Raw genomic sequence first — 57,671 nt, 5'->3', positions numbered from 1 at the left:
GGTTTACAACCCTGATTACGACACGCTTTTTCAGGAAGAGACGCGCCCGGACCTCGAAGGTTTTGCTCGTGGCACCCTGACGCAGAGCGGCGCGATTGCAGTAGACACCGGGATTTTCACCGGGCGATCGCCAAAGGATAAGTACATTGTGCGTGACGACACCACGCGCGATACCCTGTGGTGGAACGACCAGGGCACCGGCAAAAACGACAATCAGCCCCTGTCGCAGGAGACCTGGAACGCGCTGAAAAGCTGCGTCACCCGCCAGCTTTCCGGCAAGCGCCTGTTTGTGGTGGATGCGTTCTGTGGTGCCAATGCCGATTCCCGTCTGAGCGTACGTTTTGTCACCGAAGTGGCCTGGCAGGCACACTTCGTGAAAAACATGTTCATCCAGCCTGACGACGCTGAACTGGCCGAATTCACTCCCGACTTTGTGGTGATGAACGGCGCCAAATGCACCAATCCAGACTGGCAGGCGCAGGGTCTTCACTCTGAAAACTTTGTCGCCTTCAATCTGACTGAACGCATGCAGCTGATTGGCGGAACCTGGTACGGCGGCGAGATGAAGAAAGGTCTGTTCGCCATCATGAACTACCTGCTGCCGCTGAAAGGCATCGCCTCAATGCACTGCTCTGCAAACGTGGGTAAAGCGGGCGATGTGGCGGTCTTCTTTGGCCTCTCGGGCACCGGTAAAACCACCCTCTCTACCGATCCTGACCGCCAGCTGATCGGCGATGATGAGCACGGCTGGGACGATGATGGCGTGTTTAACTTCGAGGGCGGCTGCTACGCCAAAACCATCAACCTCTCTGAGCAGGCTGAGCCGGAGATTTACCGCGCCATTCGCCGCAATGCGCTGCTGGAAAATGTGGTAGTTCGCGAAGATGGCAGCGTCGATTACGACGACGGCAGCAAAACCGAAAACACCCGCGTCTCCTATCCGATCAATCACATCGACAATATCGTGCAGCCGGTCTCAAAAGCGGGCCACGCGAAGAAAGTGATTTTCCTGACCGCCGATGCGTTTGGCGTGCTGCCACCGGTTTCACGTCTGACGCCGGAGCAGACGCAGTATCATTTCCTGTCAGGTTTCACCGCTAAACTGGCGGGAACCGAGCGTGGCGTCACTGAGCCGACCCCCACCTTCTCCGCCTGTTTCGGCGCGGCGTTCCTGATGCTGCATCCGACGCAGTATGCGGAAGTGCTGGTGAAACGGATGGAGGCGTCCGGTGCGCAGGCTTATCTGGTCAATACCGGCTGGAACGGCAGCGGCAAACGCATCTCACTGAAGAATACCCGCGCCATTATCAATGCCATTCTGGCGGGTGAGCTGGATGATGCGCCGATGGAAACGCTGCCGATCTTTAATCTGCAGATGCCGGTTACGCTGGGCGAACTGGATAGTGATACGCTCGATCCGCGTCGTAGCTGGGAGAGTGAGGAGAAGTGGACCGCCGCCGCCGAAGGTCTGGCGCAGCGTTTTATTGATAACTTCGACAAGTACACGGATAACGCCGCAGGTGCTGCGCTGGTGAAAGCTGGCCCGCAACGCTAAAAGAAGCGGCGCGGCAATGAAACTGCCGCGCCGTTTTTATCATCCCGACACGCTGTTGCTGCCGTTGTTGTGGCTCAGCGCCATGCTTTCCACTAACGGCAACCAGGCACGAATGCGTAAACCGCCGCGTTCGCTCTCGCCAATCTCCAGCGAGCCCTGATGGGCATCAATGATACGCTGCACGATCGCCAGGCCCAGACCGGTTCCGCTGGTGCTGCGGGCGCTGTCACCGCGCACAAAGGGCTGGAACAGATGCGCCAGCTGATCCGGCTTGATGCCAGGTCCATCATCTTCCACCTGGAACCAGGCACGATGCAGTTCCCGTCCGCTGCTGACCCTGATCCAGCCATTACCGTATCGCGCGGCATTGACCACCAGGTTAGCCAGTGCCCGTTTAATCGACAGCGGGTTGATATCCAGCATTAACTCTTCCGGCATCACCGCATTTTCGATCTCACGTTCATAGCCGCTTTCAGCGGCCACCACTTCGCCCAGCACACTGTTAAGGTCGGCGCGCTCAGTCTGCATCTCCTGACCGGTACGCAGGTAGTCGATGAACTGTTCGATAATGGCGTTGCACTCTTCGATATCTTTATTAATCGATTCGGCCAGGTAGCCATCCTGCTCGCTCATCATCTCGGTGGCGAGACGAATACGGGTCAGCGGCGTTCGCAAATCGTGGCTGACGCCCGCCATTAACAGCGTGCGGTCATCCGCCAGCTGCTTCACCCCGGCCGCCATCTGGTTAAAGGCGCGGGTCACCGATCGCACTTCTGACGCGCCATACTCGCGCAGCGGCGGCGGAATAATCCCGCGCCCGACCTGCAGAGCGGCGTGCTCCAGATCCACCAGCGGGCGGTTCTGGATGCGGATAAACAGCCAGGCACCGCCAATCGCCAGCAGCATAATCGCCAGGGTGTAGCGGAACAGCGGCGAGAAGTCGCCCTGATGAATCTCAGTCAGCGGCACCCGCACCCAGATATCGGGCGACAGCCAGGTTTTCAGCCAGACGACGGGCGAGTTTTTGTTAACCTCAACCCGCACATCGGTGGGACCGCCAAGCTGCTGGCCCATCTGCTCGCTCAGGAATTCATAGTGCTGCGCCCATCGTAATCCGCTCTCCTCTGCTGCTGCATTGGTGTAGAGCGAGATCCCCAGTTCGCGGTAGATTTCCCGGCGAAACGCCGGTGGCACTTCCAGCTGCGTGCCATCTTCCAGCTGCAACCGGTCGGTCATCAGCATACGAACTTCGTAAGCGAGCACCTTATTGAACTGTTGCAGGCTGGGAAGAATGGCGAAGTTCAGCACCACCAGATAGGTCGTTACCAGGCTGACAAACAGCAGGGTAACGATCAGCAGCAGGGTGCGGGCAAACGAACTGCGAGGCGAGAAGCGCAGTCGCTTCATGCTTTACTGCCGTCCGGCACAAAGACGTAGCCCAGACCCCAGACGGTCTGGATATAACGCGGATGCGCAGGATCCTCTTCCACCATGCGACGCAGGCGGGAGATCTGGACGTCAATCGAACGTTCCATGGCGCTGTATTCACGGCCACGCGCCAGGTTCATCAGCTTATCGCGAGACAGCGGCTCACGTGGATGGCTGACCAGTGCTTTCAGCACCGCAAACTCACCGCTGGTCAGCGGCATCGGCTCATCTTCACGGAACATCTCGCGGGTGCCGAGGTTAAGTTTGAACTTACCAAAGGCGATGATCGCCTCTTCCTGCGAAGGCGCGCCTGGCAGTTCATTAGCCTGACGGCGCAGCACCGCACGGATGCGCGCCAGCAGCTCACGCGGGTTAAAGGGTTTAGGAATATAGTCGTCAGCGCCGATCTCCAGCCCCACGATACGATCCACCTCTTCGCCCTTGGCGGTCACCATAATAATCGGCATCGGGTTGCTCTGACTGCGCAGACGACGGCAGATAGAGAGACCATCCTCGCCTGGCAACATCAGGTCGAGCACCATCAGATGAAAGGATTCACGGGTTAACAGACGATCCATCTGCTCGGCATTAGCGACACTGCGCACCTGAAAGCCCTGCTCGGTGAGATAGCGTTCAAGCAGTGCACGCAGACGCATATCATCATCGACGACCAGAATTTTGTAGTTCTCTTGCATTTTCAACTCCCAAAGGCGCTATTGCCTGAGCCAACATTGTTAAAAAAAGATGCCTTATAGTGACAGTCATTAATGGTTTATATTCTAGCCAAAATTGTTACAAAGCATATTAAACAGGAGCTTATATTTGATTTAAGGCGATTTCGGGTCAGTTTTAACGCGTCTGGCGCTGCCCGGCCCCTGTTACGGCAAATCTGAAAAAACGGCTCTGTTTCTCTGAATCGCTGGCGTCAGAAGCGGGCCAGTTTTTATTCGATGAACGAATTCAGCAAGTTAGCAGACAATTTGACTTAATGATCAGCCATCACTGTGGATAAGCTCCAGATAATCTACCTCAACAGTAGCCAGGCAGCATAATATTCCAGCAAACCTGCGTAACGCCCCACTCTCCTCTCGGATTAGTTTCAGCGATGCCACCAGCAAGACCAGTTGAAATTAAAGTCCGTTAAATCAATCAGTAAAGCCAACTTTTCGCCTTCTCCGTTTTCAACCAGACTGCTCAGGCAACATTCGATGTCTCAACGGGGATTACACACAATGAAAAAAACAATTTTACTGCTGACCGCGCTGGCATTAAGCAGCGTCACTCCAGCTTATGCTGCCACAGCCACCGGTGAAGCAGCTGGCGCAGCGGCAACCACCACAGCACAAGGTAACTCTAACGCCATCGGTGTTGGCGCAGTCGCAGCCCTGCTGGGCGTTGCGCTGGCCACCATGGGCGGCGGCGGCGGTGACGGTCACAGCACCGGTACATCGACCACCACGGCGACTCACGCCGGTAAATAAGTATCACGACTTCTTTTACAGCTTCAGATTACTGGCTTCAGATTGTTGTTCAGCACCAACCCTTTCGCCGCCGGGGAAGTCAACGTGGGTTTTTAGCCTTTAAAAACCCTTTCCCCGCCCTTTTTTGCCGCGCCCCCTTTGTCTTACACTGTTCCTCTTTGGATCTCTCTGGCCGGTATAGCATGAAAACCCGACTCATTACCCGCGAAGGCTTCGATAAGCTGAAAGCAGAACTCGACTATCTCTGGCGTGAAGAGCGACCGGAAGTGACAAAAAAAGTCACCTGGGCTGCCAGTCTTGGCGATCGCAGTGAAAATGCCGATTATCAGTACAACAAAAAACGGCTGCGTGAAATCGACCGTCGCGTTCGCTATCTGACCAAAAGTCTTGAACAGCTGCGTATCGTTGACTATTCACCCCAGCAGGATGGCAAAGTCTTCTTTGGCGCCTGGGTGGAAATTGAAAACGATGAGGGCGACCTAAAACGCTTCCGCATTGTGGGCTACGATGAGATTTTTGGCCGCAAAGATTACATCTCCATCGACTCGCCCATGGCGCGGGCGCTGCTGAAAAAAGAGGTCGGCGATGCCGCCACCGTCGAGACGCCAGTGGGGCCGGCACTGTGGTATATCAACGCGATTGACTACCCGCAATAACCCTTCAGATTATCGCTGAAAGCCGCCCGCGTCTCTGGCAATTTTAACCATCAATCCGTATAACTGTCGGCTATTTCTCAACCCGGAAAGCAAGACAATCCTGATGATGAAAGTTCTGAGCCAGATAATTGCCAGTGAGCTCCAGGCGCGTCCAGAGCAAGTTGACGCCGCCGTTCGCTTGCTGGATGAAGGGAATACCGTGCCGTTTATCGCACGCTATCGTAAAGAGGTCACCGGCGGGCTGGATGATACCCAGTTGCGCCAGCTGGAAACCCGCCTCAGCTATCTGCGTGAACTTGAAGAGCGACGCCAGTCGATTCTGAAGTCGATTGACGATCAGGGGAAACTCACTGACGACCTCGCCCGCGCGATCAACACCACCCTCAGCAAAACCGAGCTTGAAGACCTCTACCTGCCCTACAAACAGAAACGCCGGACGCGTGGACAGATCGCTATCGAAGCGGGTCTGGAGCCGCTGGCGGAGACGCTGTGGCAGGAGCCGTCTCACATTCCTGAGCAGCTTGCCGAACAGTATGTCGATGCCGACAAAGGCGTCGCCGACGTCCGTGCCGCGCTGGATGGTGCCCGCTACATTCTGATGGAGCGTTTCGCTGAAGATGCCGCGCTGCTGGCGAAGGTGCGTAATTACCTGTGGAAAAATGCCCATCTGGTGTCACGCGTGGTGGAAGGCAAAGAGGAAGCAGGCGCGAAGTTCCGCGACTACTTTGATCACCATGAAGCGCTGAGCGGCGTGCCGTCGCACCGTGCGCTGGCGATGCTGCGTGGCCGCAACGAAGGCGTGCTGCAACTGTCGCTGAATGCCGATCCACAGTTTGATGAAGCACCGCGTGAAAGCCATGGTGAAACGCTGATTGCTGAGCACCTGAACCTGCGCCTGAATAACGCTCCTGCCGACAGCTGGCGTAAAGCGGTGGTGAGCTGGACGTGGCGCATCAAGGTGATGCTGCATCTGGAAACGGAGCTGATGGGCACGGTGCGCGAACGCGCAGAAGATGAAGCGATTAACGTCTTTGCCCGCAACCTGCACGATCTGCTGATGGCCGCTCCCGCCGGTATGCGCGCCACCATGGGGCTGGACCCAGGCCTGCGCACCGGCGTCAAAGTGGCGGTGGTCGATGCCACCGGCAAGGTCGTCGCGACCGATACCGTCTATCCGCATACCGGCCAGACCGCGAAAGCCGCGGCCGCCGTAGCGGCACTCTGCATTAAGCATCAGGTTGAGCTGGTGGCGATTGGCAACGGCACCGCTTCACGTGAAACTGAGCGCTTCTTCCTGGATCTGCAGCAGCAGTTCCCGCAGGTCACGGCGCAAAAAGTGATTGTCAGTGAAGCTGGCGCATCTGTCTATTCGGCCTCTGAACTGGCGGCGCTGGAGTTCCCGGATCTCGATGTTTCGCTGCGCGGCGCGGTGTCGATTGCCCGACGTTTGCAGGATCCGCTGGCTGAGCTGGTGAAAATCGACCCGAAATCGATCGGTGTGGGTCAGTATCAGCATGACGTCAGTCAGAGCCAGCTGGCGAAGAAACTCGACGCGGTAGTGGAAGATTGCGTGAACGCCGTCGGCGTTGACCTCAACACCGCCTCGGTGCCGCTGCTGACCCGCGTGGCGGGCCTGACGCGCATGATGGCGCAGAATATTGTCGGCTGGCGTGATGAGCATGGCCGCTTCCAGAACCGTCAGCAGTTGCTGAAAGTGAGCCGTCTTGGGCCAAAAGCCTTTGAGCAGTGTGCGGGCTTCCTGCGCATCAACCATGGCGATAACCCGCTGGATGCCTCGACTGTGCATCCGGAAGCCTACCCGGTGGTGGAGCGCATCCTGGCCGCCACCGAGCAGGCACTGAGCGATCTGATGGGCAACGCAGGCAGCCTGCGTAATCTCAGCGCCCGCGATTTCATTGATGAACGTTTTGGTCTGCCGACCGTTACCGACATCATGAAAGAGCTTGAGAAGCCGGGCCGCGATCCGCGTCCTGAGTTTAAAACTGCACAGTTCGCTGAAGGCGTAGAGACGCTGAACGATCTGACGCCGGGCATGATCCTCGAAGGTGCCGTCACTAACGTGACCAACTTCGGTGCATTTGTGGATATCGGCGTGCATCAGGATGGCCTGGTGCATATCTCTTCGCTCTCCGATCGCTTCGTGGAAGATCCGCATCAGGTGGTGAAAGCGGGCGATATCGTCAAAGTGAAAGTGATGGAGGTCGATCTCCAGCGCAAGCGTATTGCCCTGACCATGCGTCTTGATGAGCAGCCAGGCGAAGGCAATGCCCGTGGTGGCGCGAAAAACGCGGCTCCGCGCGAGGAGAAACGTCAGAACAACGCGAAAGGTCGTCCGCGTCCGGTCAGCTCGTCAGCAGGTAACAGTGCGATGGGTGATGCGCTGGCTGCGGCTTTCGGTAAAAAACGCTAAGCTTTTCAGGGGGCCACTGCCTGGCCCCCTCTTCACACCCTTCTCCCCGGTTGAAAATCCCCGCCATCGCGCTACGCTAAAAAGACGCCTGTCATAAAAACAACACCTGCTGTGGCACCCAATTCACGATGGAAACGATCACCGATCTGATTGATAAGATTTATGCTGGCACATTTCCGGAGGCGACCTTTGCGCGCCTGCTGGCTGACATCGCCACCGCCCGCGAGGCCATTAAGCTGCCGCGCAAGGCACACTGGGATGAGCAGGATGTGGTGCTGATCACCTATGCCGATCAGTTTCGCGAAGCCGATAAACCCACGCTCAGCACCTTTTCCCGGTTCTATCAGCAGCACCTGCAATCCACGTTTCCGCTGGTTCACCTGCTGCCCTTTTTCCCCTGGTCGTCCGATGACGGCTTTTCGGTGATTGATTACCATCAGGTCGATCCGCTGTGCGGCGACTGGCAGGATATCGCGCGGCTGCATCAGGAAACCCGGCTGATGTTCGATTTTGTCTGCAACCATATGTCGGCACACAGCGCCTGGTTCAGCCACTTCCTGGCGCAGGATCCCGGCTGGGACGATTTCTTTATCAGTATGCCGCCCGCCACCGATCTCAGCGCCGTGACGCGTCCGCGCACCTCGCCGCTGCTGACGCCGTTTAAAATGGCGGATGGCGAAACCCGCTTTATCTGGACCACCTTCAGCGCCGACCAGATCGACCTCAACTTTGCCAATCCTGAGGTGCTGCTGCGCATGGTCAATGTGCTGCTCGACTACCTGAAACGCGGCGCTGACTATGTGCGTCTTGATGCGGTCGGCTACATGTGGAAAACGCCCGGAACGCGCTGCATTCATCTGGAAAAGACCCATCAGCTGGTGAAGCTGTTTCGCGCTATTGCCGACCAGGTTGCGCCTGGCACGGTGATTATCACCGAGACTAACGTGCCGCATCAGGACAACATCAGCTATCTGGGCAACGGGCACGATGAGGCGCAGATGGTCTATCAGTTTTCGTTGCCGCCACTGGTGCTGCATGCGATTCACACCGGCTCGGCGCGCGCACTGCGGCAGTGGGCGAGCGCTCTGGATCTCAGCAGCAACGACACCACCTTTTTCAACTTTCTGGCGTCACACGACGGCATCGGCCTTAATCCGGCGCGCGGCATTTTGTCTGAAGTGGAGATTGTGGCGCTGGTGCGCGATCTGGCGCTGGAAGGCGCGCTGGTCTCCTATAAAAACAACCCTGACGGCACCACCAGCCCCTATGAAATCAACGTCACCTATCTGGATGCGCTCAACCGTGAAGATGACGATGACGCCACGCGGCTGAAACGTTTTTTGCTGGCCCATGCGATTCTGCTGGTCTTTCCCGGCGTGCCTGCCATCTATATCCAGAGCATTCTGGGTGGTCGTAACCATTACGATGGCGTGCGCGCCGCCGGACACAACCGGGCGATTAATCGGCAGAAGTATGATTTACAGCAGATTGAGGGAGATCTGGCGGGCGGTAACTGGCTGCGCCAGCAGGTCTATACCCGGCTCGGACAACTGATTCAGCTGCGTCGTCGCCAGCCTGCGTTTCACCCGGATAATCCGATGACGCTTTATGAGAGCGAAAACGCCGTGCTGGTGCTCAGACGTCATCAGCCAGAAAGCGGCGACGGGCTGCTGTGCGTTTTTAATCTCAGTGGACGGTCAGTGGAGACGCAATTACCGGTGGCGCATACGTTGCAGGATGTGGTGAGCGGAGAGAAAATAGATGGCACCCAGCCGGTTAAGCTGGATGCCTGGCAGTTCATGTGGCTACGTTAATTACTTGTAGACTTCAGCCGTTGCGCTGAATTTGCCGTGTTCGCGACCGGCGATCACCAGGTAATATTTACCGCCTTTTTCGTCAGCGAGCTGCGACAGCACTTTTTTAGCATCCATTGGCGAGGTGGTTTCCGCCGTGGTGTTAACGGTGCCGATCTTCTGCAGGTTCATTGTCTTAACTTCTTCTTTGGTGACTTCTTTCGCTGCCATCGCAGAAAATGAAATCGCGCCCATCATCATTGAAGCCACAACCCATTTAAAAACCTTCATTATGTTTACCCTCATTCATGATCCATTGTGAGATGCAAGCAGCCGCTAAACGCGTAAGGCAGTATGGAACGGCATAGTCATTTCCATGACTAATCACATAAAATTGCAACGGCCTCGCTCACAGAGAGAAGTATTGCTGCTGTCTGCGATTTTGCCAGTTCAAAGCGTCATTATCACGGCAGATTACTGATAAAATTAACAATATGCTGGCAAAAGCGCTCAGGATGGGAAATAAAAGGCGCATGTGCGGCTTTTTCGATAACCACTGAAGGCGATGCTGGCAACATTTCATCTATCTCCGCCGCAATCCGGCGCGGCACCAGTCCATCTGACGCGCCATAGAGTCGCAGGAACGGCAGCGTAATCTGCGGTAACGCGTCGCGCAGATCGACCTGGCGCAGAATCTCCAGTCCGCCATCCAGCACCGCCACCTCCGGCATCGGCTGCGACAGCACCACCTCTTTCAGCTGCCGCGCATCGGCGCGAGCCGTTTCGGTACCCAGCGTCTGCAGCGCCAGAAAGCGCTCCACCGTGCGCTGGAAATCGTTGCTGAGCATCTGCTGAAAGTTCTGCAGCGTCTCCGGTTTAATGCCGGGCCAGCTCTCTGTGGCGGTGAAACAGGGCGACGAGGCAACGGTGATCAATGCAGCCAGTTTTTCTGGCGCACTCAGCGCCAGCTGCGTCGCCACCAGTCCGCCCAGCGACCAGCCCACCACAATCGCCTGTGGTGGCAGCGCAGGCAGCAATTGCGCTGCCATCTGCTCCAGCGTCAGCGCACCGAAATGCTGGCTGCGGCCATAGCCGGGCAGATCGACCAGATGCAGGCGATAGTGCGCGCTGAGTCGCGGAATGATGCTTTGCCAGACTTCGGCATTCAGTCCCCATCCGTGCAGCAGCACAAGATCGCGTTTTCCTTCTCCGCAGGTATGCCAGTAGAGCGACGTCATCAGTTACTATCCCGAAAATGATAAGGAGGTCGCTATGCTAGCAATGCCCGCCCTGTGTTGGCTATGCCGGATGCCGTTGCGGATAGCCCGGCACGGCATCTGCAGCTTATGTCTGCGCGGATTACCGCCGTTACCGCTGCTCTGTCCACGCTGCGGATTGCCGGCAGGTTCAGCAAAGGTCGCCTGCGGCCGCTGCCAGCTTAAACCGCCCACCTGGCAGGCGCTGGTCTGCGTCAATGACTATTGTCCGCCGTTCAGCCAGTGGGTTAACCAGCTTAAATTTTCTCACATAACCGCACTCAGGGTGATGCTGGCGCGGCTGCTTTTGCTAAGCTGGCTTAATGTTTACCGGCGTGGCAGTGTGCCGCGTCCCGATCTGCTGCTGCCGGTTCCGCTGCATCGGCGACGACGCTGGCAGCGTGGCTTTAATCAGACGGTACTGCTGGCCGCACCGCTGGCGCACTGGCTGGGATGTGAGTGGCGCGAAGGTCTTTCCCGCAAGCGCGGGGGCGCATTACAGCATCAGCTCAGCGCCCGCCAGCGCCGCACCAACTTACGGGGTGCTTTCTGCCTTGAAATGGTGGTGCAGGGACGCCATATCGTTCTGCTGGATGACGTCATTACCACCGGCAGTACGGTAGATGAAATCAGCCGCCTGTTAATGGCCCGGGGTGCCGCCAGCGTGCAGGTCTGGTGCCTGTGCCGTACCTTGTAGAGCGTCTTTGATGGGCGTATTATAACCAACTAAATTAGTCAACTATTGAGCAATCGACATGATCCGAATTACTGACTCTGCCCAGGAACATTTTTCTAAACTGCTATCCAAACAAGAAGATGGCACCCAGATTCGCGTATTCGTGATTAACCCGGGTACGCCAACAGCCGAGTGTGGCGTCTCTTACTGTCCGCCCGATGCCGTTGAAGCTACTGACACCGAACTGAAGTTCGAAAAGCTCTCTGCTTACGTTGATGAACTGAGCAAGCCGTATCTGGAAGATGCTGAAATTGACTTCGTTACCGACAATCTTGGTTCACAGCTGACGCTGAAAGCGCCGAATGCCAAAATGCGTAAAGTCTCTGATGATGCGCCAATGGTTGAGCGCGTTGAGTATCTGCTTCAGGCGCAGATCAACCCACAGCTGGCCGGCCATGGCGGTCGCGTGTCGCTGATGGAGATCACCGATGAGGGCTACGCCATTCTGCAGTTTGGCGGCGGCTGTAACGGCTGTTCGATGATCGACGTGACCCTGAAAGATGGTATCGAGAAAGAGCTGCTGGCCGCCTTCCCGGAACTCAAAGGCGTGCGGGATATTACTGAGCATCAGCGCGGTGAACACTCGTTCTACTGATGATTAAGCGCGGCAGCCTGGCTGCCGCGCTTCTGTTATTGCCCTTTCTGTCCTGACTGACGCTGCTGGCTGACCACCTTCAGCAGTGCCTTCACTTCTTTGTCCGCAAAGATCTCCTCCAGCGTTTTGCTCAGCTTGCGTCGCCAGTTAGGGTACTGCTCCACCGTGCCCGGGACGTTGACCGGCGTGGTCATGCCAAGCCAGTCCTCAGGCTGCAGGCCAAGCAGCGCACTGTCGGTATCCGCCAGGAAGCGATGTATTGCCCGATTCAGCGCAGGCGTCATGGTGAGCTTCTCTGCCTTCTTCTGGCTGCGTGCCGGTAAGGCGCCCGCCTGATGCAGCGCATCCAGCAGCGCCTGCTTCTGCGCGGCGCGCTGCTGATGTAACGCTTTCACCGCATCGCCCGGATAGAGGCCAATCTTCTCACCCAGCGCCAGGTCGCCCTGCTCCCAGAAGCCGGTCAGCGTAGGCAGATCATGCGTGCTGGCGCTGGCGATAGACTGGCGCGGATAGTCCTGCGGCGCGCGATAGCGCTCATCCTTCTCCTGCTCAAACCAGAGCACCTTCCATGAAAAGACGCCACTTTTACGCAGCAGGCTGACAATCTCCTGGGGGACGGTGCCCAGGTCTTCGCCAATCACCATGCAGCGCAGCCGGTGGCTCTCCAGCGCCAGGATGCCCAGCAGATCGTTGACCGGATAGGCCACATAGGCGCCTTTATCCGCCGTCTCCCCGGCAGGCACCCACCACAGACGCAGCAGTGACATCACATGATCGATGCGCAACGCGCCGCAGTCGCGCATATTGGCGCGCAGCATGTCGATAAATGGCTGGTAGCCGCGCGCCTTCATGACATGCGGATCCATCGGCGGTAAGCCCCAGTTTTGTCCCAGCGGACCAAGACGGTCAGGCGGCGCACCCACCGAGGCCTTGAGGCGGTAAAGCTCCGGGTCGTGCCAGGTTTCCGCGCTGCCTTCCGCCACGCCCACTGCCAGGTCACGATAGAGTCCGACGCTCATGCCCAGCGCCTGACTGTGCGTCCAGCAGCCAGAGAACTGCTGCTGCGCCAGCCATTGCAGCCACTGCCAGAAAGCGATCTCCTCTTCATGCTGTGCACACCACTGCTGCACCTCCGGCAACTGGCTGTTGCGCCACCCTTCCGGCCACGCAGGCCAGCCGCCCTGCTGCGCCTTATCTGCCCGTCGCTCCAGCTGTATGCCGTCGTAGGCGGCCTGATAACGCAGGCTGTCGCCGCCTTCATGCACAAAGGCCGCCCAGGATTGATGCTCTTCGCTCTGGCTGTCTCGCGCCTGAAAGTGTGCCCAGGCGTGCCGCAGCGCAGCGAGCTTAAGCGCCATTACGGCCTCGTAGTCAACCAGCTCCGCCTCACGCGCTTTGGTCAGCGCCTTCCGGGTTCTGGCGCTTTTCCACCACTTCTGTGCCGCCGCGCTTTGCTGAAAATCGGCTACCTGACTGACGTCGATATAAATCACGTTCAGCCAGCGGCGCGACGACGGGCTATACGGACTGGCGAAACCGGCGCTGGCGGGATAGAGCGCATGCAGCGGATTCAGCCCGACGAAATCGCCACCGCGTTCAGCCAGCTGCACCAGCAGCTGATCGAGATCGCCGAAGTCGCCGATGCCCCAGTTCTGTTCAGAGCGCACGGTGTAGAGCTGCACCAGCGCACCCCAGCGTTTTTCCCCCGCCTCCAGCGGCGGAGGCAGATAGCAGCGGCGCGGCGCGACGATAATCCGCGTCTGCCAGCTTTTTTTGCCCTTACTGAGTGTGAGCTGGTGGTACCCCTGCGCCAGCGGGCCAGGCAGTGTAAAAGGCTCACTGGCGGTTAACTCGCCGCTGTGCTGTTTGCCGTTTTCAGTCTGCAACTGCCAGCGGTAAACGCCGCTGCCCTGTGGCGTCAGCTGTCGCTTGCCACTGCCGCTGAACACCGCGACCGGCGGCAGAGGCGATTTTTTTGCGTCCTGCGGATCGTCCATCACCGCCAGCAGCGCCTGCAGGGTCTCATCGCTGATCGCCTCTTTCTCGCCATTGACGTTGATGTAGTCCAGTGAAATTCCCGCGGCACGGGCGGCCTGACCGAGTGAATGTTGCTTCATTGCTGCTCCTTAGCGCGGTGCCTGCCAGATACGTTGCTGATAGTCACGAATTGACCGGTCCGAACTGAACATGCCGGTTCGTGCCGTATTGAGGATGGCGGCGCGGGTCCAGCCTTCCGGGTCGCGCCACAGGGCTTCCACCCGTTGCTGCGCCTCGATATAGGCCTGGAAATCGGCCAGCACCAGCCAGGGATCGCCATGTTTCGTCAGGCTCTCCAGCATCAGGTCAAACGCATGTTTATCCCCGTTGCTGAATTTGCCCTTCTCCAGCGATTTCAGTAGATCGTCCAGCGGCTTGTTCTGCTTACGCACCTTTTTCGGGTTATAGCCTTTCGCCTTGAGCGCTTTGACCTCATCCACGGTGTGACCAAAGATAAAGATATTCTCCTCACCCACCTGTTCGGCAATCTCGACATTGGCGCCATCCAGCGTGCCAATCGTCAGCGCACCGTTCAGTGCCAGCTTCATGTTGCCGGTGCCGGAAGCTTCATATCCGGCGGTGGAGATCTGCTCTGAGAGATCGGCCGCCGGGATCATCAGTTCGGCCACGGTGATGCGGTAGTCGGGGATAAACACCACTTTCAGTCGGTCGCCGACGCGTGGATCGTTGTTCACCACCTCCGCTACCTTGTTAATGGCGTAAATAATATTTTTGGCGAGATAATAGCCCGGCGCGGCTTTGGCCCCGAACAGGAACACGCGTGGCGTAAAGGTGACATCCTCCGGGTTATTACAGATCTTCTGATAGCAGTAGAGAATATGCAGCAGGCTGAGGTGCTGGCGCTTGTACTCATGCAGTCGTTTGATCTGCACATCGAACAGCGCAGCCGGATTAACAATAATCCCCGTGTGGCGGGCGATATACTCCGTAAGCTGCGCTTTGTTCTGCTGTTTGATGCTGCGATAGCGCTGACGAAACGCCTGATCGTCGGCATAGGCCTCCAGACCGCTTAACGCCTCAAGATTATTGGCCCACTCGGTTTTCAGCGTCTCATCAATCAGCCCGGCCAGCGCCGGATTACACTGCTTCAGCCAGCGGCGTGGCGTGATGCCGTTGGTGACGTTGTGGAATTTCTGCGGCCAGAGCTGGTGATATTCCGGGAAAAGATCGCTGACCACCAGGCTTGAGTGCAGCGCCGCCACGCCGTTGACCGCAAACCCGCTGACGACGCAGAGATTCGCCATCCGCACCTGACCGTCAGCGACCACCGCCAGCTTGTGCCACATCGCTTTGTCATCCGGCCAGCGCTGCTTCACCTGCTTTTTCAGCCGCTGGTTGATCTCTTTGATGATCAGCATATGGCGCGGCAGCAGACTGCGCATCAGCTTCTCATCCCAGCGCTCCAGCGCCTCCGGCATCAGCGTGTGATTGGTGTAGGCAAACAACCGGCTGGTGATCTGCCACGCCTCATCCCAGCTCAGCTGATGCTCATCCAGCAACACGCGCAGCATCTCCGGGATGGCGATGGTGGGATGTGTATCGTTGAGCTGAATCACTTCGAAGTCAGGCAGGCTGTGAATGCTGCGTCCCGCCAGATGGTGACGACGCAGGATATCCGCCACCGCACAGGCGCACTGGAAATATTGCTGCATCAGGCGCAGCCGCTTGCCGGCCTGATGGTTGTCATTGGGATAGAGCACTTTGGTCAGTTTTGCCGCCTCGATGCCGGGCTGCTCCGCCTGCAGAAAATTGCCGTCGTTAAACGCCGTGAGATCAAACGGATGCGCGCTCACTGCCTGCCACAGACGCAGCGGCAGCGTCACGCCGTTGCGGTAGCCGGTTACCGGCAAATCCCAGGCCTCGCCGCGCAGCGTAAAATCGGGCAGCCAGCGTACACCGCCGTTTTCCTGCTTTTCTACCCGGCCACCCATCGCGACTTCCACATCCAGCGCCGCGTTGTGGCGGAACCAGGGATAGCGTTCACGCTGCCAGTCGTCGGGCGCTTCAATTTGCTGGCCATCATCGAAAGACTGGCGAAACAGGCCGTACTGGTAATTCAGTCCGTGGCCGGTGGCGGACTGCCCCACCGTTGCCATCGAATCCATGTAGCAGGCGGCCAGTCGTCCCAGCCCGCCGTTACCCAGCGCCGGATCGACCTCCTGCTCCAGCAGTTCCGTTAAATCGAACTCGTGCTCAGCCAGCGCCGCTTTGACGTCGTTATACCAGCCGAGATTGAGCAGGTTGTTGCCGGTCAGACGGCCAATCAGAAACTCCATTGAGAGGTAATTAACGTGACGCTGCTGCACAGCCGGACGCGGTGCCGGTTGTGCGTCCAGTAGCTCCGCCAGCGCCGCGCTGACCGCCTGCCACGCCTGGTGCGGGGTCATCTGCTGGGCGGAACGGAGACTTAACTGTTGCCACTGGCGGGTAAAGGCGGCATTAAAACGGGCTTTATTAAATTTTTGCTGCGGCATATCACTCCCTTCTGTTACGCAATGAGGTGAAGCAAAAATAGAAAGCGCACGGGCTGGCAACCGGGTGCCAGCAACCGTTAAGTAAAGACGGGAGTGAGGAAAAAAGCGACAGCAATCAAAGAAAAACGCCAGCCGGGAGGCTGGCGTGGCAGGAATCAGCAGAGTTCGAGGTGAACCTCATGCTGCTCAATCACCTTCATTACGCTGGCAGGCGGCGTTTTGTCCGTGTAGAGGTAGTCAAGCAGACTCATGTTGCCGAGGTTGACCATGGCGTTCCGGCCAAACTTCGAGTGATCCACCACCAGCATCACGCAGCGTGAATTTTCAATGATGGCGCGCTTGGTGCGGACTTCGTGATAGTCAAACTCCAGCAGCGAACCATCCATATCGATGCCGCTGATCCCCAGAATGCCGTAGTCGAGCCGGAACTGAGAAATAAAGTCGAGCGTCGCTTCACCCATTACTGCGCCATCACGGGTCCGCACTTCACCGCCCGCGATAATGACCCGGAAATCGGGTTTATCCATCAGCAGCATGGCGACGTTAAGGTTATTGGTGACCACGCGCAAATCGCTGTGGTTGAGCAGCGCATGCGCCACCGCTTCCGGCGTGGTGCCGATATCGATAAACAGCGTAGCACCATCCGGGATCTGGCTGGCCACGCGCTGGGCAATCCGCGCTTTTTCCGCTGACCACATCATTTTACGGTCGTGCCAGGCGGTATTCTCAGAGCTGGAGGGAAGCGCCGCGCCGCCGTGGTGACGCTGAATTTTGTTCTGATCGGCCAGATCGTTGAGATCGCGACGAATGGTTTGCGGGCTGACCTCAAAATGATCCACCAGCTCCTCAGTACTGACATATCCCTGACGACGGACTAAATCGATAATCGCGTCATGACGTTGCGTCTGCTTCACGTTCCTCTCCTGTTAACCCGCATAATCCTGTCTAACGACGCGTGACTTTACGCGTATCCACCAGCGCCATCGCCAGTCCGACCACCAGACCGGCGACGTGCGCCGCGTTGGCAATAGCCAGACCAAAGACGCCAAACCAGCCAATCACCAGCCAGACCAGGGCAAAACCGATCAATCCCCGTTCAAGATAGACGCCGCTGTCGGGATCGCGCTCCCCGCGCAGCCAGCAGTAACCCATCAGGGCATAGACCACGCCCGACAGGCCACCAAACCAGATGCCGCTGAACTTCGCCTGCAGCCAGCCGCTGAGCAGAGCCGAAATCAGCAGGATGACAAAGAGTTTGCCGCTGCCAAGTCGCTTCTCAACCGCGCCGCCCAGATACCACCACCACATCAGATTAAACAGAATGTGCAGCAGTGAAAAGTGCAGCAGCGCATGGCTGAACCAGCGCCAGACCTGAAGATGCTGATCGGCATCCGGCCAGGAGAGCCAGGCCATCACGGTGCGATCGCCCATGACCTGCATCAGAATAAATATCGCGATACAGAGCACCATCAGCGTCATGGTCAGCGGACCGGCACGCTCACGGATATTCGCCCAGATATTGCTGCGCTCATAGCGCAGGCCACTGTCAGTTTTTCCGCTATGCCAGCTGGCGGCCTGATAACGCGGATGGTTAGGGTCGTGCAAAAACTGCTGAAGTTCGTTTTCGACCAGTGAAATCTTGCTCTCATCATCCAGCATGATGACGTAGTGATTTTCATGCTCAATACGCAGCGTGATGCCCCGCGTCGCCATGTAGTCAACAAAGGCCTGCGCCATGCGGGGCTGATTAAATTGAGTAATGCGCATCAGTAACTCTCCATGTGACGAGCGGCAATCTATTCGCTGCCGAGGGCAACCTGCTGAGGAAAGGCAGCACGCCAGGCATCAAAGCCGCCATCAATGCTGTACGCCGCGCTGAAGCCCTGTCCCAGCAGATATTGTGCCGCGCTTTTGCTGCTGTTGCCGTGATAGCACATCACCAGCACCGGCAGGCTGTGATCGGCGCCGCTGACAAAATCGCTGAGGTTGCTGTTGGTCAGATGCAACGCACCCGCCGCATGACCCAGGGCATAACTTTGCGGATCGCGGATATCTACCAGCAGCGCACCCTGCGCCAGACGCGCCTGCGCCTGCTGCACATCAATACATTCGAACGTTTCCATGGGATCTCTCATAACAGCGTCACAATAGCGCGTAGTGTAACCCGAGAATCGACGCCGATAACCTGACAATCGTTACGGCTATCGGTTTTTTTGGTGGGCAGAATGTTAGCTATATCACGCAAAAATGTTTTTACCTGGTTAAAAGCTGGCGTCAATGTTGGTTTGCGATTATGATTATGCTCGAAAACGAACATTAGTGAACTATTCCGAACATCGGAGGAGATGACGTGGAAACCAAAGACCTGATCGTGATCGGCGGCGGCATCAACGGTGCCGGCATTGCAGCAGATGCTGCAGGACGCGGACTGTCGGTGTTAATGCTGGAGGCGCGGGATCTGGCTTGCGCGACCTCCTCTGCCAGTTCAAAACTGATTCACGGCGGCTTGCGCTACCTTGAACATTACGAATTCCGTCTGGTCAGTGAAGCACTGGCCGAGCGTGAAGTGCTGCTGAAAATGGCTCCGCATCTGGCGTTCCCGATGCGCTTCCGTCTGCCGCACCGTCCGCATCTGCGTCCGGCGTGGATGATTCGCACCGGCCTGTTTATGTATGACCATCTTGGCAAGCGTACCAGTCTGCCAGGCAGTAAAAGTTTGCGATTTGGCGCGGATTCGGCCCTGAAGCCGGAAATTACGCGCGGATTCGAATATTCTGACTGCTGGGTCGATGATGCCCGCATGGTGGTACTGAACGCACAGGAAGTCGTGAAGCGTGGCGGCGAAGTCCGTACCCGCACCCGCGTGACCCGTGCCTGGCGTGAAGGCGGCCTGTGGAAGGTCGAAGCGGAAGATGTCGACAGCGGTAAAACCTTTATCTGGCAGGCGAAAGGCCTGGTCAATGCTGCCGGCCCGTGGGTCAAACAGCTGTTCGACGACAGCCTGAAGCTGAAATCACCTTACGGTATTCGCCTGATCAAGGGCAGCCACATCGTGGTGCCACGCGTCCATACCGAAAAGCAGGCTTACATTCTGCAGAACGAAGATAACCGCATCGTGTTTGTCATCCCGTGGATGGATGAGTTCTCTATCATCGGTACCACCGACGTCGAGTACAAAGGCGATCCGAAAAACGTCAATATTGATGACAGCGAGACCGACTATCTGCTGAAAGTGTTCAACGGACACTTTAAAAAGCAGCTGACCGCTGACGATATCGTCTGGTCCTATTCCGGTGTCCGTCCGCTGTGTGATGACGAATCCGATTCGCCACAGGCGATAACTCGTGATTACACCCTGGATGTGCGCGACGATAATGGTCAGGCTCCGCTGCTGTCGGTGTTTGGCGGCAAGCTGACCACCTACCGTAAGCTGGCAGAACATGCGCTGGAGAAACTGGCGAAGTACTACCCGAACGCGGGCCCGGCATGGACGAAGAACTGCGTGTTGCCAGGCGGAAATATCTCCGGCACCCGTGAAGATTATGCGGCCAGCCTGCGTCGTCGCTATCCGTTTATCAGTGAAAATATGGCGCGCCACTTCTCGCGCACCTACGGCAGCAGCACTGAAACCCTGCTGGCTGGCGCGAAAAGCCTGGACGATCTGGGCGAGAACTTCGGTCACGAGTTTTACGAAGCAGAATTACGCTACCTGGTGCAGCATGAGTGGGTTCGTGAGCTGGATGATGCTATCTGGCGTCGTACCAAACAGGGCATGTGGCTGACCAAAGAGCAGCAGGCGCGAGTCACCGAGTGGCTGGCAGCGAAAGCTAAACCCGCCCTGTCGCTGGCATCATAAACGGACAGTAACTAACTAAAGAATCAGAAAGCAGGCTTCGGCCTGCTTTTTTTATGTCTGCGATAGCGGGTCGGTGAATCCGGGTGCTGATCCGACAGGTTGCGCTTTTCAGCGTGTAGCAGAGTTTATTTTTGTACGACGAACTTTTTATTAAAAATGCCAGACTCAAACCATTTTTTATACAGAAATCCGTTTATGCGATCACATTTTTGGTCAGCGCCTAAACTCAACTCCTTCTGCTTCGCATATCAAAACGTTCACATCCTATTGTTACTGTAAATATAACGTTCAGGCTTTTTGCTTAATTGAACGACATCATCAGAAAGCACAAACTTTCCTCAGTAAAAACGAAACAACCGTTATTTTAATCAGGAGGTTGAAATGAACACAGGCCAAACGCCTGCCCGGGAATGGAACACACGCCGCAGTGAAAAAGCGCGTCGTCTGGCATCCTTCCCTGTTGATGGCAAAGTCATTCCTACTGAAAGAGCTGTAGAAGCATTTGAAAAACTGATTGCACCGGGCGACCGGGTGGTACTGGAAGGGAATAACCAGAAGCAGGCCGATTTTTTATCACGTACCCTGGCTGAGGTTAATCCGGCGATAGTACACGACCTGCATATGATTATGCCGAGCGTGGGTCGCAGTGAGCATCTGGATATTTTCGAAAAAGGCATTGCGCGTAAACTCGACTTCTCTTTTTCCGGTCCGCAAAGTCTGCGTATTTCTCAGTTGTTAGAAGATGGTCAGCTGGAAATAGGCGCAATCCACACCTATATCGAACTCTATTCCCGCCTTTATGTCGATCTGAGTCCAAACGTCGCGCTGATTGCCGGTTATAAAGCTGACCGCAAAGGCAACCTTTACACCGGCCCGAGTACTGAAGATACGCCTGCCCTGGTGGAAGCCGCCGCGTTCCGTGACGGTATCGTGATTGCCCAGGTAAATGAGCTGGTCGATGACGAGACCGACCTGCCCCGCGTCGATATTCCCGGCTCCTGGATCGATTACATCGTCGTAGCCGATAAACCTTTCTTTATCGAACCGCTGTTTACCCGCGATCCGCGCCTGATTAAACAGGAACATATCCTGATGGCGATGATGGCGATTAAAGGCATTTACGCCGAACATCAGGTGCAGTCACTTAACCACGGTATCGGTTTTAACACCGCCGCGATCGAACTGCTGCTGCCTACCTACGGCGAACAACTCGGCCTGAAAGGCAAAATCTGTAAGCACTGGACCCTTAACCCGCATCCGACGCTGATCCCGGCGATTGAGAGCGGCTGGGTTGAAAGCGTGCACTGCTTCGGTGGCGAACTGGGCATGGAAGAGTACATTCGCGCCCGTCCCGATATCTTCTTCACCGGCAGCGACGGCTCTATGCGCTCTAACCGCGCCTTCTGTCAGCTGGCAGGTCAGTATGCGGTGGATATGTTTATCGGTGCCACCCTGCAGGTCGATGGCCTGGCAAACTCCTCAACCGTGACCCGCGGTCGCCTTTCTGGGTTCGGCGGTGCGCCTAACATGGGCCACGATCCGCACGGCCGACGCCATGCCACGCCTGCATGGCTCAATATGATCACCGAACCGGATCCGATGCAGCGCGGTAAAAAACTGGTGGTTCAGATGGTGGAAACCTTCCAGGCCGGTGCCAAACCGACCTTTGTTGAAACGCTAGATGCCGTTGAAGTGGCGAAATCGACCGGTATGCCGCTGGCACCGGTGATGATTTATGGCGATGACGTCACCCATGTGCTGACCGAAGAGGGTATTGCCTATCTCTATCGCGCGGAAAGCCTTGAAGAGCGCCGTGCGATGGTCGCTGCGGTAGCCGGTATCACCGATATCGGCCTTGGCGTCGATGCGGCGCGCGTGGCGGCCCTGCGTAAAAGCGGCAAAGTGGTCTATCCGGAAGATATGGGCATTCGTCGTTCAGATGCGACCCGCTCACTGCTCGCCGCCAGCAGCGTCTCTGACCTGGTGGAATGGTCGGGTGGTCTTTATAACCCACCGGCAAAATTCCGGAGCTGGTAATGAAACTTCTGTCGCAGACTCAAACCGAGGCGCAGGCCAGCCAGCTGGCGATGATTGCGCGCGATTGTCTGACCGATGAAGCGCGGCTAAGCCCCAAGCCGGGTCTGGTAGACAGTCGGGGAAACGGCGCGCATCAGGACCTGACGCTGGCGCTGATGGAGCGTTCCGCTCACAGCCTTGTGCCGACCTTTCTGGCGCTGGCCCGTCACAGCTGGCTGCGCCCTGCTGATATTGCCCTGCGCGAAACGGTGGGTCGGCTGGGCCGTGACGGTGAACAGCAGATGATGGCGGCAACCGGCGGCGTCAACACCCATCGGGGTGCGATCTGGGCGCTGGGACTGCTGGTCAGTGCTGCAGCCATGCACGGTGGCGCGGCCAGTGCCGACCAGCTGACCCGCACAGCAGCCGCGCTGGCCAGCCTGCCCGACCGCGCCGCACCAAAACTGTTCAGCAAAGGGTTAAAAGCGACGCATCGCTATCAGGTGCCCGGCGCACGCGAAGAGGCGCAACAGGCGTTTCCTCACGTGATGAAGCTGGCGCTGCCGCAGCTGCTGACCAGTCGTGCAACGGGTGCCAGTGAAAATGAAGCCCGCCTTGATGCGCTGATGGCGATCATGACCTCGCTCAGCGATACCTGCGTGCTGTCACGGGCCGGTATGACCGGACTGAAAGCGATGCAGCAGGGAGCACGCGCCGTGCTGCTGTCTGGCGGCTGTCGCACAGCAGGCGGCCAGAAGGCGCTGGCGCAGCTCGATCAGCGCATGCTGTCGCTCAACGCTTCGCCTGGCGGGGCCGCCGATTTGCTGGCCGCGACGCTGTTTATTGATCGGGTCTGTTCCCCTGAACATTCTTATTTCTAGAGGCCATTATGGAACACATCACATTATCTTTACCTGCTAACCGCTCACTCAGCGGTAAAGCTCTGGCAGGGGTCGTTGGTTCCGGTGATATGGAAGTGCTGTACACCGCAACTGAAGGACAAACGCTTAGCATTGATATCACCACCTCACTGGATAACAGCGACGCCCGCTGGAAGGCGCTGTTTGACCGCCTGAATTTAACCAACGGTCTGCCTGCCGGAAAGCTGATTATTCACGATTTCGGCGCGACACCCGGCGTGGCGCGTATCCGTATTGAACAGGTTTTTGAGGAGGTGAGCCATGCGTAACGATGCCAGTTTTATTGAATTACGCGCCCGTGAGCGCGCCCGTGCACTGCTGGACGACGGCAGCTATCGCGAACTGCTGGATCCTTTCGAAGGCATCATGTCGCCGTGGCTGGCCCCGCAGGGTGTGGTGCCGCAGTCAGATGACGGCATGGTGGTGGCACGCGGCACGCTGAACGGGCAGCCTGCGGTGGTTATCGCCATTGAAGGCACCTTCCAGGGTGGCAGCATGGGCGAAGTCTCCGGTGCCAAAATGGCGGCGGCGCTGGAACTGGCAGCCGAAGATAACCGCAATGGAATACCCACTCAGGCGGTGCTCTGCCTAGAAACCGGCGGCGTGCGTTTACAGGAAGCCAATCTGGGGCTGGCGGCGATTGCCGATATTCATGCCGCGATTGTCGATCTGCGCCGCTATACCCCGGTTATCGGCATTATTGCCGGTACCGTCGGCTGCTTTGGCGGGATGTCCATCGCCGCTGCGCTGTGCAGCTACCTGATTGTGACGCGTGAAGCGCGCCTGGGGCTGAACGGTCCGCAGGTGATTGAGCAGGAAGCGGGCATTGAAGAGTATGACTCGCGCGATCGCCCGTTTATCTGGAGCATGACTGGCGGTGAAATCCGCTACGCCAGCGGCCTGGTCGATGCGCTGGTCGGTGATGGCGTCAATGCGGTTAAGAGTGCGATGAATGACTGCATCGCCAAAGGCGTTCCGGCGCAGCACCGCAGCGATAAGTATGCCGATTTCCTGCCACGTCTGACACAGTTCGACACCCGTCAGCAAGCGGACACGGCGCAGATTAAACAGCTTTTCGCCCGGGAGGATAAATAATGACCCAGACAAACAGCCGCGGTGCAACCTGGCTGGAAAAACTTGCACCTGATGCGCAGCGCCTCAGCGGCCTGTGCGCCTCTGTCCAGGTGGCGGACGGCCAGCTCAATGGCGAAAGCGTGCGCTTTATCGCCGTGGTGCCCGATGCACAAAACCACTATCCGCGTGCCGCGCAGGGCGAAGTCGGTCTGCTGGAAGGCTGGACGCTGGCGAAAGTGGTGAATGAAACGCTGGAAGAGGACAAGAACAGCGACGTGAAACGCCCGATTGTGGCGGTGATCGACGTGCCGAGTCAGGCCTATGGCCGTCGCGAAGAGGCGTTCGGTATTCATCAGGCGCTGGCCGGGGCTGCGGGCGCTTATGCCAAAGCACGCCTTGCGGGTCATCCGGTGATTGGGCTGATTGTTGGCAAAGCGATGTCTGGCGCCTTCCTGGCGCACGGTTATCAGGCCAACTGCCTGATTGCGCTCAACGATCAGGGTGTGCTGGTGCACGCGATGGGTAAAGAGTCCGCCGCGCGTATCACGCTGCGTTCGGTGGAGGCGCTGGAGAAACTGGCGGCGACCATTCCGCCGATGGCCTATGACGTGAATAACTTCGCCACGCTGGGTCTGCTCTCCGATCTGCTGAACGTGGCCAATCCCGATGCGCCTTCTGACGCCGATGTGGCGATGGTCGAGATCGCGTTGCAGAAAGCCATTAGCGATGCGCGTCAGGATCCCAGCCTGAAAAACCGGCTGGGCGCATCCAATCGCCACAGCTCCTCCCTGGTTCGCGAGCGGATGCGCGCAACCTGGTAATTAAATAAAAAAATAAACCTGCCGAAACCGGTCTGACGGGGCGCATTGCTAAGTGCGCCCCGGGGCAGTGGCCGTGTTCAGAATTATAAACATCGCTGTTAACAGAAAATTCTTTCTTAAATACAGGTGATTTATGATTTATATAATTGTTCATGCCCTTGCTCCGATTTTTGTCATCATGCTTCTGGGTTTCTGGGCCGGTAAGGCCGGAATGGTCAACAACAAAGACGTCTCTCTGCTGAATATTTTCGTCATGGATTTTGCGCTGCCCGCCGCGCTGTTCAGTGCCACGGTACAAACGCCCTGGCCGGGCATCGTGGCGCAATGGCCGCTGATTGTGGTTATTACCGGCGCAATGTGGATTACCTATGGAGCTGTCTATTTCGCGGCTACAAAAGTTTTCAAAAAGTCACCGCAGGATGCGGCTGTGCTGACGCTGACGGTTGCGCTGCCAAATTACGCCGCGCTGGGCCTGCCCATTCTGGCCAGCGTGCTGGGTGAAAATGGTGCCACTTCGCTCTCGGTAGCGGTCTCCATCGCCTGTGGTTCAGTGCTGCTTACACCACTTTGCCTGCTGATTCTGGAACGTGAAAAAGCGTTTGCCGACGGCACCGAACACGGTTCAACCCTGACCATGCTGCCGATTCTGATGTGGCGTTCAGTGAAAAAACCGATCGTACTGGGACCGTTGATTGGCGTGGTGTTATCAGCGCTGGGCGTTAAAATGCCTGATCTGGTGCTGGCTGCCATCAAACCGCTGGGTCTGGCTGCCACCGCCGCTGCACTCTTCCTGACCGGTGTCATCCTGTCGGCACGCAAACTGAAACTCAACGCGGTGGTGGGCGTCGGCACGGTAACTAAACTGCTGATTCAGCCCTTTATCGCCTGGGGTCTGGTGCTGGCATTGGGTCTCAGCGGTCCGGTGGCAATTACCGCCATTCTGATGATTGCGCTCTCCGCCGGTTTCTTCGGGGTGGTGTTTGGCAACCGCTTTGGCGTGCAGTCGCCGGATGCAGAGGCTGTGCTGCTGCTCAGTTCTATTCTCTGTATTTTGTCATTACCGCTGTTCATTACGCTGACATCAGGAATGTAATATGAGCTCTGTACCGCGCCCCCACGATCTGCTCTGGCTGCGAGACGGCAACGCCTTAGCCGCCATCAGTGAGAGCTGGGTCAGTCAGTTCTGGCATCCCGGCCTTCCGGTCGTGGTGCGGCGCGACCGGAGCGAAACCGGGCTGATACCGGTGGGTGTGCGCGGCGAGAGCCGCGAACAGCGCGCCGCCGGATGGGTCAATGCAGCGGACATCGTTCGCGTTGTCACACCGGAGATGCTGGCAGCGCGTGCGCAGTTGCTTGCCTCGCCGTTCACCGCTTATGCGCCGGTCGGCGCGGCGATTGCCCTCAGTGAGCACGACTGGCCGTGGCGCTGGGGCATTACCGGCAGTACCGGTTACGCACTGGCAACTCAGCAACCCACGCTGCATGCCGCCAGCGATCTTGATTTAGTTATTCGCGCGCCAGAGCCGCTGGCGCGCGATGCGCTGCAACGCTGGCAGGCGCAAACCGACACGCTGGCCTGTCGGGTCGATACGCAGATAGAAACGCCGTCCGGCGCGTTTGCCCTCAGCGAGTGGCTGCGTGAAGGCCGCGCGCTGGTTAAAACCGTTACCGGGCCGATACTGACCGCTTCACCCTGGAGCAGGGAGCTACAATGAAAATACTCTTTACCTTTCCCGGCCAGGGCACTCAGCGTGCCGGGATGTTACAGCACCTTCCCGACAGCGACGCCCTGTTAAACAGCGTGCGTGCAGTGCTGGGCGACGAGACTGACCAGCTCGACAGTGCCGATGCACTGCGCCACACGCGCGCCGTGCAGCTCAGTCTGCTGATTTGCGGTGTCGCCTGGGCGCGCGAGCTGATCCGCCGTGGGGTGAAACCCGATATCGTCAGCGGTCTGTCGATTGGTGCGTTTCCTGCTGCGGTGATTTCCGGCGCGCTGGATTTCAGTGATGCTCTGCGGCTGGTGGCACTGCGCGGCGATCTGATGGAGCAGGCTTATCCGGAGGGATATGGCCTGACCGCCATCACCGGCCTGACGCTGAGTCGTCTGGAGAAACTGCTGCCCGGCAGCAACACCTATATCGCCAACCTGAATGCGGAAACGCAGATTGTGATTGCTGGCCGCGACGAGGATATGGCGGTAGTCGCGCAGAAAGCGCTGGATGCCGGTGCCAGCAAAGCGATTAAACTCGCGGTGAGCGTGCCGTCGCACTGCGCGCTGCTGGATAAGCCCGCCGCAGAACTGGCGCGCGCATTCGGGTCCGTCAGCCTTTCCCGTCCCCATTGCGCTTACCTCAGCGGTTCAACCGGACGCGTGATTTGGGAGCCGGAGAAGATTGCCGACGATCTTGCCTTTAATATGGCGCGTACGGTGCAGTGGAATGATGCGATGGTTTCAGCCAATCAGCGCGATGCCCGACTGGCGATTGAGATGCCGCCTGGCAATGTGCTGACCGGCCTGACGCTTCAGGCGGGCTGGCAGGGCGACGCGATTTGTCTGGAGCGAAACAGCGTTGAGGTTGCACTCCATCTGGTTAAACGGCTGAGTCAGTAAGGCTGCGGGCGTACATCCGCCCTTCTGCCGCCAGTGCCAGCAGGTCATTATCCCGTTCGCGGCGATGTGAGTAGACAATCGAGATCTGCTGACGCATCTGGTAAGGCTCAGCGAGCGTCAGCAGCTGAATGTTGTTTTCATACACCTTCTTCATCCGTCCCGGGATCAGTGCCAGGCCGACGCCCGCCTGCACCAGGCTTATCATCGAGAAGATGTCATTCACCTGGGTGACCATGCGCGGTTCAAATCCGGCTATCTGGAACGCCTCCTGCGAACCGGCATAGGTGGCAAACCCCTCAGCCAGCGAGACAAAATCACGGTCGGCATAATCACGCAGATCCACCGGACCAGCTCCGTCCCGCGTCTCACCGGCCGGTGTGGCCAGAAAGATCCTGTCCTCAAACAGTGGAATCACATCAAAATGCGCGTCGCTGAGTTCGCCGTCATCGGTGGCGATCAGAATCGCATCCAGCGCGTCATCTTCAAGCATATTCAGCAGCATTTGATTAGAACCCATGGTCAGATCGAGCTCCAGCGTGGGCCGACGCAGCTTCATGCCCATGATCAGCCGGGGAATGGTCTCCAGCGTCAGGGAGTAGAGCGTGCCAAGTCGCAGACGCCCTCCGCCGATGCCTGCGACTTTGCGCGCCTCTTCAATGCCTTTGCCCATCAGGGTGGTCACATCGCGACAGTAGTCCAGCAGCGTCCAGGCGGCAGGTAGCGGCACCAGGTTGCGGCCCTTGTGGATAAACAGCGGGCAGTCGATGCCCTCTTCCAGCGTATGCAGTGCGCGATGCACGCTGACGCTGCTCAGCGCCAGCGCTTCCGCCGTACGGGCGATATTGCCCTTGCTCATAAACATCATGAAGACGCTGAGTTTACGGAAGGTAATTTCCTGGTTGATGTTGTCACTCATTGCTGCTGTTGCCTGTAGGGTCATTTTGCTTTCCCGCATAGTAGCGATTCTCAGCCAGGGTGTAATGATCTGGCTCGCACAAGAGGCACTTACGGACGCAGAGGCGATAAGAGGCTGAACCTTCTGAAAGAGGAGCGGGATAGACGGTGAGCAAAGAGAGCACAGGAGAGTGCGGCCGATCCCTCGGCCGCAAAGAAAGTCAGAAACCTGACTGCACGCGCCTTACAACCTTACTGGCGAGATATTCCAGATCTCATCAGCGTACTCCTGAATCGTACGGTCCGACGAGAAGTAGCCCATTCCGGCGATGTTTTTAGCCGCGCGGCGTTGCCACTCATCCGGTTTACGGTAGAGCGCATCCACTTTATCCTGGGTATCCACATAGCTGCGATAATCCGCCAGCAACTGGTAGTGATCGCCGAAGTTGACCAGTGAATCGAACAGATTGCGGTAGCGGCCCGGATCCTGCGGACTGAACAGACCGGAAGCAATCTGAGTCAGCACCTGATGCAGCTCTTCATCCTTTTCATAATAGTCACGCGGGTTATAGCCCCCTTTACGCAGGGCTTCGACCTGGGGCGTGGTATTACCGAAAATGAAGATGTTCTCTTCACCGACGTGATCCAGCATTTCAACGTTGGCCCCATCCAGCGTTCCGATGGTCAGCGCGCCATTCAGCGCAAACTTCATATTACTGGTGCCGGACGCTTCCGTCCCTGCGGTAGAGATCTGCTCAGAGAGATCGGCCGCCGGAATAATGATCTGCGCCAGGCTCACGCTGTAGTTCGGGATGAAGACCACTTTAAGTTTGTTCTTCACCTGCGGATCGTTGTTGATCACATTGGCGACATCGTTGATCAGATGAATGATGTGCTTGGCAACGTAGTAAGCCGATGCCGCTTTACCGGCAAAGATATTGACGCGTGGCACCCAATCCGCCTGGGGATCGGCCTTGATACGGTTGTATCGGGTGATCACATGCAGCACGTTGAGCAACTGGCGTTTGTACTCGTGAATGCGCTTGATCTGCACATCAAACAGCGCGTTCGGGTCGAGCACCACGTCCAGATTCTTCGCCACCCAGTCGGCCAGCCGACGCTTGTTCTGATACTTAGCGACCGCCACTTTTTCGATAAACGCCGGATAGTCGATCTGCGCCTTAAGCTCGCCCAGCTGGCTGAGATCGGTGCGCCAGTTGCGGCCAATCTCCTCATCCAGCACCTCTGACAGCGCCGGGTTCGCCAGCGCCAGCCAGCGGCGCGGCGTAACGCCATTGGTTTTGTTACAGAAGCGACCAGGGAACAGACGGGAGAAATCGGCAAACAGCGACTGTACCATCAGGTTGGAGTGCAGCTCCGAAACGCCGTTTACTTTGTGGCTGACCACCACCGCCAGCCAGCCCATGCGTATCCGGCGGCCATCGTTTTCGTCGATGATCGAAATGCGCGACAGCAGATCCAGGTCATCGGGATAGTGATCCTGAATGGTCTTAAGGAAGAAGTCGTTAATTTCAAAAATAATGCTGAGGTGACGCGGCAGGATCTTGCCGATCATATCAACCGGCCAGGTTTCCAGCGCTTCGGTCATCAGCGTATGGTTGGTGTAGGAGAAGACCTGACAGCAGACGTCAAAAGCGTTGTCCCAGCTGAATTTATGATCGTCGATCAGCAGGCGCATCAGTTCGGGGATCGCCAGCACCGGATGGGTATCATTCAGGTGAATAGCGATTTTATCCGCCAGGTTGTCCCAGGTCTGATGCATCCGCCAGTGACGATTCAGAATGTCCTGCACCGTCGCGGAGACCAGGAAATATTCCTGACGCAGGCGCAGCTCGCGGCCTGAGTAGGTCGAGTCATCCGGATAGAGCACGCGCGACACGTTCTCGGAGTGGTTTTTATCTTCCACCGCCGCAAAGTAGTCGCCCTGGTTGAACTTGCCGAGGTTGATTTCGTTGCTGGCCTGCGCGCCCCACAGCCGTAAGGTGTTGGTAGCGTCGGTGTCAAAGCCCGGAATGATCTGGTCATAGGCCATCGCCAGGATCTCTTCGGTCTCCAGCCAGCGCACTTTCGCGCCTTCGTGCTGGACGCGGCCACCAAAGCGCACTTTGTAACGGGTATTGAAACGCTGGAATTCCCACGGATTACCATATTCAAGCCAGTAATCCGGCGACTCTTTCTGCTCACCTTCCACAATGTTCTGTTTGAACATGCCGTAATCATACCGGATGCCATAGCCACGGCCCGGCATGCCCAGCGTCGCCAGCGAGTCGAGGAAACAGGCCGCCAGGCGACCCAGACCACCGTTGCCCAGCCCCGGATCGTTCTCCTCTTCCATCAGCTCGGCCAGATCCAGACCCATCTCATCCAGCGCCTGGTTGAGATCGTCATAAATCCCCATCGCCAGCAGCGCATTGCCCAGCGTGCGGCCCATCAGGAACTCCATCGACAGGTAATAGACCTGCCGGACATCCTGAGAAAGCTGAGCACGGCTGGAACGCAGCCAGCGCTCCACCATCCGGTCGCGCACCGCCAGCAGTGAGGCGTTAAGCCACTCATGCTTATTGGCGATAGAGGGATCTTTGCCGATGGTAAACATCAATTTATAGGCAATCGAATGCTTTAAGGCATCAACCGTCAACGTTGGTGAGGCGTAAGTGAAAGGTGCATTCATATCCAGTTTTCCCAATCCGTTACATCAAACGTTGGTAGAGATCGCGGTAGGCTTGTGCTGCCACCTGCCAGCTAAAGTCCATCGCCATTGCCTGGCGCTGAACATAGCGCCAGAGCGAAGGACGGGACCACAACACAAACGCGCGCCGGATAGCCCGAAGCAGTGACCAGGCGTTGGCATCTTCAAAACTGAATCCACTGGCGATGCCGTCGGCCAGATTCTCCAGTGAGCTGTCATTCACGGTATCGGCCAGCCCGCCGGTGCGACGCACTAACGGCAACGTACCATACTTGAGGCCATAAAGTTGTGTCAGACCACAGGGCTCAAAGCGACTCGGCACCACAATCACGTCCGCGCCGCCGACAATGCGGTGTGAGAACGCTTCGTGATAGCCGATCTGCACGCCGACGCTGCCCGGATGCTCTGCCGCCGCCGCCAGGAAGCCCTGCTGCAGTTCAGCATCGCCCTGGCCCAGCAGCACCAGTTGACCGCCCTGCGCCAGCAAGCCGGGCAGCGCCTCCAGCACCAGGTCCAGCCCTTTCTGTTTGGTCAGACGGCTGATCACGCAGAACACCGGCGCTTTATCATCCACCTTCAGACCCATCGCCACCTGCAGCTGGCGTTTGTTCTCCGCTTTTGCTTCCAGCGTGTCGCGGTTATAACGCGCGCTGAGCAGCAGATCGTGCGCCGGATCCCAGATAGAGGGATCAACGCCGTTGAGAATGCCGCTAAGACGGCCTTCACGCATCCGCTGTGCCAGCAGGGTTTCCATGCCGTAAGCATATTCGGCAGAGGTAATTTCATGGGCGTAAGTCGGGCTGACCGCCGTGATATGGTCGGCGTAAAAAAGTCCCGCTTTCAGGAAGGAGATCTGACCGAAGAACTCCAGCCCGTGCATGTTAAAGAACGACCATGGCAGGCCAATCTCTTCCATGTGGTGCGCCATGAACAGCCCCTGATACGCCAGGTTGTGCACGGTGAAGACCGATTTAGCCGGACGACCACGCGCTTCCAGATAGGCGCAGGTCAGGCCTGCGTGCCAGTCATGGGCATGCACAATATCGGGACGCCACATCGCGTCCATGCCGCACGCCAGTTCACAGCCAACCCAGCCCAGCAGCGCAAAGCGCAGATAGTTGTCGACATACGCAAACTGCGATTCGTCATGGTAGGGACTACCGGGACGATCGTAGAGGCCGGGAGCATCAATCAAGTAGATGCCCACACCGTTAAATTCACCAAATAGCAGACGTACATGACCGGCAAATGTTTCTCGCTCTGTCACGACCTGGAGATCAGGTATGCCTTTGCGCAATGCGGGAAAAGCGGGCAGTAGTACCCGCGTATCCGTGCCGCCCGCAATTTGTGCCTGAGGTAATGCCCCGACTACATCAGCCAGTCCGCCCGTTTTTAGCAGCGGGAAAAGTTCCGAACAGACATGTAAAACCTGCATCCTCGACCTCATTAAGTTATCCGACACGCTCCGCGTGCCGATTGCGTAAGTTTCGCTTATCGCTTACAGCCCCGCTTTGGCCAGCCTGGCCAGCATGGCGCGGGTTACCAGTACGATGCCTTCATCCGAACGGTGAAACCGGCGACTGTCTTCATCCGGGTTTTCGCCAATGACCATGCCTTCCGGTAACTCGCAGGCACGATCAATGACGCAGCGACGCAGACGACACGATCGGCCCACTACCACATCAGGCAGCAGTACAGTTGAATCTATATTGCAAAAAGAGTTAACGCGTACCCGCGGGAACAGCACCGAATTGACCACCACTGAACCGGAGATGATGCAGCCCCCCGAGACCAGCGAGTTCATGGTCATCCCGTGACTGCCGGAACGATCCTGAACAAATTTGGCCGGCGGCAGCGGCTCCATGTGGGTACGAATCGGCCAGGTGACGTCATACATATCGAGTTCAGGCATCACCGATGCCAGGTCGAGATTGGCGCGCCAGTAAGCTTCCAGCGTCCCGACGTCGCGCCAGTAAGGCGGCGCATTGTCGTCGTTCTGTACGCAGGAGAGCGCAAAGGAGTGCGCATAGCCTTCGCCGCTTGCCACGATTTTCGGCAGGATATCTTTGCCGAAGTCGTGGTTAGAGCCTGGCGTCTGCAGATCCTCTTCCAGCAGTTCATAGAGATAGTCTGCATTGAAAACGTAGATCCCCATGCTGGCGAGCGCCTGGGTGTCATCACCCGGCATGGTGGGCGGTTTCGCGGGTTTCTCCACGAAATCGATCACCATGTTCTCTTCGTCCACCGCCATCACGCCAAACGCCGTGGCTTCATGCACCGGCACCGGTAAACAGGCGATGGTACATTTCGCCTCGTTGACCACGTGATCCAGCAGCATGCGTGAGTAATCCATCTTATAAATGTGGTCCCCGGCGAGGATCACGATGTACTGCGCCTGATAGCGGCGAATCACATCAAGGTTTTGCGTCACGGCATCGGCCGTCCCGCGATACCACTGTTCGGTCGAAAATCGCTGCTGCGCTGGCAGCAAATCGACAAACTCATTCATCTCTTCATTGAAGATCGACCAGCCACGCTGGATGTGCTGAGTCAGGGTATGAGACTGATACTGAGTAATCACGCCAATCCGTCGGATACCGGAGTTGACGCAGTTGGAGAGGGCAAAGTCGATAATGCGGAACTTGCCGCCGAAATGCACCGCCGGTTTGGCACGTTTGGCCGTTAAATCGACCAGGCGCGTGCCGCGTCCGCCGGCGAGGATCAGAGCAACCGTCTGTGTAGGGAGCTGGCGGGCCAGCATCAGGTGATCTGTTCTATCTAACTTAACCATGTCTGACTCCTTATGATTGCTTTTGGAACACGCACACACCGTGTGCGGGACCATGCCAGACAGTTAGCAGGATGGGGTTGTCGTCCCCGGCGAAAGGAGGAAGGGCGCGCCATTCTCCGTCTGGTAACACGATGTCATTCACCGTATCCGTGGCGTTTATTGTTATTAACCAGCGGCCGGACAGCAGGATCTGCAATCTGTGCATCCCCTGTGCCCATTCATCGTGTTGCAGTGGCTGGCCACCGGCATTGAGCCACTGCACATTGCCGTCACCGTCCTGCCACCAGCGATCTGCGGTCAGCGCCGGAATGCGCTGGCGCAGCTCGATCAGTGCAGCGGTGAATCCGACTAATCCCTTCTCATCCGCCTGCCAGTCAAGCCAGCTCAGGGCGTTGTCCTGACAGTAAGCGTTGTTATTGCCGCGCTGGGTGTGGCCGCGCTCATCGCCTGCCAGCAGCATCGGCGTGCCCTGTGACAGCAGCAGCGTCGTCAGCAGTGCCCGCACGCTGCGACGGCGACGTTCAATCACGTCGAAGCTGACGTTCAGCCCCTCTTTGCCGTGGTTGTGGCTGTAGTTATCGCCGTGACCATCACGGTTATCTTCCCCGTTCGCTTCGTTGTGTTTACGTTCGAAGCTCACCACATCCCACAGCGTAAAGCCGTCGTGGGCGGTGATCAGGTTAACCGTGGCGTGTGGCGGCCGGTCATTATGCTGGTAGAGATCGCTGGAGGCGGCAAAGCGGCGGACGAACTCGCCGTTGCTTATGTCGCCGTGCAGCCAGTAACGACGCGCGGTGTCGCGAAACTGATCGTTCCATTCAGCAAACGGCGGCGGAAAACGGCCAACCTGATAGCCGTCAGGGCCGATATCCCAGGGTTCAGCAATCAGCTTGACCTGAGAGAGCAGCGGACAGGCGCGTATGGCCTCAAAAAATGGCGCATCACGCTGGTAATCCGGTGTGCGGCCCAGCACTGGCGCGAGGTCAAAGCGGAAGCCGTCGACGTGGCAGACACGCACCCAGTAGCGCAGCGCCTCTAAAGCCCACGTCATCACCTGCGGATGATGGATATTCAGCGTGTTGCCGCAGCCGGTCCAGTTCTGATAATCGCCCTGCTCATCGAGCCAGTAGTAGCTGGCGTTGTCGATGCCGCGCATGGAGATTGTCGGGCCAATCTCATCCAGTTCAGCGGTGTGGTTGAACACCACATCCAGCAGCACTTCGATACCCGCGGCGTGCAGGTTTTTGACCGCCTGCTGAAACTCCTGCAACGGCGTCACGTCCGGCTGACCGGAGGCGTAACGGGGATCCACCGCCCAGAGCGCAAAGGGGTTATAGCCCCAGTAGTTGCTGAGGCCGAGCTGCAGCAGTCGCGGCTCGCTGGCGAAGTGCGCCACCGGCAGCAGCTCAAGGGTGGTAATCCCCAGACTGCGCAGGTAATTCACCATAACAGGATGACCGAGCGCCGCGTAAGTCCCGCGCAGCGTTTCCGGAATTTCCGGATGCTGCTGCGTCAGGCCGCGCACGTGGGCTTCGTAAATCACCGTGTTACCCCAGGGAATACCCGGTGCGACGTCGTCCTGCCAGTCAAAATCCTCCGCGACTACCCGTGACTTCGGCGCAATCGCCGCGTTGTCATGCGGATCGGGCTGCGCCTCGCCGCCATGAAACAGCGGGTCATCCGGTACATCGCCCTCAACCGCGCGGGCGCAGGGGTCAACCAGCAGCTTCGCCGGATTAAAACGGTGTCCCTGCTGCGGTGCCCAGGGACCATGCACCCGGTAGCCGTAGCGCTGTCCTGGCTTCAACGCCGGAACATAACCATGCCAGATATCCCCGCTGCGGCCAGGCAGGTCAAGACGCTGTTCTGCACCCTGCTCATCAAACAGGCAGAGCTCTACGCGCCCGGCATGCTGTGAGAACAGGGTGAAGTTAACGCCTTTGCCATCGTAACTGGCACCCAGCGGTTCGGGATCTCCGGCAGTGATGGTCATTCAGCCTCCCGCACCAGCCATACCGTTGCCAGCGGCGGCAGATTGAGGCTCAGCGACTGCGGTCGCCCGTGGCTCTCCTGCTCATCGGTATGCACCCGATGGTTGCGCACGTCGCTGCCGTGATACTCATGCTGATCGGTGTTCAGCACTTCACGCCAGTAGCCAGGCTGGTTAACGCCAAAGCGATAGCCCGGACGCGGCACCGGCGTAAAGTTACTGACGACGATCACTTCATTGCCTTCACGGTCACGACGGACAAAGGCGAAGACGGAGTGTTCTGCATCGTTTACCACCAGCCACTCAAAGCCTGCCGGATCGAAGTCGAGCTGATGCAGCGGCGTGTAGTACTGATAGGTGTGGTTGAGATCGCGCACCAGACGGTGAACGCCGTGGTGCCAGTTGTCGTCCCCTTCCAGCAGATGCCAGTCAAGGCTGACGTCGTGGTTCCACTCGCGACCCTGGGCAAATTCATTGCCCATAAACAGCAGTTTCTTGCCGGGGAAGCCCCACATCCAGCCGTAGTAAGCACGCAGGTTGGCGAACTTCTGCCATGCATCGCCCGGCATACGATCGAGAATCGAGCGCTTACCGTGCACCACTTCGTCATGCGACAGCGGCAGCACAAAGTTTTCGGTGTAGTTGTACATCATGCCGAAGCTCATCAGATCGTGATGGTGCTTACGGTAGATGGGATCGACCTTCATGTAGTCGAGGGTGTCGTGCATCCAGCCCAGATTCCATTTGAACCAGAAGCCCAGCCCGCCGTCTTCGGTGGGACGCGTCACGCCAGGGTAGTCTGTCGACTCTTCGGCCATGGTCACCGAACCGGATGCCACAGTGCCGAGCGTACGGTTGGTGTGACGCAGAAACTCAATCGCTTCCAGGTTTTCACGGCCGCCATACTGATTCGGCACCCATTCCCCTTCGCTGCGGCTGTAGTCGCGGTAGATCATCGACGCCACCGCATCCACACGCAGGCCATCAATGCCAAAGCGCTCCGTCCAGTAGAGCGCGTTGCCCGACAGGTAGTTGCTCACTTCCCGGCGACCAAAGTTGTAAATCAGGGTATTCCAGTCCTGGTGAAAGCCTTCACGCGGGTCGCTGTGCTCATAGAGCTCGGTGCCGTCGTATCTTGCCAGACCGAAATCGTCGCTGGGGAAGTGGCCCGGCACCCAGTCGAGCAGCACGTTGAGGCCCGCTTCATGGGCGGCGTCAATGAAGGCGCGGAACTCGTCACGGGTACCAAAACGTCGGGTCGGCGCATACATGCCCAGCGGCTGATAGCCCCAGCTGCCATCAAACGGATGTTCGTTGATCGGCAGCAGTTCGATATGGGTAAAGCCCATCTCTTTGACGTAGGGCACCAGCTGTTCAGCCAGCTCTTTGTAGCTCAGCCAGAAGTTGTTGTCGGTGTGACGACGCCAGGAACCCAGATGCACTTCATAGATGGAGATCGGCGCGTCAAAGGCGTTGGCCGCCTTGCGCTCCGCTTTCATCTCAACAGGCTCTGGCAGACCACAGATCATCGACGCAGTTTGCGGACGCATCTGCGCCTCAAAGGCGTACGGGTCCGCTTTGATGCGCAGTTCGCCATTGGCGTCGATGATTTCATACTTGTAGAGCTGGCCGTTGACCGCGCCCGGTACAAACAGCTCCCAGATGCCCAGCTCCTGACGCAGACGCATCGGATGACGGCGGCCATCCCAGAAGTTGAAATCGCCAACCACTGACACGCGACGGGCGTTGGGTGCCCAGACGCAGAAGCGGGTGCCGAAGACGCCATCGATGACGTCACCGTGCGCGCCCAGCGTCTCATAAGGGCGCAGGTGCGTCCCTTCTGCCAGCAGCCACAGATCCATCTCCTGCAGCAGCGGACCAAAGCGGTAGGCATCGTCTACCAGGTTTTGCTGGCCGTGCCAGTTCACCGCCAGCTGATAGCGGAACGGGTTTTTGCGGCGTGGAATAACGCCACTGAAGAAGCCACGTGCATCTTCACACACCAGCTGAGCCAGTTTGCGCCCGGTGGAGGTTTCAATGACCCACACTTCAAGCGCTTCGGGGAGCAATGCCCTGACTTCAAGGCCTTGCTGAGTTCGGTGCATCCCTAGTAACGAAAAAGGGTCGGCATAATTACCCGCAAACAGGGCATTGATCGCATCGCGATCGGGAAGCTCTGACATGACTTTCTTCCTGTGATAATTGGCAGCCGAAATGAACGCGACACAGCCTGTCGCGGTTCACCTGCGCTGCTCTTCATTGAGCCATACGTACAACGACAAAGAAGTCAGGCCATTCCGTGGGAAAAGTGTTTTTGCCGTGTACCACAACCATTTAATCCGGAAAGCACAAGAGTTACCTGTGGCACATCATGGTTAAATCATAGCTTGGTCACGGCACTTGCCATGGACTAAAGCAAAATAATCTTTACCGACCGGCAAAAAAGGGAAGTTGATCACTGAGTAAGCGAAACGGCAGATTGTTTCGTGTACGACAAAAACAAAAAAGGCCGGATAAATCCGGCCTTTGGCGATGTTTTCTGTTTAGCTGGTTAACAACCGCAGCATGCGACGTAGCGGTTCGGCTGCGCCCCATAACAGCTGGTCGCCCACCGTGAAGGCGGAGAGATATTCCGGCCCCATATTCAGTTTACGCAACCGGCCAACCGGCGTGGTCAGCGTACCGGTGACAGCGGCAGGCGTCAGTTCACGCATCGTCAGTTCGCGGTCATTCGGCACCACTTTGACCCACTCATTGTGAGAGGCCAGCAGCTGCTCAATGTCAGCCAGCGGCAGGTCGCGTTTCAGCTTCAGCGTAAAGGCCTGGCTGTGGCAGCGCAGTGCCCCGACGCGCACGCACAATCCATCAACGGGGATGACATTACGGGTGGCGAGGATCTTGTTGGTTTCCGCCTGGCCTTTCCACTCTTCGCGGCTCTGACCGTTTTCCAGCTGTTTGTCGATCCACGGGATCAGGCTGCCCGCCAGCGGCACGCCGAAGTTATCGGTCGGCAGGGTACCGGAACGGGTGAAGTCGGTCACGCTACGCTCGATGTCGAGGATGGCGGAGGCCGGGTTCTGCAGCGCAGGCGCAACGTGATCGTGCAGCATGCCCATCTGGATCAGCAGTTCACGCATGTGGCGCGCGCCGCCGCCAGAGGCCGCCTGATAGGTGGCAACCGAAGCCCACTCCACCAGGTCCTGAGCAAACAGGCCGCCCAGCGACATCAGCATCAGGCTGACGGTACAGTTACCGCCGACAAAGGTTTTGATCCCACTGTCGATACCCTGGCGAATCACCGCATGGTTGACCGGATCGAGGATGATGATGGCATCATCTTTCATGCGCAGCGTGGAGGCCGCATCAATCCAGTATCCCTGCCAGCCGCTGGCGCGCAGCTTTGGATAGACGTCACTGGTGTAGTCGCCACCCTGGCAGGTAATAATGATATCCAGCGCCCGCAGCGCCTCAATATCAAACGCATCCTGCAGTGTGCCCTGCTGTTTGCCCGCAAATGCGGGTGCCGCCTGACCATGCTGCGACGTCGAGAAGAAGACCGGATTGATTGCATCAAAATCGCGCTCTTCACTCATGCGGGACATCAGCACGGAGCCGACCATACCGCGCCAACCAACAAAACCTACATTCTTCATGTCGTGTCCGTCTAAGGCAGTTACACCTGCTTTTCATTTCAGAGGAGAGAGCGGCGTGCTATTTTCACGCCGCTCTGCGTAATAATAAGATTTACCTGTGTCCCTTCACTCTACAAAATGCAGGCCGGGTAGCAAGTGAATTAATTCGATTACGCTAACTTTTTCAGCAGCGTAACTAATAACTCCGCTTTTTCGTGAACAACATGGCGTAAAACCGATGACTGAAATGATTTCAGCGACAATATTATTGTTGTTAATTATGGATCCGCTGGGCAATCTGCCGATTTTTATGTCGGTTTTAAAGCATCTGGAGCCGAAACGGCGGCGAGTGGTGCTGATCCGTGAAATGTTGATTGCTCTGATCATCATGCTGCTGTTCCTGTTTACCGGTGAACGCATCCTGGCATTTTTGAATCTGCGTACTGAAACGGTGTCGATTTCCGGCGGGATCATCCTGTTTCTTATCGCCATTAAGATGATTTTCCCGTCGGCGGAAAGCAGCAGTTCTGGTTTACCGGCGGGTGAAGAGCCCTTCCTGGTGCCACTGGCGATCCCACTGGTAGCCGGGCCATCGCTGCTGGCGACGCTGATGCTGCTGTCGCATCAATATCCGCATCAGATGTCGCACCTGGTCGGCGCGCTGCTGATCGCCTGGGGCGTGACGGTGGGTATTCTGCTGATGTCAGGTCTGTTCCTGCGGCTGCTGGGCGATAAAGGCGTGAATGCGCTGGAGCGGCTGATGGGATTAATACTGATTATGCTGGCCACACAGATGTTCCTGGACGGCATTCGGGCTTATCTGAAGCTGTAGGAGAGTGTCTGCGCTTCCCATGAAACCAGGGAAGCGCAGAGCCGACATGATTAAGAGAGTAGTGTGAAGGCGATCATTCCGACCAGCGCACCAACGGTGCCGAGAATGGTTTCCATCAGCGTCCAGGTTTTCAGCGTTTCCGCTTCGCTGGCCCCGGTGAAGCGACCAAACAGCCAGAAACCGGCATCGTTCACATGGCTGATAATGATTGAGCCACCGCCGATGCAGATCGACAGCGCCGCCAGCTGAGCACCGCTGTAGTGCAACGGTTCAATCACCGGCATGATCAATCCGACCGTGGTCAGACAGGCGACCGTTGCCGATCCCTGAATCACCCGCACCGCACCTGACAGGATAAAGCAGGCCAGCGCAATCGGCAGTCCTGCGCCGGTCAGCGCATTGCCCAGCACCGGACCCACGCCGGAGTCTACCAGCACCTGCTTAAACACGCCGCCCGCGCCAATCACCAGCAGGATAATACCGGCCGGTTGCAGCGCGCTGCCACACACCTGCATTACCCGCTCTTTATCCATACCCTGACGGTAAGCCAGGCCATAAATCGCCACCAGCAGCGCCAGCAGGATTGCGGTGAAGGGATGGCCGATAAATTCCAGCCACTCATACAGGGTGGTGCCTTCGGTCGTGAAGCGTGCGCCGATGGTTTTCAGGCCAACCAGCACCAGCGGAAACAGAATCAGTGAGAGGCTGAAGCCAAACGACGGCAGCTTGCTCTCATCGACATCCGGTTGATGATCTTCCGGCGGCGCGCTGAACGAGACGTGGTTGCCAATGAAGTTGCCAAACAGTGGCCCGGCAATCAGCATGCCCGGGATCGCCGCACAGAGACCCAGCAGGATCATCCAGCCAAAATCTGCGTGCATCTGCGAAGCCAGCAGCATCGGCGCCGGTCCGGGCAGCAGGAACGCCGCCGCTGCGGCCACACCGGCAAACAGCGGGATCACCAGCTTCACCAGATTGCCGCCGGTACGCCGTGCCACCGCAAAAGCGATGCTGATCAACAGCACGACTGCCACCTCAAAAAAGAGCGGCAGCGCGCAGATCAGACCGGCAATGCCCATCGCGTAATGGGCACGGCTCTGACCAAAGGTTTTCAGCATCCGGATGGCGATCTGATCAACTGCGCCGGTTTCATGCAGGATTTTGCCGAACATCGCGCCCAGCGCGACCACAATCGCGAGGAAGCCGAGCGTGCCGCCCATCCCCTTCTGCATGGTTTCAGCGATTTGATTCAGTGGCATGCCGGAGAACAGCCCGGCACCGATGGACACTAACATCAATGCGACGAAGGCGTGCATACGGGCCTTCATCACCAGGAAAAGCAGCAGCAGGACGGAGCCCGCTGCGGTCAAAACGAGTGTTGCGGTATTCATCTCTAACCCTGGCTGATAGCGTCCTGGATAGTCGCAACCGTAGCTGCCACCACATCGTCCAGTGAATGCGCGATATCCACCACCAGTACATCCGGCTCGTCCCGCCCTGGCTCTTCCAGCGTCGCAAACTGCGTTACCAGCATCTGCGGCTTGAAGAAGTGGCCTTTACGCGCTTTCAGGCGGGCTTCGATGGTGTCGAAATCGCCCTTCAGGTAGACGAAACGCAGGTTGTCATTTCCCTGACGCAGGATGTCGCGATAACTTTTCTTCAGGGCTGAACAGACAATCACGGAAATCGCCTGGGTGCGCTGCATAGCAAACGCGGCGTCGTTCAGTGCCCGTAACCACGGCTGGCGATCGTTGTCATCCAGCGGATGACCATCGGCCATCTTCAGGATGTTGGCGCGGGGGTGGAGAAAATCACCGTCAAGAAAGGCTGTATTCAGCTGGTGAGAGACCTGATTGGCGACGGCAGACTTTCCGCTGCCTGAAACGCCCATCAGGATAAAAACGTGATGCGACGGGGATTGCGTTGTCATTTTTCTGCTCCGGCAGGTGAGAATTTGCCAATGTTACCGATAACAATGTCGTTTCTCATTCTCCTGGCCGCTTAACAGCCTGGCAACCTTTTTACCAGGAAATGCATGAAAGTGTGAGCTGACTCATAAAAACGCCACAATCAGATGCTGCCACCTTCACTGATCTCAAAACCGACATCCAGCGGCTGGCAGGTGCTGGTTTCTCCGGCAATGCGCGCCAGCAGCAGCGCCGCGGCTTCACGCCCCATGCGGTCGCGAGGCGTCAGCACTGTCGCCAGTTGTGGCGTGACAACCTGACTGATGTCATGACCGTGGAAACCGGCTATCGCCATCTGAGAGGGCACCTGCAATCCCTGGCGCTGGCACTCAAACATCGCGCCGACCGCCAGATCGTCATTGGTACAGAACAGGCTATCTGTTTCGGGGTAAAGGCGCTGCGCCTCACGCAGCAGATCACAGCCGGCGCTGAATGAAGAGGCATCTTCCATCATCACACTACGCGGCGTCAGCCCCGCTTCGTGCATCGCGATTTCGTAACCGCGCTGCTTCTGCAGCGTACGTTCATCCAGGCGTGCGCCGAGGTAGACGGTATGACGATGACCTTTGCTGAGGATCGCCTGCGTCATCTGCCGGGCCGCTTCAACGTTATCGAAGCCTACCGCCATATCCAGGCAGGGCGTGACGCTGTCCATCACCTCAATCACCGGGATACCGGCCACTTCCAGCATGCGCAGCGTGCCTGGTGTATGGGTGCGTTCGGTGAGGATAACCCCATCAATGTTCCAGCCCAGCAGCGAGCGCAGTTGCAGCTCCTCTTTTTGCGGGTTGTAACCAAAGTGGGCGACCAGCGTCTGATAGTTGGCTTCGTCGGTGACGGCTTCGATGCCGCGCAATACGTCAGCAAAAACCTGGTTAGTGAGTGACGGCAGCAGTATGCCAATGGCGCGGCTGGTGGCGTTAGAAAGCATATCGGGGGCGCGATTGGGGATATAACCCAGCTCATCCAGTGCCACCGCGATCTTATCCCGCAGGGCAACGGAGACCTGCTCTGGATTACGCAGGTAACGGCTGACGGTCATTTTAGTAATGCCGACGCGATCGGCAACGTCCTGTAATACCGGTCTTTTCTTCTTCATCGTAGCGCCTGGGATCGCCCTTAAAGCTAAAGTACGATGAGTCTATCACTTTTCTGTCACAAAATTGCCAACCGGGCGCGACGATGCGCGCCCGTTATCTGCTTAGACCGGTGGCAGATCAAACAGCAGGACTTCTGCAGCCGAGCTGGCTTCAATGGTCAGCGCGCTTTCGTCCCAGATCGCCAGGGCGTCGCTGGTGGTGATCGCGTTGCCGTTAACGGTAACATCACCTTTCACCACCTGAATCCAGATACGACGTCCCGCATCAATCGCGACATTGTCCTGTTCGCCGGCAGCCATTACCCATCGCGATAAGGTCATGTCCTGAAAGACTTTCAGCGATCCTTCACGGGCATCCGGGCTTAACACCAGCTGACGTCCCTGCACATCCGGGAAGCGGCGCTGATCGTAACGTGGCTCGATACCGGTACGCTCAGGAATGATCCAGATCTGATAAAGGTGCAGCGGCTCGCTTTCGCTGGCGTTGTACTCAGAGTGACGTACGCCGGTGCCGGCGCTCATAATCTGGAACTCCCCTGCCGGGATCTGCTCTTTGTTGCCCATGCTGTCCTGATGCTCAACCGTACCAGAGAGCACGTAGGTCAGGATTTCCATATCCTTGTGAGGATGGGTACCAAATCCCTGACCGCCATCAATCACATCTTCATTGATGACCCGAAGCGCGGAGAAACCCATAAAGTTCGCATCGTGATAGCTGGCGAAAGAGAATGTGTGCCAGCTATCCAGCCAGCCATGGTTTGCGTGACCGCGTTCTTCAGCTTTGCGTACATAAATCATGTTCAAATCTCCTCAATGTTTTTTATAGTCTGTCCCTGAGGGGGTGTGATTGATAGCTGAAAAACTTCACGCCTCTGTTCAAAATAGTTGAATGAGCATTGAGCAGTGGCTGAAAAGCACTGAAGAAGGGCAGGAAAAAAAAAGCCAGCGGATAAGCTGGCTAAATAATACTGGAAGCAATGTGAGCAATGTCGTGCTTTCTCAGGCTGTCGGGCGACCTCCCGAGAACGCATGACAATAATAATCATTATCATTCGCGTCTGTAAAGTCATTTTCACATTTTTACCCTGATTAACGCGGTGAATACCTTGATGTTTAAAGGGTTTTAATGGGCTAAAGGAGAAACCATGAGTGAAATAGTTGTCCGCCACGTCACGCCTGAAGATGCTGCTGCGCTGCACAGGATCTACGGTCAGCCAGATACCCAGGCCAGCACACTCCATTTGCCCCACTCATCACTCCAGATGTGGCATAGCCGTCTCGCGACGCCTCAGCCCCATGCGCATCTGCTGGTGGCCTGTATCGATGATGTCGTCGTCGGTCAGTGTGCGCTGCATGTGGAAGAGCGCGCCAGACGCCGTCATGTGGCCTCACTGGGTATGGGCGTGGATGAACGCTATCGTCAGCGTGGCGTCGGAACCGCACTCATGCGTGAAATGGTCGCGTTGTGCGACAACTGGCTACAGGTGAGCCGAATGGAACTGACCGTGTTCGTCGATAATGGCCCGGCTATCGCCCTTTATCAGCGTTTCGGTTTTGAGATTGAGGGAACGGCTAAAGGCTTCGCAATGCGGCACGGTGAACTGATCGACGCGCATTATATGGCTCGGGTTAAAGCCTGACGTGTGTGAAAAAGGGCACTTTTCAATGCCCTCCAGACCGATGACAAACCCAAAAGTTAACGAACCTGGCAGCAACTTATTAGCCTAACGCGCAGGGAACACGGGCAGAAGAGGAAAGCGTCCCGCGCCAGGGACAAAAACGCCGGGAGCGTTTTTGAACAACGCAAAGCGTTGGCCCGGCTACGGGCGCACCTCAGGGATGAGGTGCGTAATAGCGCGGGCCGAGCAGTCAGGGATGACGCTTTTGCGTCTTTCCGATCTGACCGTGTTCCCTGAGCAGGCTCGATCTCACAGCCACTCAACCCCGTCCTGGCTATCAGATCTCAATAACCCGCACTCAAATCATCAATGCTGCGCGGATCGGAAGCGCCATAGAGCATGCCATCCGGCCCAATCATGATGCTCTGCGTACTGCCCATCGATGGGAGAACCTTCACATGCTGACCTTTGGTTTCCAGCAAACGCAGCGTATCGGGGCTGAAGCCCTTCTCCACCCGCAGCTGATCCGGCAGCCACTGATGATGGAAGCGCGGCGCATTAGTGGCTTCCGCCACGTTCATCCCGAAATCGATGCTGTTAACCACCATCTGCAACACCGTGGTGATAATGCGGCTGCCGCCAGGACTGCCGGTCACCAGCCAGGTTTTGCCCCCTTTGGCGACGATGGTCGGCGACATCGATGACAACGGACGTTTCGCCGGTTGCACCGCATTCGCTTCCCCGCCGACCAGCCCGTAGACATTGGGTGTGCCTGGCTTGGCTGAGAAGTCATCCATCTCGTTATTCATCAGGATGCCGCTGTTGCCCGCCACAATCCCGCTGCCGAAATAGGTGTTAAGCGTATAAGTCACCGCGACCGCATTCCCCTGCTTATCCACCACCGAGAAATGGGTGGTCTGATTACTTTCGTAAGGTTCGAGCTTGCCCGGTTTGATCTCGCTGGAGGGCCGCGCCTTCGCCACATCGATCTGCTGCGCCAGGGTTTTGGCATAGGCTTTACTGGTCAGCGCCTGCCACGGCACCTTCACGAAATCGGGATCGCCGAGATATTCCGAACGGTCCGCGTAGGCATATTTCTCCGCTTCCGCCATCACCTGCATGGCATCAGCACTGCCAAAGCCCATCTTCGCCAGATCGAAGTTCTCCAGGATATTCAGAATCTGCACGATGTGGATGCCACCGGATGACGGCGGCGGCATTGAGAAGACTTCATAGCCACGGTATGTCCCGCTAATTGGCTTACGCTCGACCGCACGATAGGCCGCCAGGTCAGCTTTGTTGATCAGGCCGCCATGCTGCGCCATCTCTCCGGCGATCTCATCCGCGATTTCACCTTTATAAAAAGCATCCGGCCCCTGACGGGCAATCAGTTGCAGGCTATGAGCGAGGTTTTTCTGCACCAGCCGATCGCCCTTCTGCCACGGCGTACCGTCCGGTTTGTAGAAAATCGCTTTGCTGTTGGGATGGGTGATCAGCACTTCTTTGCCGTAGGTCTTCAGGTCATCCGCCAGCGCGTCGTTGACCGGAATACCGTCACGCGCCAGTTTGATCGCCGGGGCCAGCAGCGTGCTCAGCGGCAGAGTGCCATATTTCTGCGCAGCCAGCGCCAGTCCGGCTACGGTGCCCGGCGTGCCGGAGGCGAGATGTGATGTCAGCGACAGCTTGCTGTCAGCGTTGCCCTGCTTATCCAGGAACATGTCACGCGACGCGTGTCCCGGTGCCATTTCACGGAAATCGATAGCCGTGGCGCGGCCAGAGGCAGTGCGCAGCAGCATAAAACCACCGCCGCCGAGATTGCCCGCCTGCGGATGGGTCACGGCCAGCGCAAAGCCTACCGCCACCGCGGCATCCACCGCATTACCGCCCTGACGCAGGATCTCGACGCCAACCTGCGTCGCCATCGCATCCACTGACGCTACCATGCCGTGCTGCGCTTTTACCGGGTGAAAAGTGTCACTGTCCACACCGTAGGAGACCGGAGGAGCCTGCGTTGGCGCGGCGTTAGCGCCTGCCACTACGGTGAAACTCATCACCAGCGACCAGCTAAGCTGACGCACTGTTTGCTGCATTTTCATCCTGCCACCATCCCATATTGTTATTTACATTTTTTTATCATTTCTGCAAGTGCCTACAAATACAGCAAAATAACCGGGGTTAAGTCAAATCAGGAATAGATCGGAAAGTAAGGTCTGTGATATCGGGTAAACTTATGGCTACGACCCTGATATCGGTGTAAGCCGTTGTGCACCAGAAACCCTGTCGCTTTAAGGAAGGAGGAGTGATGAAAAAGTGGATGATTATTCTGGCCGCTCTGCTGCCTTTCGCCAGTCAGGCGAACACGCTGAACAGCACTAACGATCCGAATAAACCTGGCTATAACCCCAGCCAGCAGCGGATGCAGTCGCAGATGCAGACCCAGCAGCAACAGCAACAGCTGAAGCTGCGCCAGGATCAGCAGCGTCAGACGCAGGACACGCAGCGTAAAATGCAGGAGCAGCGGAACAGCGCCCAGCAGCGGGTGATTACCACGCAGCCGGGCCAGCAGAATCAGAATCAGAATCTAAACCAGAACTAATGAAAATCGGGGCCGATGATGTCGATGGCATCAGTACAGATGGCATCGACGCCCCATTTCAGCAATTCCCGCGCCCGATCCGGGCTGTTCACGGTATAAACCAGAATCTTCAGGCCTGCGGCTTTCAGTTCGGTGACCCGCTCAGCGGTCAGCACCTTATGATTAAGGTGAATTGAGACGCACGCCAGCGCAGCAGTTTTCTCCTGCCACTGCGGGTCCCAGCTGTGCGACAGCAGGCCACGCGGCAACTGCGGCTCTGCCTTCATCGCGGCTTCCAGCGCCTCAAAAGAGAACGAAGAGAGCAACGGTGCGACCTGATCCTGCCACAGTATCGCGGCAGCCTGCGCCACGGCGCGTCCGGTTTCAGCATCGCTGCCGGTGGTCGGTTTGATTTCGATGTTCGCCATCATCTGATGCTGACGGCAGCGTGCCGCCACCTGATCCAGCCGCGCCAGCTTTTCACCGGTAAATGCGTTGCCAAACCAGCTGCCCGCATCAAGCTGCGACAGCTTCTCCCAAGGCAGCTGACCCGCCACGCCCCAGCCGTTGCTGGTGCGATCGAGCGTGTCGTCATGCAGCAGGAAGATCTGCGCATCGGCCGATAATTTGGCATCAAATTCAATCATCTGATGACCATATTTCGCGCCAGTGTCGATCGCCGCCAGCGTATTTTCCGGTGCCAGTTTACCGCCGCCGCGATGGGCGACGATGTGGGGATAGGGCCAGTGTTGTGTGCTCATTCCAGACGCTTTCCATGGGTTGAATCGAAGAAGTGTAACGCATCTGACGGCAGATGCAGCCACAGCGTACTGCCTGGCTGCGGGCGTTCACTGTGGGCTAAGCGTACCACCAGTGGCGTGTCACCGATGCGGCCATGTGCCAGATTATCAGCCCCCAGCATCTCCAGCGTATCGACCCGCAGCGGCACGCCGCCCTGCTCGCGGCTACTGAGCCGGATGTGCTCTGGCCGGATACCCAGCACCACCGGCCGGTTAGCCCATTTCGCTTTACTGTCGCTGAGCGGCAGAGCGTGCGAGGCGTCGAGGTCAAAGCGTGATCCATCGCTGCTGAACTGCCCTTTCAGCAGATTCATGGCGGGCGCGCCAATAAACGAGGCAACGAACTGGCTGGCGGGACGCTCATACACCTCGACCGGCGTGCCAAGCTGCTCGACCACCCCTTTGTTCATCACCATCACCCGCTGCGCCAGCGTCATCGCCTCCACCTGATCGTGGGTGACATAGAGGCTGGTGGTCTGTAAGCGGCGATGCAGCTGCTGCAGTTCCAGCCGCATCTGCACCCGCAGACGGGCATCAAGGTTGGAGAGCGGCTCATCAAACAGAAAAACTGCCGGTTCACGCACGATCGCGCGGCCCATCGCCACGCGCTGCCGCTGTCCGCCGGAGAGTTCGCGAGGCCGACGCATCAGCAGGTGATCCAGCTCCAGGCTGCGCGCCGCGTCGAGCACCCGCTGGCGGACCTGCTCTTTGCCCATGCCACGGATTTTCAGGCCATAGGCCATGTTCTCCTCCACCGACATATGGGGATAGAGCGCGTAGTTCTGGAACACCATTGCAATCCCGCGATCTTTTGGCTCTTCCTGAGTAACGCGCCGGTCGTCGATATAGATATCGCCGGAGCTGACGCGCTCCAGTCCGGCCACCATGCGCAGCAGGGTCGATTTACCGCAGCCGGATGGCCCGACCATCACCATAAATTCGCCGTCATTGATGGTGACATTCAGCGGCTGAATGATCTGATTTTTGCCATCGTAGGATTTGGTTACTGCCTGAAGGGTTACGCCTGCCATCTTATTTCTCACTCTCAACCAGACCGCGCACAAAGGCACGCTGCATGACTAACACCACCACCAATGGTGGGATCAGGGTTAATAACATTGCCGCCATCACTTCATTCCACTGGGTCGGCGATCCGCTGGAGGAGATCATGCTTTTAATCCCCGCCACCGCCGTGCCGAGGCTGGCGTCATTGATGATCAGCAGCGGCCACAGGTACTGGTTCCAGCCGTAGATAAAGGTGATCACAAACAGCGCCGCCAGATTGGTTTTCGACAGCGGCAGAACAATGTCGATAAAGAAGCGCATCGCGCTGGCCCCGTCGATGCGTGCCGCCTCCACCAGCTCATCCGGCAGCGACATAAAGAACTGGCGGAACAGGAAAGTGGCGGTGGCCGAAGCCATCAGCGGCAGAGTTAATCCGCTGTAGCTGTCGAGCAGGTTGAGATCGGCGATCACCTGCACTGTCGGGAAGATACGCACCTCAACCGGCAGCATCAGGGTGATGAAGATCAGCCAGAAAAAGAGCGTGCGCAGCGGAAAGCGAAACCAAACCAGCGCAAACGCCGACAGCATCGACACCGTGATTTTGCCGAAGGTGATGCCCAGCGCCATGATCATGCTGTTGAGCAGCATCAGGCCAAACGCCGGCCCGTTGCCGTTGACGCCATGTGTCCAGATGCGCGAGATGTTCTCCCACAGGTGCGTGCCGGGCACCAGCGTCATCGGCACCTGATAGACCGCTTCGTTATCCAGCGTCGCCGCCACAAAGGCGACATAGAGCGGAAACAGGATGGTGAGCACGCCCAGCACCAGCACGATGTGGCTGAAGAGATCCAGCCCGCGTCGATTCTCAATCATTGGTATTGCACCTTACGTTCAACAAAGCGGAACTGGAGCACCGTCAGCCCGATGACCAGCAGCATCAGCACCACCGACTGCGCAGCGGACGAGGAGAGATCCAGACCGGTAAAGCCTTCGCGATAGATTTTGTAGATCAGCGTGGTGGTCGCCTGCACCGGCCCGCCGCCGGTGGCGGCATCGATCACCGGGAAGGTATCGAAGAAGGCGTAGATCAGATTCACCACCAGCAGGAAGAAGCTGACCGGCGTAATCAGTGGCAGCGAGAGGTTGAAGAAGCGACGCACCGGTCCGGCACCGTCAATCGCGGCGGCTTCCACCAGCGATTTGGGGATCGATTGCAGCGCAGCGAAGAAGAACAGGAAGTTGTAGCTCATCTGCTGCCAGATCGATGCCAGCACAATCAGGAACATCGCCTGACCGCTGTTTTGCGCATAGTTCCAGTTGTAGCCGATGTGGTTCAGCAGATAGCTGAACAGGCCCAGGCCCGGATTAAACAGGAACATCCACAGTACCGCGGCCACGACAGGCGCAACGGCGTAGGGCAGCAGCAACAGCGTCTGATAGAGACGGCGCAGCCGCACCACATAATCCACCAGCGCCGCCAGCAGCAGCGAAAAGACCATGCCGAACACCGTGACCATGCCGCTGAATTTTATGGTGGTCCAGAACGAATCCAGATAGTAAGGATCGGCAAACAGGCGTCTGAAATTTTCCAGCCCGACAAAGCTGCTGGAGATGCCAAAAGGATCGAGGCTTTGCAGCGAGTACCACAGCGCTTCACCGGCAGGCCAGAGAAAGAAGATGGCGGTAATCAGCAGTTGCGGCAGCACCAGAAGATAGGGCAACAGACTGGTGCGAAAGACCGGACGAGATGAAGACATGGCGTACCTGGCGTCAGAGAGAGGGGCCAGCCTGAGCTGGCCCGCAAGGAGAGATTACTTCACCTGCTGCTGGAAGCGGCGCAGCAACTCGTTACCGCGTTTCACTGCGTTATCCATCGCGTTCTGCGGCGACTGCTTGCCGGTCCAGACGCTTTCCAGCTCTTCGTCGATCACGGTACGAATCTGCGGCATGTTGCCCAGACGCATGCCTTTGGTAAACGGCAGTGGCGGCTTGTTCATCATCTGACGGGTAGCGATATCCGCGCCCGGATTCTTATCGTAGAAGCCCTGCTGTTTAGTCAGCTCGTAGGCGGCGGTGGTAATCGGCAGATAGCCGGTTTTCTGGTGCCATTCCGCGGCGATTTCCGGTTTAGCGAGGAACTGCATAAACTCAGCCACGCCTTTGTAGGTTGTCGCATCTTTGCCTTTCATCACCCACAGGCTGGCACCACCGATCAGGGCGTTCTGCGGCGCATTCGGCACGGTCTCGTCATACGGCATCATGCCAACACCGAAGTTGAATTTGGCGTAATGACGGATATCAGCCAGCGAACCCGATGAGGCAGTGGTGATACCGCAGTCGCCGTTGTAGAACTTGGCGGTGGACTCATCTTTGCGGCCAAAATAGGTGAAGTCCCCTTTCTTGTTCATCGCTTCCAGCAGCTCGATATGACGAACCTGTACCGGCTTGTTGAACTCCAGCACGGCGTCGAGTCCGTCAAACCCGTTGTTTTTGGTCGCTACCGGCAGAGCGTGCCAGGCGCTGAAGTTTTCAATCTGGATCCAGCCCTGCCAGCCGCTGGCGTAGCCACAGCTCATGCCCGATTTGCGCAGGGCAGCGGCATCCGTCGCGAGCTCCTGCCAGGTTTTCGGTGGCTGATCCGGGTTCAGACCCGCTTTTTTAAAGGCATCTTTGTTGTAGTAGAGCACTGGCGTCGAGCTATTGAACGGCTGAGAGATCAGCTGACCTTTGCTGTCGCTGTAGTAGCCCGCCACCGTTGGCACGAACTGCTTTTCATCAAAGGGGATACCGGCGTCTTTGAAGACCTGATGCACCGGCACAATCGCCTGCGAGGCCATCATGGTCGCCGTACCGACTTCATAAACCTGCAGCACCGCAGGGGCTTTGCCGCTGCGCACTGCCGCAATCCCTGCCGCCAGGCTCTGCTCGTAGTTACCTTTGTAGGTCGGAACAATTTTGTAATCGGGATGCGTCTGATTAAAACGCTGTGCCAGCGAATCCACTTCTTTGCCTAGCTCGCCTTCCATAGAGTGCCAGAAAGGGATCTCAGTGGCGGCCATGGCATGGCTGCTGAGCGTCAGACCGAGCAGCACGCTCATCAGGCTACGACGAAAGGTAACGACGGACATAGAATTTTCCTGTGCAGGTAAATACGCGTGAAATCACGGATTTCTGTTTCGCGAAGTAACATGACACGGGGAAATGAAGGATTAATAACAGAAAGATGACAGCCGGGTGACAAACCGGTATGCGCAAAAGAGGAGGCTGGCAGCGCAGCGGTAACGCGTCACTGCTGCCAGGTTTTGGTTACATAATTTGCAGAGCGGTTGGGCAGTAAAAAAGCCCGCAGCGGATTCTACTTCACCAAATGCAAAAGGCGATGGCGGCCCCTCTAACACCGACACTCAAGGCCGTCTGCGCCGCATCACACACCCATTTTGAAGGCCGTCGGCGGCGCAGGCAGGTTGCGGGCGGACAGCGCGCAGCCACCGGAGCGTACACGTAGTACGTGAGGATGGCGAGCACTGCCCAACCGCAACCTGACCAGTAAGCCAGGCCTGTGTACCAAAGCGCGCAGTAACCGGAGCGTATATATATACGTGAGGATTACGAGCACTGCCCGGTGTCGAAATGGCAAGTAAGCCAGGCCGTGCCCCATCAGGCACCTAAGTAAGCACTGCGGACGGCTTCGTTGGAAAGAAGTGCTGAACCTGTGTCTTCGAGCACCACATGCCCGTTCTCCAGCACATAGCCCCGATCCGCCAGCTTCAGCGCCTGATTAGCATTCTGCTCCACCAGGAAAATCGTCATCCCCTCGCTGCGCAGCTGCTCAATGGTGTCGAAGATCTGCTGAATAATGATCGGTGCCAGTCCCAGCGACGGTTCGTCCAGCAACAGCAGGCGCGGCTGGCTCATCAGCGCACGGCCAATCGCCAGCATCTGCTGTTCGCCGCCCGACATCGTCCCGGCGCGCTGGATTTTACGCTCCTCCAGCCGCGGGAAGAGTTCATAAACGCGCTTGATCCGCGTCAGATAGTCCGGACGGCTGGCAAAAAAGCCCCCCATCGCCAGGTTCTCTTCTACCGTCATGCGCGAAAAGACCCGTCTGCCTTCCGGCACGATGGCGATCGCTTCACGCATAATGCGCGAGGTTTGCCAGTCAGTAATGGTTTTGCCATCAAAGGTAATGGTGCCCTGCGTCGCGCGCGGTTCGCCGCACAGCGTACCCAGCAGCGTGGTTTTTCCTGCACCGTTAGCGCCAATAAGGGTGACGATTTCGCCCTGATTGATATAGAGGCTGACGTTGTGCAGCGCCTGAATTTTGCCGTAGTGGGCGCTGACGTTCTCAATGGTTAACATCGCATTTGCCATCTCAGGCCTCTCCTAAATAGGCACGAATGACATCCGGGTGATTACGAATCTCTTCCGGCGTTCCGTTAGCCAGCGGCGTTCCCTGATTGACCACATAAATACGGTCAGAAATGCCCATCACCAGCTTCATATCATGTTCAATCAGCAGCACCGACACCTTGTGTTCGCCACGCAGTTCCGCAATCAGCGCATCCAGCTCATGGGTCTCTTTGGGGTTAAGGCCCGCCGCCGGTTCATCCAGCATCAGGATTTCCGGGCGCGTCACCATACAGCGCGCAATCTCCAGCCGACGCTGCTGACCATAAGCCAGATTGCCCGCCTGACGGTTAGCCAGATCCAGCAGCCCCACCCGCTCCAGCCAGGTCGCCGCACGATCCAGCGCCTCGCTCTCACTGCGGCGAAACGCCGGCGTTTTCAGCAGACCGGAAAATACGCCGCTTTTCAGATGCTGATGCTGCGCCACCAGCAGGTTCTCAATGACCGTCATCTCACGGAACAGACGCACGTGCTGGAACGTCCGCACGATGCCCATCCGCGCAATCTTCTGGCCCGGCAACCCTTCAAGATGCTGCTCACGCAATGTGATCGTCCCGCCGGTTGGCTTGTAAAAGCCGGTCAGGCAGTTGAACACAGTAGTTTTACCGGCACCATTGGGGCCAATCAGCGAAACGATCTCCTGCGGACGCAGCTCCAGCGCCACATTGTTCACGGCTAACAGACCGCCGAAGCGCATCATCAGGCCTTCAACGGCTAATAAAGGCTGAATCATGCCTGCTCTCCTTGTTTACCGGTTCTGAGCTTCAGATGCGGACGCTTCATCGGCAACAGGCCCTGCGGACGCCAGATCATCATCAGCACCATCAGGCCACCCAGCACCAGCATGCTGTACTCATTGAGATCGCGCATCAGCTCGCGTGACACCACCAGCAGAATGGCGGCCAGAATCACCGCAAACTGCGACCCCATCCCGCCCAGCACCACAATCGCCAGCACAAAGGCGGATTCGACAAAGGTAAAGGATTCCGGGCTGACAAAGCCCTGACGCGCCGCGAACAGGCTGCCGGCAAAACCGGCAAACGCGGCACTGATGGTAAAGGCGGTCAGCTTGATGCGGGTCGGGCTGAGGCCCAGTGAACGACAGGCAATCTCATCCTCGCGCAGGGCTTCCCAGGCTCGGCCCAGCGGCATCCGCAGCAGCCGGTTGATCACAAACAGCGTCAGCACCACCAGCAGCAGCGCCACCAGGTAGAGGAAGATAATGCGGTCGCTGGGATCGTACTTCAGCCCAAAGAAGTTATGGAAGGTATCCCAGCCGCCTTCCCGCGGCGTACGGCCAAACTCCAGACCAAACAGCGTCGGTTTCGGTATCTGGCTGATGCCGTTCGGCCCGCCGGTCAGGGCGGTATTGTTCAGCAGCAGAATACGCACGATCTCACCGAAGCCCAGCGTCACTATCGCCAGATAGTCGCCGCGCAGTCGCAGCACCGGGAAGCCCAGCAGCAGACCAAACAGCGCGGCAACTATGCCGGAGAGCGGCAGGCACTGCCAGAAGCCGAGACCGTAATAGTGGTTCAGCAGCGCAAAGGTGTAGGCACCGATGGCGTAAAAGCCGCCATAACCCAGCACCAGCAGGCCAGAGAGGCCGACCACCACGTTTAAGCCCAGACCGAGCATCACGTAGATCAGCGTCATGGTGGCGATATCAACGGTGCCGCGTGACACCAGGAATGGCCAGGCAACGGCGGCGATAATCAGCACCGCCATCACCAGCTTCTGCTTCGGCGTCGAGCCATCCAGACCCGGTAACACCAGCGCCGGACCGGAAATTTTCTTCAGGCCGCTTTGCCATACCGGACGCAGCAGCTGAAACAGAAACACCACCGCACAGCCTGTGGCGATCCAGTTCCAGCGCACGCTGCCGGCGTTCTGCACCACCAGATTAGTGCCGTCCAGATTCAGGCGCAGCCCCATAAAGAAGGTGGCGAGTACCAGCAGCATCACCGAGGAGATCAGGGCATTGATAAAGGAAGTCTTCATACTTTTTCGACCTCCGGGCGGCCCAGAATCCCGGTCGGCATCACCAGCAGCACCACAATCAGCAGGGCAAACGAGACCACATCTTTATATTCCGTGCTGAGATAGGCCGAGGTCAGCGCCTCGGCGATGCCCAGCACCAGGCCGCCAATCATCGCGCCCGGAATACTGCCAATCCCGCCCAGCACAGCGGCGGTGAACGCTTTCATGCCTGCCATAAAGCCGATGAAGGGGTTGATTGAACCGTAGAACTGTCCCAGCAATACGCCCGCCACCGCGGCCATCGCGGCACCGATGACAAATGTCAGCGAGATCACGCGGTCCGTGTTTATCCCCAGCAGGCTGGCCATTTTCAGGTCTTCTGCGCAGGCGCGGCAGGCGCGGCCCATGCGTGAGTAGCGGATAAAGGTGGTCAGCGCCAGCATCGCCAGGAACGTCACCACCCAGATCACTATCTGCATGGTGGAGATGGTAGCGGCAAAACCGTTGCTCTCGCCTACCGTCCACTGTCCGGTAATCAGACTCGGCAACGCCAGGTCGCGTGAACCCTGCGTCAGGCTGACGTAGTTTTGCAGGAATATCGACATCCCGATGGCGGAGATCAGCGCAATCAGGCGCTTGGACGAGCGCACAGGCCGGTAGGCGACGCGCTCAATGCTCCAGCCGTAGGCGCTGGAGATAATTACCGCCATCACAAAGCCGGCCGCAATCATCAGCCAGGTGGTGTCGATGCCCATCATCATCAGGGCGGCAATCACGATAAAGGAGACATAGCTACCGATCATGTAGACCTCGCCGTGGGCGAAGTTGATCATGCCGATAATGCCGTAAACCATGGTGTAACCGATGGCGATCAGCGCGTAGGTGCTGCCCAGGGTCACACCGTTAAACATCTGCTGAATAAAATAGAGGAACTGCTCGGACATACCTTGACCCTTACTTAACCGATCGTGGCCGATCGGGGTACAAAAAACGCCTGGCAGACCAGCACCAGGCGTTCGTGTCGCTGGTCAGGGGAAACCGGTTAACCGGCCTCCCGCTCACCACAAAACAGCCTGGTTTACTTCACTGCAGTCGAGGTGCCATCGGCATGCCATTTAAAGACGCCGAATTCAAAGCCCTTAAGGTCACCCTTCTCATCCCAGTTCAGGTTGCCCATCACGGTTGGCACCGCCGCACCTTCCTTGAGGTTTTTCACGATAGCGTCCGGCTCAGCGCTCTTGCTGCGCTCCATGCCGGTTGCCAGCGACTGCAGTGCGGCATAGGTGGTCCAGACGAACGGTCCGGTCGGATCCAGTTTCTTCGCTTTCAGCGCTTCAACGATCGGTTTGTTGGTTTCAACCTGGTCGTAGCGTTTTGGCAGGGTCACCAGCATGCCTTCAGAAGCGGCACCGGCGATGTTCGACAGCGAGGCGTTACCCACGCCTTCCGGTCCCATAAACTGGGTTTTCAGGCCCGCAGCACGTGCCTGACGCACGATCTGGCCCATTTCCGGGTAGTAACCGCCGAAATAGACGAAATCGACGTTCTCTTTCTTGAAGCGCGCCACCAGCGTAGAGAAATCTTTATCGCCAGCGGTGATACCTTC

50 protein-coding genes (2 of these 50 cut by a window edge) are annotated in these 57,671 nt (G+C 57.6%); 19 read left to right on the top strand and 31 right to left on the bottom strand.

The annotated features are described in order from the left end of the window. Positions 1–1,555: the 3' portion of a phosphoenolpyruvate carboxykinase (ATP) gene (gene pckA / locus HFD95_RS17215; RefSeq protein ID WP_010253165.1), read on the top strand. The gene continues 65 nt to the left of window position 1, outside the view; 1,555 of the gene's 1,620 nt are visible here — the last part of the coding sequence; the start codon falls outside the window, past its left edge; the stop codon is at positions 1,553–1,555. A 39-nt stretch (positions 1,556–1,594) separates the two neighbouring features. On the opposite strand, the gene envZ is transcribed toward pckA, so the two are convergent. Beyond that, complete coding sequence (envZ, locus tag HFD95_RS17210) at positions 1,595–2,962, bottom strand: two-component system sensor histidine kinase EnvZ (protein ID WP_010253168.1); 1,368 nt, start codon at positions 2,960–2,962, stop codon at positions 1,595–1,597. Continuing rightward, the gene (gene ompR, locus HFD95_RS17205; RefSeq protein WP_003853014.1) at positions 2,959–3,678 is read right to left on the bottom strand and encodes a two-component system response regulator OmpR; all 720 of its coding nucleotides are present in this window, start codon (positions 3,676–3,678) and stop codon (positions 2,959–2,961) included. Before ompR ends, envZ begins: the two co-directional genes overlap by 4 nt. Positions 3,679–4,215: 537 nt before the next feature. On the opposite strand from ompR, the gene yjbE reads away from it, so the two are divergent. From yjbE to HFD95_RS17185, 4 genes are all read left to right on the top strand, one after another. After that, the gene (yjbE, locus tag HFD95_RS17200) at positions 4,216–4,464 is read left to right on the top strand and encodes an exopolysaccharide production protein YjbE (protein ID WP_010671558.1); all 249 of its coding nucleotides are present in this window, start codon (positions 4,216–4,218) and stop codon (positions 4,462–4,464) included. 182 nt (positions 4,465–4,646) lie between these two features. Continuing rightward, entirely contained in the window at positions 4,647–5,120 is a 474-nt protein-coding gene (gene greB, locus HFD95_RS17195; RefSeq protein ID WP_010253180.1) for a transcription elongation factor GreB, read from the top strand. Between the two features lie 103 nt (positions 5,121–5,223). Further along, positions 5,224–7,551 carry a Tex family protein gene (locus HFD95_RS17190; RefSeq protein WP_050680521.1) on the top strand — a complete coding sequence of 776 codons (2,328 nt, stop codon included), beginning with the start codon at positions 5,224–5,226 and terminating at the stop codon, positions 7,549–7,551. Positions 7,552–7,679: 128 nt separating this feature from the next. Further along, positions 7,680–9,365 carry an alpha-amylase family glycosyl hydrolase gene (locus HFD95_RS17185; RefSeq protein WP_010253185.1) on the top strand — a complete coding sequence of 562 codons (1,686 nt, stop codon included), beginning with the start codon at positions 7,680–7,682 and terminating at the stop codon, positions 9,363–9,365. On the opposite strand, the gene HFD95_RS17180 is transcribed toward HFD95_RS17185, so the two are convergent. After that, positions 9,366–9,635 carry a YdgH/BhsA/McbA-like domain containing protein gene (locus HFD95_RS17180; protein ID WP_010253187.1) on the bottom strand — a complete coding sequence of 90 codons (270 nt, stop codon included), beginning with the start codon at positions 9,633–9,635 and terminating at the stop codon, positions 9,366–9,368. 173 nt (positions 9,636–9,808) lie between these two features. Next, the gene (gene bioH, locus HFD95_RS17175) at positions 9,809–10,582 is read right to left on the bottom strand and encodes a pimeloyl-ACP methyl ester esterase BioH (protein WP_167430543.1); all 774 of its coding nucleotides are present in this window, start codon (positions 10,580–10,582) and stop codon (positions 9,809–9,811) included. A gap of 34 nt (positions 10,583–10,616) precedes the next feature. On the opposite strand from bioH, the gene gntX reads away from it, so the two are divergent. Beyond that, positions 10,617–11,297, top strand: coding sequence for a DNA utilization protein GntX (gene gntX, locus HFD95_RS17170; protein WP_167430542.1), 681 nt, complete (start codon positions 10,617–10,619; stop codon positions 11,295–11,297). Positions 11,298–11,355: 58 nt separating this feature from the next. Then, positions 11,356–11,931 (top strand): Fe-S biogenesis protein NfuA, encoded by a 576-nt coding sequence (gene nfuA, locus HFD95_RS17165; protein ID WP_010253194.1) that lies wholly within the window; start codon positions 11,356–11,358, stop codon positions 11,929–11,931. 35 nt (positions 11,932–11,966) lie between these two features. Here the strand turns inward: nfuA and malQ are convergent, their stop codons facing one another. The 5 genes from malQ to glpE all read right to left on the bottom strand — a co-directional run bounded on the left by malQ (position 11,967) and on the right by glpE (position 18,586). Beyond that, on the bottom strand, positions 11,967–14,048 hold the full coding sequence (gene malQ / locus HFD95_RS17160) for a 4-alpha-glucanotransferase (RefSeq protein ID WP_167430541.1): 2,082 nt from the start codon (positions 14,046–14,048) through the stop codon (positions 11,967–11,969). Between the two features lie 9 nt (positions 14,049–14,057). After that, positions 14,058–16,463 (bottom strand): maltodextrin phosphorylase, encoded by a 2,406-nt coding sequence (malP, locus tag HFD95_RS17155; RefSeq protein ID WP_167430540.1) that lies wholly within the window; start codon positions 16,461–16,463, stop codon positions 14,058–14,060. A gap of 155 nt (positions 16,464–16,618) precedes the next feature. Next, positions 16,619–17,377, bottom strand: a complete 759-nt coding sequence (locus tag HFD95_RS17150) for a DeoR/GlpR family transcriptional regulator (protein WP_010253201.1) — start codon at positions 17,375–17,377, stop codon at positions 16,619–16,621. Between the two features lie 31 nt (positions 17,378–17,408). Then, positions 17,409–18,230: a rhomboid family intramembrane serine protease GlpG gene (gene glpG, locus HFD95_RS17145; RefSeq protein ID WP_010671549.1), complete on the bottom strand. Its 822-nt coding sequence runs from the start codon at positions 18,228–18,230 to the stop codon at positions 17,409–17,411. A 29-nt stretch (positions 18,231–18,259) separates the two neighbouring features. Next, on the bottom strand, positions 18,260–18,586 hold the full coding sequence (gene glpE / locus HFD95_RS17140; RefSeq protein WP_010253207.1) for a thiosulfate sulfurtransferase GlpE: 327 nt from the start codon (positions 18,584–18,586) through the stop codon (positions 18,260–18,262). 227 nt (positions 18,587–18,813) lie between these two features. Here glpE and glpD point away from each other — a divergent pair, with 227 nt between their 5' ends. The 9 genes from glpD to mdcH all read left to right on the top strand — a co-directional run bounded on the left by glpD (position 18,814) and on the right by mdcH (position 27,764). Beyond that, positions 18,814–20,319, top strand: a complete 1,506-nt coding sequence (gene glpD / locus HFD95_RS17135; protein ID WP_167430539.1) for a glycerol-3-phosphate dehydrogenase — start codon at positions 18,814–18,816, stop codon at positions 20,317–20,319. 381 nt (positions 20,320–20,700) lie between these two features. After that, positions 20,701–22,356 (top strand): malonate decarboxylase subunit alpha, encoded by a 1,656-nt coding sequence (mdcA, locus tag HFD95_RS17130; RefSeq protein WP_010253213.1) that lies wholly within the window; start codon positions 20,701–20,703, stop codon positions 22,354–22,356. Beyond that, complete coding sequence (locus HFD95_RS17125) at positions 22,356–23,216, top strand: triphosphoribosyl-dephospho-CoA synthase (protein WP_050680525.1); 861 nt, start codon at positions 22,356–22,358, stop codon at positions 23,214–23,216. Before mdcA ends, HFD95_RS17125 begins: the two co-directional genes overlap by 1 nt. An 8-nt stretch (positions 23,217–23,224) precedes the next feature. After that, entirely contained in the window at positions 23,225–23,524 is a 300-nt protein-coding gene (gene mdcC, locus HFD95_RS17120) for a malonate decarboxylase acyl carrier protein (RefSeq protein WP_010253220.1), read from the top strand. Continuing rightward, on the top strand, positions 23,517–24,350 hold the full coding sequence (locus HFD95_RS17115; protein WP_031592682.1) for a biotin-independent malonate decarboxylase subunit beta: 834 nt from the start codon (positions 23,517–23,519) through the stop codon (positions 24,348–24,350). Before mdcC ends, HFD95_RS17115 begins: the two co-directional genes overlap by 8 nt. After that, entirely contained in the window at positions 24,350–25,150 is an 801-nt protein-coding gene (gene mdcE / locus HFD95_RS17110) for a biotin-independent malonate decarboxylase subunit gamma (RefSeq protein WP_167430538.1), read from the top strand. The genes HFD95_RS17115 and mdcE overlap by 1 nt, the downstream gene beginning before the upstream one ends. Before the next feature lie 133 nt (positions 25,151–25,283). Then, entirely contained in the window at positions 25,284–26,243 is a 960-nt protein-coding gene (locus HFD95_RS17105) for an AEC family transporter (protein WP_010253228.1), read from the top strand. A 1-nt stretch (position 26,244) separates the two neighbouring features. Beyond that, positions 26,245–26,865 (top strand): malonate decarboxylase holo-ACP synthase, encoded by a 621-nt coding sequence (locus HFD95_RS17100; RefSeq protein ID WP_167430537.1) that lies wholly within the window; start codon positions 26,245–26,247, stop codon positions 26,863–26,865. Beyond that, entirely contained in the window at positions 26,862–27,764 is a 903-nt protein-coding gene (mdcH, locus tag HFD95_RS17095) for a malonate decarboxylase subunit epsilon (RefSeq protein WP_167430536.1), read from the top strand. Before HFD95_RS17100 ends, mdcH begins: the two co-directional genes overlap by 4 nt. On the opposite strand, the gene HFD95_RS17090 is transcribed toward mdcH, so the two are convergent. The 7 genes from HFD95_RS17090 to asd all read right to left on the bottom strand — a co-directional run bounded on the left by HFD95_RS17090 (position 27,745) and on the right by asd (position 39,802). Further along, on the bottom strand, positions 27,745–28,680 hold the full coding sequence (locus HFD95_RS17090; RefSeq protein ID WP_010253237.1) for a LysR family transcriptional regulator: 936 nt from the start codon (positions 28,678–28,680) through the stop codon (positions 27,745–27,747). The genes mdcH and HFD95_RS17090 overlap by 20 nt on opposite strands. A gap of 222 nt (positions 28,681–28,902) precedes the next feature. Beyond that, positions 28,903–31,350, bottom strand: a complete 2,448-nt coding sequence (glgP, locus tag HFD95_RS17085) for a glycogen phosphorylase (RefSeq protein ID WP_010253240.1) — start codon at positions 31,348–31,350, stop codon at positions 28,903–28,905. A gap of 19 nt (positions 31,351–31,369) precedes the next feature. Beyond that, on the bottom strand, positions 31,370–32,803 hold the full coding sequence (gene glgA / locus HFD95_RS17080) for a glycogen synthase GlgA (protein WP_010253243.1): 1,434 nt from the start codon (positions 32,801–32,803) through the stop codon (positions 31,370–31,372). A 63-nt stretch (positions 32,804–32,866) separates the two neighbouring features. Beyond that, positions 32,867–34,159, bottom strand: a complete 1,293-nt coding sequence (glgC, locus tag HFD95_RS17075) for a glucose-1-phosphate adenylyltransferase (protein WP_010253246.1) — start codon at positions 34,157–34,159, stop codon at positions 32,867–32,869. Between the two features lie 10 nt (positions 34,160–34,169). Next, entirely contained in the window at positions 34,170–36,152 is a 1,983-nt protein-coding gene (gene glgX / locus HFD95_RS17070; RefSeq protein WP_167430535.1) for a glycogen debranching protein GlgX, read from the bottom strand. Then, positions 36,149–38,332 (bottom strand): 1,4-alpha-glucan branching enzyme, encoded by a 2,184-nt coding sequence (glgB, locus tag HFD95_RS17065; protein ID WP_010253252.1) that lies wholly within the window; start codon positions 38,330–38,332, stop codon positions 36,149–36,151. Before glgB ends, glgX begins: the two co-directional genes overlap by 4 nt. 360 nt (positions 38,333–38,692) lie before the next feature. Then, positions 38,693–39,802 carry an aspartate-semialdehyde dehydrogenase gene (asd, locus tag HFD95_RS17060; protein ID WP_167430534.1) on the bottom strand — a complete coding sequence of 370 codons (1,110 nt, stop codon included), beginning with the start codon at positions 39,800–39,802 and terminating at the stop codon, positions 38,693–38,695. Positions 39,803–40,019: 217 nt separating this feature from the next. On the opposite strand from asd, the gene HFD95_RS17055 reads away from it, so the two are divergent. Continuing rightward, positions 40,020–40,613 carry a YhgN family NAAT transporter gene (locus HFD95_RS17055; RefSeq protein WP_003853054.1) on the top strand — a complete coding sequence of 198 codons (594 nt, stop codon included), beginning with the start codon at positions 40,020–40,022 and terminating at the stop codon, positions 40,611–40,613. A gap of 50 nt (positions 40,614–40,663) precedes the next feature. Here the strand turns inward: HFD95_RS17055 and gntU are convergent, their stop codons facing one another. From gntU to HFD95_RS17035, 4 genes are all read right to left on the bottom strand, one after another. After that, entirely contained in the window at positions 40,664–42,004 is a 1,341-nt protein-coding gene (gene gntU / locus HFD95_RS17050) for a gluconate transporter (RefSeq protein WP_163844034.1), read from the bottom strand. Between the two features lie 2 nt (positions 42,005–42,006). Further along, positions 42,007–42,543: a gluconokinase gene (gene gntK, locus HFD95_RS17045; protein WP_167430533.1), complete on the bottom strand. Its 537-nt coding sequence runs from the start codon at positions 42,541–42,543 to the stop codon at positions 42,007–42,009. 140 nt (positions 42,544–42,683) lie between these two features. Then, a complete protein-coding gene (gntR, locus tag HFD95_RS17040; RefSeq protein WP_022624018.1) occupies positions 42,684–43,679 on the bottom strand; it encodes a gluconate operon transcriptional repressor GntR in 996 nt (331 codons plus the stop codon). Positions 43,680–43,781: 102 nt separating this feature from the next. Beyond that, positions 43,782–44,477 carry a pirin family protein gene (locus tag HFD95_RS17035; RefSeq protein ID WP_010671535.1) on the bottom strand — a complete coding sequence of 232 codons (696 nt, stop codon included), beginning with the start codon at positions 44,475–44,477 and terminating at the stop codon, positions 43,782–43,784. A 347-nt stretch (positions 44,478–44,824) separates the two neighbouring features. Here HFD95_RS17035 and HFD95_RS17030 point away from each other — a divergent pair, with 347 nt between their 5' ends. Next, positions 44,825–45,319, top strand: coding sequence for a GNAT family N-acetyltransferase (locus HFD95_RS17030; RefSeq protein ID WP_010253280.1), 495 nt, complete (start codon positions 44,825–44,827; stop codon positions 45,317–45,319). Positions 45,320–45,642: 323 nt separating this feature from the next. Here the strand turns inward: HFD95_RS17030 and ggt are convergent, their stop codons facing one another. Then, the gene (ggt, locus tag HFD95_RS17025) at positions 45,643–47,394 is read right to left on the bottom strand and encodes a gamma-glutamyltransferase (RefSeq protein ID WP_031292113.1); all 1,752 of its coding nucleotides are present in this window, start codon (positions 47,392–47,394) and stop codon (positions 45,643–45,645) included. Positions 47,395–47,600: 206 nt separating this feature from the next. Here ggt and HFD95_RS17020 point away from each other — a divergent pair, with 206 nt between their 5' ends. Then, positions 47,601–47,894, top strand: a complete 294-nt coding sequence (locus tag HFD95_RS17020; RefSeq protein WP_010253283.1) for a DUF2756 domain-containing protein — start codon at positions 47,601–47,603, stop codon at positions 47,892–47,894. Here HFD95_RS17020 and ugpQ read toward each other — a convergent pair. The 10 genes from ugpQ to HFD95_RS16970 all read right to left on the bottom strand — a co-directional run. Continuing rightward, a complete protein-coding gene (gene ugpQ / locus HFD95_RS17015) occupies positions 47,891–48,634 on the bottom strand; it encodes a glycerophosphodiester phosphodiesterase (protein ID WP_010671531.1) in 744 nt (247 codons plus the stop codon). The two genes, HFD95_RS17020 and ugpQ, sit on opposite strands and share 4 nt — an antisense overlap. Further along, positions 48,631–49,704: a sn-glycerol-3-phosphate import ATP-binding protein UgpC gene (locus tag HFD95_RS17010; RefSeq protein WP_010253289.1), complete on the bottom strand. Its 1,074-nt coding sequence runs from the start codon at positions 49,702–49,704 to the stop codon at positions 48,631–48,633. The genes ugpQ and HFD95_RS17010 overlap by 4 nt, the downstream gene beginning before the upstream one ends. 1 nt (position 49,705) lies before the next feature. Further along, positions 49,706–50,551: a sn-glycerol-3-phosphate ABC transporter permease UgpE gene (ugpE, locus tag HFD95_RS17005; protein WP_010671530.1), complete on the bottom strand. Its 846-nt coding sequence runs from the start codon at positions 50,549–50,551 to the stop codon at positions 49,706–49,708. Then, a complete protein-coding gene (gene ugpA / locus HFD95_RS17000; RefSeq protein ID WP_010253295.1) occupies positions 50,548–51,435 on the bottom strand; it encodes a sn-glycerol-3-phosphate ABC transporter permease UgpA in 888 nt (295 codons plus the stop codon). Before ugpA ends, ugpE begins: the two co-directional genes overlap by 4 nt. Positions 51,436–51,489: 54 nt before the next feature. Then, positions 51,490–52,806 (bottom strand): sn-glycerol-3-phosphate ABC transporter substrate-binding protein UgpB, encoded by a 1,317-nt coding sequence (gene ugpB / locus HFD95_RS16995; protein ID WP_167430532.1) that lies wholly within the window; start codon positions 52,804–52,806, stop codon positions 51,490–51,492. A gap of 529 nt (positions 52,807–53,335) precedes the next feature. After that, positions 53,336–54,049: a high-affinity branched-chain amino acid ABC transporter ATP-binding protein LivF gene (livF, locus tag HFD95_RS16990; RefSeq protein ID WP_029519452.1), complete on the bottom strand. Its 714-nt coding sequence runs from the start codon at positions 54,047–54,049 to the stop codon at positions 53,336–53,338. 1 nt (position 54,050) lies between these two features. After that, complete coding sequence (gene livG / locus HFD95_RS16985; RefSeq protein WP_167430531.1) at positions 54,051–54,818, bottom strand: high-affinity branched-chain amino acid ABC transporter ATP-binding protein LivG; 768 nt, start codon at positions 54,816–54,818, stop codon at positions 54,051–54,053. Continuing rightward, positions 54,815–56,086, bottom strand: coding sequence for a high-affinity branched-chain amino acid ABC transporter permease LivM (locus HFD95_RS16980; RefSeq protein ID WP_010253305.1), 1,272 nt, complete (start codon positions 56,084–56,086; stop codon positions 54,815–54,817). Before HFD95_RS16980 ends, livG begins: the two co-directional genes overlap by 4 nt. Continuing rightward, entirely contained in the window at positions 56,083–57,009 is a 927-nt protein-coding gene (livH, locus tag HFD95_RS16975; RefSeq protein ID WP_009087789.1) for a high-affinity branched-chain amino acid ABC transporter permease LivH, read from the bottom strand. The genes HFD95_RS16980 and livH overlap by 4 nt, the downstream gene beginning before the upstream one ends. Before the next feature lie 134 nt (positions 57,010–57,143). Further along, positions 57,144–57,671 carry the 3' end of a branched-chain amino acid ABC transporter substrate-binding protein gene (locus HFD95_RS16970; protein ID WP_010253311.1) on the bottom strand. 585 nt of this gene lie beyond the right edge of the window, so only the last 528 of its 1,113 coding nucleotides appear in the window; its start codon lies off the right edge, out of view; it ends in the stop codon at positions 57,144–57,146.

The organism is Pantoea sp. EKM10T, assembly GCF_011800685.1.
GTDB lineage: Bacteria > Pseudomonadota > Gammaproteobacteria > Enterobacterales > Enterobacteriaceae > Pantoea > Pantoea agglomerans.
Note: the sequence above shows the minus strand (reverse complement) of the source record. Positions and strands in the feature narration are given on the sequence as shown.

Bases quoted from the DNA above. Each gene is read 5' to 3' on its own strand.
- HFD95_RS17100 (WP_167430537.1), top strand. From the start codon at position 26,245: ATGAGCTCTGTACCGCGCCCCCACGATCTGCTCTGGCTGCGAGACGGC.
- glgX (WP_167430535.1), bottom strand. From the start codon at position 36,152: ATGACCATCACTGCCGGAGATCCCGAACCGCTGGGTGCCAGTTACGAT.
- livF (WP_029519452.1), bottom strand. From the start codon at position 54,049: ATGGCAAATGCGATGTTAACCATTGAGAACGTCAGCGCCCACTACGGC.
- gntU (WP_163844034.1), bottom strand. From the start codon at position 42,004: ATGAATACCGCAACACTCGTTTTGACCGCAGCGGGCTCCGTCCTGCTG.
- glpG (WP_010671549.1), bottom strand. From the start codon at position 18,230: ATGCGCATTACTCAATTTAATCAGCCCCGCATGGCGCAGGCCTTTGTT.
- nfuA (WP_010253194.1), top strand. From the start codon at position 11,356: ATGATCCGAATTACTGACTCTGCCCAGGAACATTTTTCTAAACTGCTA.
- HFD95_RS17055 (WP_003853054.1), top strand. From the start codon at position 40,020: ATGACTGAAATGATTTCAGCGACAATATTATTGTTGTTAATTATGGAT.
- HFD95_RS17180 (WP_010253187.1), bottom strand. From the start codon at position 9,635: ATGAAGGTTTTTAAATGGGTTGTGGCTTCAATGATGATGGGCGCGATT.
- bioH (WP_167430543.1), bottom strand. From the start codon at position 10,582: ATGACGTCGCTCTACTGGCATACCTGCGGAGAAGGAAAACGCGATCTT.
- glgB (WP_010253252.1), bottom strand. From the start codon at position 38,332: ATGTCAGAGCTTCCCGATCGCGATGCGATCAATGCCCTGTTTGCGGGT.
- ggt (WP_031292113.1), bottom strand. From the start codon at position 47,394: ATGAAAATGCAGCAAACAGTGCGTCAGCTTAGCTGGTCGCTGGTGATG.
- HFD95_RS17030 (WP_010253280.1), top strand. From the start codon at position 44,825: ATGAGTGAAATAGTTGTCCGCCACGTCACGCCTGAAGATGCTGCTGCG.
- greB (WP_010253180.1), top strand. From the start codon at position 4,647: ATGAAAACCCGACTCATTACCCGCGAAGGCTTCGATAAGCTGAAAGCA.
- HFD95_RS17010 (WP_010253289.1), bottom strand. From the start codon at position 49,704: ATGGCAGGCGTAACCCTTCAGGCAGTAACCAAATCCTACGATGGCAAA.
- glgA (WP_010253243.1), bottom strand. From the start codon at position 32,803: ATGCAGGTTTTACATGTCTGTTCGGAACTTTTCCCGCTGCTAAAAACG.
- mdcE (WP_167430538.1), top strand. From the start codon at position 24,350: ATGACCCAGACAAACAGCCGCGGTGCAACCTGGCTGGAAAAACTTGCA.
- gntR (WP_022624018.1), bottom strand. From the start codon at position 43,679: ATGAAGAAGAAAAGACCGGTATTACAGGACGTTGCCGATCGCGTCGGC.
- glgC (WP_010253246.1), bottom strand. From the start codon at position 34,159: ATGGTTAAGTTAGATAGAACAGATCACCTGATGCTGGCCCGCCAGCTC.
- HFD95_RS17190 (WP_050680521.1), top strand. From the start codon at position 5,224: ATGATGAAAGTTCTGAGCCAGATAATTGCCAGTGAGCTCCAGGCGCGT.
- envZ (WP_010253168.1), bottom strand. From the start codon at position 2,962: ATGAAGCGACTGCGCTTCTCGCCTCGCAGTTCGTTTGCCCGCACCCTG.
- ugpQ (WP_010671531.1), bottom strand. From the start codon at position 48,634: ATGAGCACACAACACTGGCCCTATCCCCACATCGTCGCCCATCGCGGC.
- malQ (WP_167430541.1), bottom strand. From the start codon at position 14,048: ATGAAGCAACATTCACTCGGTCAGGCCGCCCGTGCCGCGGGAATTTCA.
- HFD95_RS17125 (WP_050680525.1), top strand. From the start codon at position 22,356: ATGAAACTTCTGTCGCAGACTCAAACCGAGGCGCAGGCCAGCCAGCTG.
- mdcH (WP_167430536.1), top strand. From the start codon at position 26,862: ATGAAAATACTCTTTACCTTTCCCGGCCAGGGCACTCAGCGTGCCGGG.
- ugpE (WP_010671530.1), bottom strand. From the start codon at position 50,551: ATGATTGAGAATCGACGCGGGCTGGATCTCTTCAGCCACATCGTGCTG.
- livG (WP_167430531.1), bottom strand. From the start codon at position 54,818: ATGATTCAGCCTTTATTAGCCGTTGAAGGCCTGATGATGCGCTTCGGC.
- ugpB (WP_167430532.1), bottom strand. From the start codon at position 52,806: ATGTCCGTCGTTACCTTTCGTCGTAGCCTGATGAGCGTGCTGCTCGGT.
- yjbE (WP_010671558.1), top strand. From the start codon at position 4,216: ATGAAAAAAACAATTTTACTGCTGACCGCGCTGGCATTAAGCAGCGTC.
- gntX (WP_167430542.1), top strand. From the start codon at position 10,617: ATGCTAGCAATGCCCGCCCTGTGTTGGCTATGCCGGATGCCGTTGCGG.
- mdcC (WP_010253220.1), top strand. From the start codon at position 23,225: ATGGAACACATCACATTATCTTTACCTGCTAACCGCTCACTCAGCGGT.
- ompR (WP_003853014.1), bottom strand. From the start codon at position 3,678: ATGCAAGAGAACTACAAAATTCTGGTCGTCGATGATGATATGCGTCTG.
- asd (WP_167430534.1), bottom strand. From the start codon at position 39,802: ATGAAGAATGTAGGTTTTGTTGGTTGGCGCGGTATGGTCGGCTCCGTG.
- HFD95_RS17105 (WP_010253228.1), top strand. From the start codon at position 25,284: ATGATTTATATAATTGTTCATGCCCTTGCTCCGATTTTTGTCATCATG.
- mdcA (WP_010253213.1), top strand. From the start codon at position 20,701: ATGAACACAGGCCAAACGCCTGCCCGGGAATGGAACACACGCCGCAGT.
- HFD95_RS17115 (WP_031592682.1), top strand. From the start codon at position 23,517: ATGCGTAACGATGCCAGTTTTATTGAATTACGCGCCCGTGAGCGCGCC.
- malP (WP_167430540.1), bottom strand. From the start codon at position 16,463: ATGCCGCAGCAAAAATTTAATAAAGCCCGTTTTAATGCCGCCTTTACC.
- glgP (WP_010253240.1), bottom strand. From the start codon at position 31,350: ATGAATGCACCTTTCACTTACGCCTCACCAACGTTGACGGTTGATGCC.
- HFD95_RS17035 (WP_010671535.1), bottom strand. From the start codon at position 44,477: ATGATTTATGTACGCAAAGCTGAAGAACGCGGTCACGCAAACCATGGC.
- ugpA (WP_010253295.1), bottom strand. From the start codon at position 51,435: ATGTCTTCATCTCGTCCGGTCTTTCGCACCAGTCTGTTGCCCTATCTT.
- HFD95_RS17185 (WP_010253185.1), top strand. From the start codon at position 7,680: ATGGAAACGATCACCGATCTGATTGATAAGATTTATGCTGGCACATTT.
- HFD95_RS17020 (WP_010253283.1), top strand. From the start codon at position 47,601: ATGAAAAAGTGGATGATTATTCTGGCCGCTCTGCTGCCTTTCGCCAGT.
- livH (WP_009087789.1), bottom strand. From the start codon at position 57,009: ATGTCCGAGCAGTTCCTCTATTTTATTCAGCAGATGTTTAACGGTGTG.
- glpE (WP_010253207.1), bottom strand. From the start codon at position 18,586: ATGGAAACGTTCGAATGTATTGATGTGCAGCAGGCGCAGGCGCGTCTG.
- gntK (WP_167430533.1), bottom strand. From the start codon at position 42,543: ATGACAACGCAATCCCCGTCGCATCACGTTTTTATCCTGATGGGCGTT.
- HFD95_RS17090 (WP_010253237.1), bottom strand. From the start codon at position 28,680: ATGAGTGACAACATCAACCAGGAAATTACCTTCCGTAAACTCAGCGTC.
- HFD95_RS16980 (WP_010253305.1), bottom strand. From the start codon at position 56,086: ATGAAGACTTCCTTTATCAATGCCCTGATCTCCTCGGTGATGCTGCTG.